Here is a 56,226-nt window from a genome sequence, read left to right as displayed (position 1 = left end):
GATGACCTGCGGGGCTGCTGCGGCGGCCGTCGGCACCCCGCCCGCGCCGGGTCCGACTCCGGGTCCGACTCCGGGTCCGACGCGTTTCGGCCACGAGCGTGCCCGTCCTTTCTCGGCCCGAACCGGAACGGACAGCGGCGGAACGGACGGCGGCGGAACGGACGGCGCCGGGTCGCGGGCCGTGCCGCGGGCTGTGCCGCAGCGCCCGGAGCCGTAGCGGAACCCGCCCCCGGCCCGGCCCTTTCGACCTGCCGGGCGAGCCGGTACTCCTCGGCCGCGCGGATGAGTTCCCGGGAGCGGATCCGGTGCCAAACGGCGTAGCCGCCGCTCACCCCGGCCGCCGGGACTCCACGACGTCGGCGACCACACAGCTGATGTTGTCGGGTCCGCCGGAGCCGTTGGCGAGATCCACCAGCTCACGGACGGTCGGCCCGGGCTCCCCGGCCCCGGACAGCACCCGGTGGATCTCCCCCTCCGGCACGACGGCGGACAGCCCGTCCGAGCAGAGCAGATACCGGTCCCCCAGCCGGACCTCGTGCAGCCGCAGCTCGGCGGTGCCGTCGGCGCCCCGGCCCAGCGCCCGGGCCAGCAGCGACCGCTGGGGATGCGAGTCGGCCTCCTCCGGGCTGAGCCGCCCCTCGTCGACCATCGCCTGCACCACGGTGTGGTCATGGGTGATCCGGAACAGCTCGCCGTCCCGCAGGAGATAGGCACGTGAGTCACCGATATGGACGAGGGCCAGCCGGGACCCGGTCCAGAACATCGCGGTGAGGGTGGTCCCCGCCTCCCCGGCGACGCCGTCGACGGCCCGCTTCGCCTCCGCCACGGTGTCTTCGAGGACATTGAGCAGACCGCCCACCGGTACGCCGTCGGCTTCGAGGCGCTTGAACACGCCGACGGCGGCGGCGCTCGCGGGAGCCCCGCCGCCGCCGTACCCGTCGGCGACCGCGAGCAGCCGCGCCCCGGCGTACGCGGTGTCCTGATTGCCCGCCCGTACCAGGCCCTTGTCGGACAGGGCGGCGTAACGGAGTTCACGTGGTTCGGGTGTCGTCACCATGGCGGAGTCCTTCCGGGACAGATGATCGACGAGGAAGTCGGCGAGATCCCGCCGGGCCGCGGTATCGGCCTCGACCCGGGCCCAGAACGCCCGGACCTCCAGCGCGGCCGCCCCCGCGTCCAACGTCCGGACGTGCCGGATCCGGGCCAGCGGCATCCCCAGCCGCCGCAACCAGGCGACCAGCCGGGCCTGTTCCAACTGCTCCGGCGCGTAGAACCGGTAACCGGTCACCGGATCGACCCGTACCGGCGTCAGCAGCCCCAACTCGTCATAGAGCCGCAACGCCTTCGGCGACAGCCGGGACGCCTTCGCGAACGCCCCGATGGTCCACAGCCCCATCCCGCCCTCCTCGCACCGGGCCCGTCGCCCGGCTCCACCGATGCTGCGGCTTCCCCGAGGGTGAAGGTCAACTGCCGGACTGCCGGACTGCCGGACTGCCGGACTGCCGGACTGCCGGGCCCGGACCCCGTGACTTCCGGGCACTGGCCTGTGGTCGGAAGCTGCCGGCGGGAGGGCTTCCGGTGTCCGTAACGCCGGGCAGGGGCCCGGATCCCGGCTGTGCGCCGACGAGCCGGGACCGCAGCCGTCAGCCGAGAGCGTCGAGCAACTCGCGCTCACGCCCGAGGCTGAGGCCCGCGCGCCTCGTACGGTCCAGACCTTGTTCGCGTTCCCAGCGCAGAGTGTCGGCGAGCATCTCCGCCCGGGGCCGATGACGCAGCCCCGCGGCACGCGCCGCGGAGCCGTTCCGGGCCGACCATCCTTCCCAGCCCGGCTCGACCAGCCACATCGGCAGTGACTCGGGCCCCATGTACTGGGCCACGCCGTTCGCGAGCAGCCATGCCGAGTCGGCGGTGATCACCGGACCGGTGTGCCCGCCGACACCGCGGCACAGCTCGACCCATTCCCCGAACGGAACGACCGGACCGACGGCGTCGTACGTGCCGACGCTCCCCGTCTCCGCGGCGTCGAGCAGCCAGCCGGCGAGGTCCCGCACATCGACCACCTGTGTCGGCATGGCCGGTGTGCCGGGAACCAGCAGCGGCCCTCGCGGATCGTGCGCGGCCCGCGCCACCCAGTAGCCCGAGCGCCCACTGCCGTCGCCCGGGCCGCCGATGAGACCGGCGCGTGCGATGAGGAGACGGTCGCCCACGACGGCCGTGGACGCCTGCTCGCAGGCGACCTTCGCCTCGCCGTACAGCCCGCGGTCGACCTCGCTCCGGTCGGTGGCGGCAAGGAGGGCTGTGGACTCGTCCGCGCCCGGCGTGGCATGGGAGGCGTAGGCGCTGACGGAGGAGACATAGGTCCAGTGCCCGGCCCTGCCGCCCAGCGCGTCGAGCGCCTTCCGAACGAAGCCCGGCTGCCATGACACCTCGACGACCGCGTCCCACTCGCGGTCGAGGAGTGGCGCGTACGCCGAGGGATCACGTCGGTCGGCGGCCACCAGCACTGCCCCGTCCGCGACTTCCCCGCTCTCGCCACGGGCGAGGCACGTCACCCGATGACCGCGCCCGATCGCCTGCCGCGACAATTCCCGGCCCACCCAGGCCGTCCCACCGAGAACCAAGATCTCCATATCGACAGCAGAACACCGCGAACGCCGAGAACCCAGAGGGGTTCGCCGACGGCGGATCCGATGCCGTCGACATCACTCGGATTCGTCGGTGGGGTGGAGAACGGCTTCGGCGATGGCGCGGACGCGCTCCATGGTGATGCCGGTCCGCTGTTCGACCGCGAGAGGATGGTCCGTCGGCTCCAGCTCGATGAAGGGACGCTGTCCGACCGGGCGGGTGTGGACGTGGGTCTTCAAGTTGATGGTGCTGGGCGAGTAGAGGAAGAGGTCGGTGGACAGCCACCCGAAGTACGGTTCCTCGGATTCCCGTCCCTCGGTCTCCCAAAGGTCTGCGGATCGGGAGAAGTTGTCGCGGCTGAGGGAGACCCACGCGGCCCAGGAGAAGACCTCGTCGCTGCCGATGATCGGGATCTCCACCAGGCCTTTGACGAAGTAGTGCTGTGCCTGGATCACGCACTGATCCGATGAGAGAAGGCAGTCCGCGGAGTCGGCGAAGCCCGGGTCCCAGACGTACGGGGCGTCGGCCGAGTAGTTCATCGGAAGCTCGGCATGGCTGCTGCCGCAGCACGAGCAGGAGAATCCGAGGTCGCTGGTCATGACCGGAGCCTAATGACCGACCCCGTACCGCCGCTGTCGACCCTGTGTCCGCGAGGGCGGAGGCGGCTCACCGTGCGGGTGCCGGGGAACGCTTCAAGATCCGTATCCGTCGGGATCGGGTACCGCGGCCCGCTGGAACGCGGCGAGGCACGTCGGCCCGATCGGGCCCGTGTTGCGTAGCGCACTATTGCAAGCATCTGCTTGCAATAGTTAGCAGGGCTGGGGCACGATCGAACCATGGCATCACTCAATGTCGGCAATCTCGGCGAGTACCTCCGCGAGCAGCGGCGCAGTGCGCAGCTGTCCCTGCGGCAGCTCGCCGATGCCGCCGGGGTGTCGAATCCGTATCTGAGCCAGATCGAGCGAGGGCTGCGCAAGCCGAGCGCGGAGGTGCTCCAGCAGGTCGCCAAGGCGCTGCGGATCTCCGCCGAGACGCTGTACGTGCGGGCCGGGATTCTCGACGAGCGGGACCGGGACGAGCTGGAGACCCGGTCGGTGATCATCGCCGACCCCTCCATAGACGAGCGGCAGAAGGCCGTTCTGCTCCAGATCTACGAGTCCTTCCGCAAGGAGAACGGGTTCGAGGTCACGGACGGTCCGGATGCCGCCGACCCCGCAGCGACGGACGCCTCGACGGGCGCGGACGTCGTGGAGGACCGGCCGGGGACCCGGGGCTCCCGGGACCCGCTGGAGAAGCCCGCCGAAGCCGAAGCGGACGGGAGCCGCCGGGGCGGACGGCAGCGCGGTGGCCGCGCCGCCGATACGCCCCCGGGCTCCGACGGAGCCGCCTGAAACCGCCAGCCCCGCGTTCCGGGAGGACCACCCATGGCCATCACCGACGACCTGCGTGAACTGCGTAAGAACCTCAGCGACCCCACCCCCCTCTACTTCGCCGCCGGTACGGCCGATCTCGCCGTCCAGCAGGCCCTGAAGGTGCCTGCCCTGCTGGAGCAGCTGGCCGCCGAGGCGCCGGAGCGGATCGAGGGGATCCGCAACGATCTGAACGAGCTGCGCAATACCGACCCCAAGGCCGTCCAGGACCGGGTCTCCGGCCAGGCCAAGGAGGCCCAGGCCACCGTTTCGGCCAAGGTCAACGAGGTCATCGGCGGCTTCGGGAGCCTCGGCGGCTTCGATGACGAGCTGCGGAAGTTCGGCGAGAACGCCCAGGACCTGGCCCTGCGCGGGGTCGGCGTCGCCGCCGAGTACGCCGTCAGGGCCCGGGAGACGTACGAGCGCGTCGCCGAGCACGGTGAGCAGACCGTACGGTCCTGGCGCGGCGAGGCCGCCGAGGAGATCACCGAGATCGCGGTCGCCGTCGAGCCGGAGCCCGCGCCCGCCGCCCCCGCGCCGAAACGGCGTCCGAGGGCCGCCGGAGCCGCCGGGACCCGGCCCGCCGCCGCCCGGCCGCGGACCCGCTCCCCGAAGGCCGAGCCGGGTACGGCCGCCGGTGCCGAGGGCGCCGGCGAGGCCGGGAAGGCCGAGCGGCCCAAGGGTGCCGCCGCGAAGAAGACCCCGGCCCCCCGCCGGGCCCCCGCCGCCCGCAAGACGGCCGGAAAGAAGACACCGCCGCCCGCGGAGTGACTCAAACGGGTGTACGAGAACGCGGACCGGGCACGTTTGAGGCGTCCGGTCCGCTCCCCGCCCCCGCCGGGTACGGTTGTCGGGAGGGCACTACATTCATCGACCCCCTAGGCGGTGCCACGCATGCTGCGCGCGAACTTCGATCTGACCCTGTGGTTCTTTCTCTACTGGGTCTTCCTGGGCACCGCCGTGGTCGCCCTGGTGATGGCAGCCATGACGCGTGAGGACGCCTTCCGCGCCGCCGACAAGAAGACCAAGCCGTTCTGGCTGATCATCCTGGGCGTCACGGTGCTGGTGAATCTCCTGCTGCCGTCCATGCTCTTCCTGAAGCTGATCGGGCTGGTCGCCACGATCGTCTTCTTCGTGGACGTCCGGCCCGCGGTCCAGCAGGTCACCGGCGGCGGACGGCGGCGCGGCGGCGGATCCAGCAGCGACGGACCGTACGGGCCGTACAACGGCGGCCGATAACCCTCGGGGCGGTTCCGTACCGAGAAGCATCAACGCACGCGCGTACAGGGCCCGGGTTCGCCCGGGCCCTCGCCGTTTCCCGGCCCCGGCCCCGTAGGGGCGTCCTCAGCCCCGGCTCAGCAGCAGGACGGCCAGGTCGTCCGTCAGCTCCCCGCCGTTCAGCGCCCGGGCCTCCTCGACCGCCGTCTCCAGCAGGTCCTCGCCCTCGTGGCCCGCCGCGAGCTGCCGCGTGATCATCGACTGAAGACCCTCCTGGCCCAGCCGGGTCCGCTCGCCCGGTCCGGTCCGGCCCTCGATCAGCCCGTCCGTGTACAGCAGCAGTGACCAGGCCCCGCCCAGGGTGATCTGGTGGCGCGGCCAGCGGGCCCGGGGCAGCAGCCCGAGCGCCGGTCCGCCGTCCTCGGGCGGCAGCAGCTGGGCCGCCCGGCCGCTCCGGATGACCAGCGGCGACGGATGGCCCGCGAGGCAGATCCCGGCCCGGCGGCCGTCGGGGGCGATATCGATCGCGCAGAGCGTCGCGAAGATCTCGTCGCTCTCCCGCTCGTGCTCCAGCACCCGCTGGAGCGTCGACAGCAGCTCGTCCCCGCACAGGCCCGCGAAGGTCAGGGCCCGCCAGGCTATCCGCAGCTCCACCCCGAGCGCCGCCTCGTCCGGGCCGTGGCCGCAGACGTCGCCGATCATGGCGTGGACCGTGCCGTCCGGGGTGCGGACCGTGTCGTAGAAGTCCCCGCCGAGCAGTGCGCGGGAGCGGCCGGGCCGATAGCGGGAGGCGAACCGCAGCTCCGAGCCCTCCAGCAGGGGCGTGGGCAGCAGCCCCCGCTCCAGCCGGGCGTTCTCCTGGGCCCGCAGCCGGGACTCGGCGAGCTTCATCTGGGCGGTGTCGGCGCGCTTGCGCTCGACCGCGTACCGCACCGTACGGCTCAGCAGCCGGCCGTCCAGCTCGTCCCGGAAGAGATGGTCCTGCGCCCCCAGCCGGACCGCCGCCGCCGCGCGCTCGCCGTCCCCGGAGGTGGTCAGGGCGAGTACGGCGTGCCGGGGCGCGATCCGCAGTACGTGCCGGAGCGGGCCGAGTCCGTCGGCGGTGGCCGCCCCGCTCCCGCCGGTCCCGCCGCTGGAGAGCGCCAGGTCGAGCAGTACGCAGTGCACGTCGTCCGTGAGCAGTCGCTCCGCCTCGGTGAGGTTCCGCGCGGTCCGGATCCGTACCCGGGTCGTCGTACCGCCGCCCGACTCCGTCAGCTCGGGGACGGAGAACGTGCCCGCGGGGTCGTCCTCGATGACCAGCAGGGTGAGCTGGGTCGGCTCGGCCCCGCTCACGGCACCGGGAACGGCCCCGCAGCCCGGGGCGTCCAAGGCATCCACGGCGGGCACGGCGCTCCCGGTTTCCGCCGGGCCGGGGTCACCGGTGCCGTGCGGATCACCGTCGGCGGGCGACCGCGCCGGCACGGGCGCACTGTTCTCCGTGACCGAGGCGCTCCTCTGTCGCGGTACTGGTACGGGCATGGGTCCGGTTTCCTTTCCCTCCCCCGAGGGCGCGACGGGCCGACGATCGACGGTCCGCCGACGGGGACCATAGCGGTAGCGCGCGGCACAGCGGAATGCCGTGACCGGGAGGACGGGGGCCATCTTCCCGCCGGGTACGGCAACTTGGCCCCGCCTCCATGAGATACATCACGCGATACGCCCCGCCGTGAGTGACACGCCCCACGCGCCCCACCAGCCCCGCCGGACAGGATTTTCGCGCCCCGCGCACCCCTTCCGTCCCCATCTGCCCCGATGCGCCCTCCACGCCATCGGCTCCCTTCGGCCCCTTCAGCCCCTTCGACCTCTTCAGGCCCTTCGGCGCCACGGCTCGTCTCGGCTCCGTACCGGCCGCGCCCGCGCGGGCGCCGGTCCGCTACGGCTCAGCCGCGCGCCCGCCGCGTCCCGCTACGCCCCCGGGCGGACCACGCCCAGGATTTTGTTGGCGCCGGCGCCCGTGACGGTGATCGCGCGCCCGGGGCGCGGGGCGTGGACGATCTTGCCGTCGCCTATGTACATCCCGACATGGCTGGCGTCGTCGTGGTAGACGATCAGGTCGCCGGGGCGCATTTCCCCGATGCCGATCCGCTTCAGCTGGCGCCACTGCTCCTGGGACGTCCGCGGTATCGGCACCCCGGCCGCCGCCCACGCCTTGGACGTCAGCCCCGAGCAGTCGTACGACCCCGGGCCCTCGGCGCCCCATTCGTACGGCAGCCCGACCTGGGCGAGGGCGAACTCCACGGCCCGGCCGCCCTCGGCCGTGATCGTCCCCTCGACCCGCTGGAGCGCCCCGGACCGCAGCCAGTCGCTCTGGGCCCGGTCGGCCGCCTGCTTCTCCAGCTCCAGCAGTCCGGCCTTCTCCTCCTTCGCCAGCCGGTCCTCGATCTTCTTCGCCTCGGCGATCTTCGCGGCGATCCGCTTCTTGGCGTCCGCCATCCGGAGCCGCTCGGTCTCCAGCCGCTTCCACTGCGTGCTCGCGTTCGTCGCGTACGCGTCCAGCTCGGTCTGGGCCTGCTCCAGATTGCCGAGCAGGTCCTTGGTCGCCTTCTGGCCCTGGAGCAGCCGGTTCCCCTCGTCGAGGAAGGTCCGGGGGTCGTTCGCCAGCAGGAACCGGGCCTGGGGCGGCATTCCGCCCGTCCGGTACTGGAACCGGGCCGCCGCCCCGGCCGCGGCCCGCAGATCGTCGATACGCTCCTGGGCCCGCGCGGCGTCCTTCCCGAGCCGGGCTATCTCCGCGGACTGCCGCTCGGCCCGCTCCTCCGCCAGGTTGTACGCGTCGGTCGCGGACACGGCCTGGTGATAGAGGTCCTCTATCTCGACCCGGATCTGCTCCAGGGTCTTGCCGCCGATGCCTGCGCCCGTCCCCGTACCGCTGCCCGCCCCGGCCCCCGTCCCCGCCGGGCCGCCGGTCGCCCCGCCGACCGAGCCGGGGACTCTCGGGGCCACCGGGGGAGTCGGCTCGCCCGGCGCCGCGAAGGCCGTCGCGGTCGAGGCCGCCGACAGCGTCAGCGCGCTGACCAGCACGGCCGCCGCCGCGGCCCAGAGTCGTCGCGTCACGATTCCCCCTCTTGATCCTGCTCCCGCATACGTCCGGACGTCCGCACGCCTCGTCGCGCGCACCACACCCGACCAAGCCTGATTCGCCGTCAGTGACACTCCGGCGCTGCCGTGATGGCGCCACGGCCCCACCGGAACGGACGGGGATCCCGACCTGGAGGACCGCAGCCGGGGAGCGCCCCCGGAGCCGACGACCCGTCAAGCCGCGCCCCCCTTCGGGCCCCCTTCTCCGCCGCCGTCCCACCGCGAAGCGATTCCCTGTCACCTTCCATACGCCTCGCACCCCACCAGGGTTCCCGCCCCACCCGCACGTCATTCGAACGGGTGAACGACCGCCCCTTTCACTCCCCGGTGTGCTCCCCGTGCTCCCCGCGCGGCGCCAGCGCCTCCCACGCCACCGTGACCTCCCCCTGCCGCCACCGCCGCCGGTCGTCCCCGACCGGCCAGTCCGCCGCCAGCGCCCCCACCGCCGCGATCCACCGCTGCCGCGCGCCGAGCGACGCGTACGGCGCCGCCGCCGCCCAAGCCCGGTCGAAATCCCGCAGGAAGGCATGCACCGGCTCACCCGGCACATTGCGGTGGATCAGCGCCTTCGGCAGCCGTTCCGCCAGGTCGGAGGGGCGGTCGAGGGAGCCGAGCCGGGTCGCGAAAGTGACCGTACGCGGCCCTTCGGGACCCAGCGCCACCCAGACGTGCCGCCGCCCGATCTCGTCGCACGTCCCCTCGACCAGCAGTCCGTCCGGCGCCAGCCGCCCGCACAGCCGGGCCCAGACGGCGGCCACCTCGTCCTCGTCGTACTGCCGCAGGACGTTCGCGGCCCGGATCAGCGTCGGCGGTACGTCCACGGGGACCTCGAAGCCCCCGTACCGGAACGTCAGCCCCGGCTCCTCGTACGGCCGCGCCGCCAGCACCCGCTCCGGATCGATCTCGATCCCGACCATCTCGCACCGGGGGTCGGCCTCGGCGCGCAGCCGCCGGGCCAGTTCGAGGGTGGTCCACGGGGCGGCGCCGTACCCGAGGTCCACGGCGAGCGGCCGCCCGCTCGCCCGCAGGGCGCGTCCGTGGACGGCCGCGATCCAGCGGTCCATCCGGCGCAGCCGGTTCGGGTTGGTCGTCCCGCGGGTGGCGGTACCGACGGGACGGGAGCTCATGAACCGAGGGTATGCCGCGCCGGGACCGGCGGTACGCACCCCCGTCGGGCGCCCCGGGCCCGCCCGGACCGTGCCCCTTCCTGTGCTTCCGCCCGTGCCCGGGGCCGTACCCCGAGTGCCCGCCCGGTCACGATTTGGCAAAGTGCTGGACGATAGGAAATGGAAGGATGCCCTCCGCTGTTGTGCGGTGGCGGAAGTCCGAGAGCTGCCGCCGATTTGCCGTGTCCGGAACGAGGAGGGCCCTCGCGTGAGCCAGTACGTCTCCCGCATCTCCACCGGTCTGGCCCCCCGGCTCAGATTCCCCGGGGCGCACCGCAAGCCGCGCCGGATCGCGATGCTCAGCGTCCACACCTCACCCCTCCACCAGCCCGGTACGGGCGACGCGGGCGGGATGAACGTCTACATAGTGGAGCTGGCGAAGCGGCTCGCCGCCATCAACATCGAGGTGGAGATCTTCACCCGGTCGACCGCGGGCGGCCTGCCCGGCACGGTCGAGCTGGCCCCCGGGGTCCTGGTCCGGCACGTGGACGCCGGACCGTACGAGGGCCTGGCAAAAGAGGAGCTGCCCGGCCAGCTCTGCGCCTTCACCCACGGGGTGATGCGCGCCTGGGCCCGCCACCGCCCCGGCCACTACGACCTGGTCCACTCCCACTACTGGCTCTCCGGCCATGTCGGCTGGCTGGCCGCCGAACGCTGGGGCGTCCCCCTCGTCCACGCCATGCACACCATGGCCAAGGTCAAGAACGCGGCACTGGCCGAGGGCGATACCCCCGAACCGGCCTCCCGGGTCATCGGCGAGACGCAGATCGTGACCGCCGCCGACCGGCTGATCGCGAACACGGCGGAGGAGGCGGACGAGCTGATCCGCTTCTACGACGCCGATCCGGCGAAGGTCGCCGTGGTCCACCCCGGGGTCAACCTCGACCGCTTCCGCCCGGACCCGGACCCCGACCCGGCCAGCTCCACCGGCACGTCCCGCGACCGGGCCCGGGACCGGCTCGGCATCCCCCGGGACGCCTTCGTCCCCCTCTTCGCCGGACGGATACAGCCCCTCAAGGCCCCCGACGTCCTCCTCCGCGCCGTTGCCGTCCTGCTGGACCGCGACCCGTCCCTCCGCTCCCGGCTGTACGTCCCGATCGTCGGCGGCCCCAGCGGCAGCGGCCTCGCCAAGCCCGAGGGCCTCCAGAAGCTGGCCGCCCGGCTCGGCACCGCCGATGTCGTCCACTTCCACCCACCGGTCGGCCAGGACCGGCTCGCCGACTGGTTCCGGGCCGCGAGCGTGCTGGTGATGCCCTCGTACAGCGAATCCTTCGGCCTGGTGGCGATCGAGGCGCAGGCCACCGGCACACCGGTGGTCGCGGCGGCGGTCGGCGGGCTGCCCGTCGCCGTCCGCGACGGCCGTACGGGCATCCTCGTCGAGGGCCACGACCCGGCCCACTACGCCGACGCGCTCCGCCGCCTGCTGGACGATCCGGCGCTGGCGGACCGGATGGGTACGGCGGCGGCCCGGCACGCGGAGTCCTTCGGCTGGGACGCGGCGGCGGCGGCCACGGCCGACGTCTACACCGCCGCCATGCAGGAACACCGCCGCCGGGTACGCTCGCACCATGTCTGACGACGGCGTATCCGCGGCGCGGCCGGGGTCCCGGGAGTCCCCGGCCGAGGCCCTCGAACGGTCCCTGCGCGAGACGGGCGCGGAGTGGGAGAGCCCGGAGCCGGGTTCGTACGTGGTCAGCCTCCCCGGCAGCCGCAAGCTGACGACGAACGTCGCCCTGCGGATCGGCGCGCACTCCCTCTCCGTCAACGCGTTCGTCATCCGCCACCCGGACGAGAACGACGCGGCGGTGCACCGCTGGCTGCTGGAGCGGAACCTCAAGCTCTACGGGGTGTCGTACGCGATCGACCACCTCGGCGACATCTATCTCACCGGCCGCCTCCCGCTCGCCGTCATCACCCCCGGCGAACTCGACCGGCTGCTGGGCGCGGTCCTGGAAGCCTCGGACGGCGCGTTCAACACCCTGCTGGAGCTGGGCTACGCGAGCGCCATCCGCAAGGAGTACGCCTGGCGGGTCTCGCGCGGCGAGTCGACCCGCAACCTGGCGGCCTTCACCCACCTCACGGGCGAGACCCCGGCGAAGGACTGACCTCGTCGGCCGCCGCCGCCGGCGCGTCGAGCGCCGCGTTGTGGAACTCCCGCTCGCCCCGGCGGCAGGGCGCCCGGAAGTACGCCCCGGCAGCCTCCCGGAGACCGCACCCCAGCAGGGCCATGGTCACCCGGGTGGCCTCCGCGCCGTGACAGCCGTCCTCTTTAAGGAACGCCTGGAGTACGTCGGTGTCCCCGGACGCCGCCCGTACGGGCCGCGCCCGCTCCACGGCGGCGGCGATCCGGGCGTCCCGCCCGGCGCTCACGCGGCGGCCCCCGAAGGCCCGGCGGCCCGGGCGTCCCGCTGGAACTCGTGCACGACCTCGATCCGCCCCACGATGTGCGCGTTGAACTCGTCCAGCTCCTCTGCCGGTACCCACAGTTCGAGAATCGTCCGCCCACCGGCCTGCTGTACGGGATAGCGGCGCAGAAACTCCGAGTCGACCTCGAACCGGGTGACGAACCCGGCGCCGGAGTGCTTCACGTTCCAGTCCCGTGCGATGGCGATCGCGTACTCCTCGTTCAGCACGGGATAGAAGATCGGCTGCTCGGGCAGCCTCGGCGGCCACGCCCGCCACTCCAGCCCCGCCACCAACGCCAACTCCTCGGGCCCGGTGGGCCGCCACAAGGTGGTGGTGGGTCGTACGGTCGTCATGGCTCGGCTCTCCGGTCGCGGTCTCGTCGCCCGGACGCTACCGGCCCCCACCATCCCCCGACCACCGCTTTCTCCCTCCGACTGGCGGAGTTTCCCCACCCACGACGGCATGGCGCCCCGGCCGCGAGAGGCGCCCGCGCATCCTGAGAGCCCTCACCCGTCCCACCCCAGGAGCGGACCATGACCCACCGCGTCCGACCGGCGTCCCCGGGGGAACCGGCCGTCGTCGGCCTCGCCCTTGCCGCGGTCCTGGCGGCGGCCTTCGCCCAGGGCTCGTGGGAATGGTTCTCCACCTATATCGGTCTGACCCTGATCGCCCTGATCGTCTGCTTCTACCCCCGCCCGGCCCCGACCTCCGGCGACACCCCCGCCTACGCCCGCGATCTGACGGCCTACGCCCTGATCCTCGGCCTGAGCGCGGCCCTGGCCCTGGCCCCCGCGATACAGCGCTGGCCCTGGCTCTTCCCCATGCCGGCCACCCGCGCGGACTGCCCGTCCCTGGGCACGTACGCCGCCCTCCGCACGTCAGCCGCCCTCCCCACGACCCCCGCCCCGCCCCCCGATGCCCTGTCCTTCGCCGCCCGAAAGGCATCCCACGAGGCGGTGGCGGACTGCCTCGCCTTCACCACGACCCGCTGGCTCCCGGTCTACGCGATCGCAGTCGCGCTGCTGGTCGCCGCGTCGGTCCACCTCCGCAACCGGCCCCGCCGGGGCGGGCCCGGGCAGGTCGGCTAGTTTTGCCGGTATGAATGATCAGGATCCACTGGTGTCGACGCTCACCAGCACGCTCATCGATGTCGTGTGGTGGCTGGAGACATGTGACGACGACGAAGTGGACCCGGACTCCGCGGTGAAGACGATGGAGAACGTGGCAGCGACCCTCGCGGACCTGCCTCCGGCCCACCACGAGCGCCTCCTGGAGACACTCGCGACCCTGGCGGACAGGGAACCGGACCCCGAGCGCCGGGAGTTCCTGGAGTCCTTCCCCTCGGACTTCGGCCTGGTCGACGACGGGGAGGACTGACCGCCTCGCCGGAGCGATCCTCCGGATCGGCCGCCGTACCATGCTTCGGAGAGGCATCGAAAACGTGGGCTTGGCCCGCGCGCTGCAACGACTGGATCTCTACAGCGGACGGTGAGGACGGCAGCACACTGGTGGCATGCACCGGCGTCCGACGGACCCGCCAGGACCGGTCAGGGTCAGATGCCTACTGATCATCCCGCCAACAACACGCTTTCCAAGTCTGCTGGTGGGGTTGGTGGGAGGTGTGCAGGGCCGTCCACCTGCGTTCATGGGCGTTTGGGCGTGGGAGCTGACGAGGAGAGAGACGCTCGCAGAATTGCGGAGGTAGATTCTGTTGACGCGCTTTCAGTGGGTCCTCACTATGTTGTGGGTATTGACAGAGAGGCCCGCGCTAAGAAAATATCGCTGGATAGTTACGTTCGGCGATTTGTCTCACGAATCTCGCAGGCTGGTCTTAGTGGACCGCTTGGAACTCGGATCCTTTCCCACGTAGATACGGTTGAATATAGGGAACTCTCTGTCATTCGTACCCTAATTCCTGGGCAGAGTGACCTCTCCTATTGTAATGACTCTGTTTTTGTTCGTCGCGGTTCCTCTACAAAAAGAGTCGAAGACTTGAAGCAGGTTGTAGCCCTCGGGAAGCAGTTCGCCTAGCGCGTCCGGAGGCGTGCTTCCAACCCCGCAAGGTCGGCGGGAGCTGCCATTGGGGCGAGAGATCGGGGGCCGTAAGCTTTCGCGGCTCGGGCGGTTTGTGAATCTGCCCGCTGTTGGTCCGAGTGGGCCCCCGGTCTTCGAGGTTCGTCCCATGGTGGCTGCCTAAAGCCGCGGAGCCGACCCCCGGCCACAGAGGGGTTCTCCCGCCCAGCGACCCGCAGCTTGTCGCGCGGGTCGGCCGGGCCGCGTGCGGCGCGCTTGCGCGGCGCCTCGAAGCAGTAGCGAGAGAATTGCAACTCACTCCAGCTGGCAGCGCTGTGGGCGTTGGCGGTCGCGTTCGATCTCGGTGGCGACTGTCTCGGCGCAGGTCAGGACGAGGCGGAGCCGTGAGAGGACGTCGCGGCGCGCTTGGGCGATCAGTTCGTCATGGGCCGGGCTGTCGCCTCGGGGGGACCAGTTGCCGTGGTGGCTGTGCTCGTTGACCACGTCGCGACAGAAGCGGACGACCGCGTTCATAGACGCGCGGAAGTCGTCCTGATAGTCCTGCTCAACCTCCGGGCGGAGGGGGCGCTCGTCGGGCCGGCCGTCGCCGTCGCAGGCGGTGGGGCTGGTCACGGAGCCTGCTGGCGGCGCGCGGTACGGCTGATGGGGAATACGGACAGAAGGTAGCGGATTTCGTCGTCTTGGACGGTGCGGCTGTACAGCTCGCCCTTTGCCAGGAGGCTTAAGGCATTCTCCTGTTCGGCACGGTTGGTGAGCCGGTGGCGGACCGCCGTGGCTGCCTGTAGGTCGAGTTGGTCGGCGATGTGATCGGCCCTCGTGTGGAGCCGACGGACCGCGAGGCGTGGGGTCGCGGCAGGGTGGGAGCCGAGTCGGAACGTTCGGTTCGTGCCGGGGGCGTAGACGATCGCCTGGCACCGGAAACCCGGGCGAAGCTCCAGCCGAGGCATCCTCGACATGGTCAGCACGCCTCCACCCCCGCGGCCTCGGCGCGGAGTTCGGCCGCGACTGTGTAGCCGCGGTGGTCGCCGCTGATACGGATCTCGGCCGCGTAGGCGCTGACCAGGGCCAGGCCCCGGCCGCCTAGGGATTCTTCGTCCGCGTGTGTGACGCGGGGGCGGCTACCGGTACCGCCGCAGTCGGTGACCGAGATGGTCGCGGTGGTCTCCGTGTAGGTGACGGCCAGGTGGAAACTTCCGTGACCGTCACGGCTGTGGGCGATGGCGTTGGTGCCGAGCTCGGTGACGACCAGCAGTGCTTCGTCCATGCACGGATGGGGGCCGAGGGCGACTCGGGTCCAGTGGCGAGCGCGGCTGACCTCTTGAGGCTGCCCGGTGAAGAGGCGTTGATAAGTCGGCACGGTGCGTGTCCTCCATCCCTGGTGACCTGCTGGCTCGTACGGCTCTGCGGCCATCGGCTGACGTGGACGCTTGCGAGCCGTAGAATTAGTACTAGCACCGTACTTGCTGTGCGGGCACTTGAAGTGCGGGGTCGAACTTTTCGTGCGGATGGATGCCGCATAGCGTTCGCCATAGGTCGGTGCCTGGCCGTTTCGCCGAGGAGAAGGGGACCCGGATGTTCGGGCTGATGGTGCGGTTCACGTGCAAGGACGAGGCTGCCGCTGCCGCGTTCGACGAGCTGGTGGCGCGGACCGGCGAGCACATTCGTGCGAACGAACCTGGAACGGTGATCTACACCGTGCATCGCGTTGACGGCCGGCCGCTGGAGCGGATCTTCTACGAGCTCTACCGCGACGCCGCCGCCTTCGAGGTGCACGAGTCGCAGGGCTACGTACAGGAGTTCCTCGAAGAGCGCGAGCAGCACCTCGCCTCGACTCAGGTGGACCGCCTGGACTTCGTATCGGGCAAGGGTGTGGACGTTGAGCGCTGAGTACGAGAAGTCCCTCGGGCGGAAGATCGCCTTCAACCGCAAGCGACGGGGGCTGTCGCAGAAGGAGTTCGCCGGACTGCTCGACCGGTCGGAAGCCTGGGTCTCCCAGGTGGAGCGCGGCGTTCGCCGTGTCGACCGGATGACGGTCCTGGAGAAGGTCGCCGAAGTCCTCGATATGCCCGTTGCCGAATTGGCCGCGGAGGCGCCGATCGTGGCATCCGTCGCCGAAGGCGAGCCCCCGGGGGCGAGCCGGCTGCGGCTCGTACTCAGCTCGGCCCACTCGCTCAAAGCGATTCTCGGGCAGTCCGAGCCGCCGGACATCCCCGCACTGCGGGCCGATGTCGATCGGGCCTGGTCCCTGACGCATGAAGGTAACTACGCCGATCTGGCCGACCTCCTGGAGGATCTGGTCCCGCGCCTGGAGTCGGCCACCCGCGGATGCGCCGAAGGAGAGCGCCCCGGGCTGTTCCGGCTGCTTGCCGCGATGTACCACACGTGCAGTGCGGCGCTGGCGAACTCGGGCGAGCCGGAGGCCGCGTGGATCGCGGTGGACCGTGCCGTGGTCGCGGCCGAGCGGGCGGGGGACCCCCTGCTGATGGCGGCCGGTGAGTTCCGGCTCTCGATCGTCTTCCTCGGGGCGCGTCATTACGAGCAGGCCGCCCGCGTATCGGGAAGTGCCGCGGACGCGCTCGCGCCGCTGGCCGAAGGCGGCGAACCCGAAGCCGTCGCGATGCGAGGGGCTCTCACCCTTCAGCGCGCCGTGGCCGCCGGCCGGTTGAACCACGCGGATGACGCCTACGCCCACCTCCGCCTGGCGAAGGAGCTGGCCGAGCGGGTCGGCGACGGACGCAACGACTACAACACGGAGTTCGGCCCCGCCAACGTCGCACTCCACGAAGTCGCCGTCGCCGTCGACCTGGGGGATGCCGGAATCGCCTTGCGGGCGGCGGAGGACGTGGATGCCTCCGGGCTGTCCTCGGAGCGTCAGGCCCGTTTCGGCATCGACCTCGCCAAGGCACACGCCCAGCGTCGTCAGATCGACCTGGCGGTCGACTCTCTGGTCAGGGCCCGCGAACTGCTGCCCGAGATGTTCCGCGCCAAGCCCGCGGTCAAGCAACTGGTGGCCGACCTGCTGGCGATGAGCCCCCTGCCATCCGATCAGCTTCGTGAGCTCGCGAGAGAGTTGGGCGTACAAGAAATGCGGACTGGTACCTGAAGTACTAGACAGTACTTCGTGTGCGAGTTATCGTGGAGGGCGTCGGCAGGCTCCCCTTGCGACTGACCAGCGGGTCGGTATCCCGGCCGGGAGCAGGGGATGCGATTGCCGTTTTCGCGCATGACGTGGATCCCGCCTCTGGGAGGAGTGATCGCTGTGACACTGAACCGCCACTTCCGCGACATCATCCGTATCGGGCCCATGTGGGTCGGGGACGCGTGCGGCCATTGCGGACGTCGGAAGCGTGCCGCCGCCGGGTCGGCGTTCCGTAATGACTGCTGTTCAGCCCGCTGAATGGGCTGGCCGACCGGTCTGCTGACAGCTCTCGCGCGTGTGGTGCCGTCCGGATTCGATCGAGACCCTCCGGACGGTCGCCCAGGGCGTGATCCCCTTGACGGCCCCGAGGCGGTCCCGTCCCAACACCAAGCCCCCTGCCTGCGGAGAACGCGCAGGCAGGGGGCTTGGGTCGATATGGCTTACTTCTTCTTGCCCTGGTTCTTCACGGCCTCGATCGCCGACGCCGCCGCGTCCGGGTCGAGGTAGCGGCCGCCGGGGGTGAGCGGCTTGAAGGCGGCGTCCAGCTCGTAGTAGAGGGGGATGCCGGTGGGGATGTTGAGGGACGCGATGTCCGCGTCCGAGATGCCGTCCAGGTGCTTGACCAGGGCGCGCAGGGAGTTGCCGTGGGCGGCGACCAGGACCGTGCGGCCCGCGAGGAGGTCGGGGACGATGCCGTCGTACCAGTACGGCAGCATCCGGCCGACGACGTCCTTCAGGCACTCGGTGCGGGGGCGCAGCTCCGGCGGGATGTCCGCGTAGCGGGCGTCGGCGCTCTGGGAGTACTCGGAGCCGTCCTCGATGGGGGGCGGCGGGGTGTCGTAGGAGCGGCGCCAGAGCATGAACTGCTCCTCGCCGAACTCGGCGAGCGTCTGGGCCTTGTCCTTGCCCTGGAGGGCGCCGTAGTGGCGCTCGTTGAGGCGCCAGGAGCGGTGGACCGGGATCCAGTGCCGGTCGGCGGATTCCAGGGAGAGCTGGGCGGTGCGGATCGCCCGCTTCTGGAGGGACGTGTGGAGTACGTCGGGCAGCAGCCCGGCGTCCTTCAGCAGCTCACCGCCGCGGACCGCCTCCTTCTCGCCCTTCTCGGTGAGGTTGACGTCCACCCAGCCGGTGAACAGGTTCTTCGCGTTCCATTCGCTCTCGCCGTGGCGGAGGAGGATCAGCTTGTACGGTGCGTCGGCCATGCGTACGAGCCTAATGGAACCCTTCCCCGGCCCACCTCCGGGACGGTTGACGACGGCCGTCAAACGTCTGGTGTCCTCACGACAGTGTGTGTAATGTGCGGAACCAGATAGAGACACTTACATCGAGCGGGAGCCGGGGGGACGACGCATGGTCTGGGCGGGGGTACGGCGCGCCGTACGGGAGAGCGTGGCGGGGATGCCCCCGCAGTTCTGGTGGCTCTGGACCAGCACCCTGGTCAACCGGCTCGGCGGGTTCGTCGCCACCTTCCTGGTGCTCTATCTCACCGTCGACCAGGGCCGCTCCGCCTCCTTCGCCGGGTTCGTCGTCTCCCTCTACGGGTTCGGCGGCGTCGTCGGCGCGATCGGCGGCGGGATCATGGCCGACCGGCTCGGCCGAAGGCCCACCCTGCTGGTCACCCAGCTGGCGTCCGCCGTCGCCGTCGGCGTGCTCGGCTTCGTCCAGCATCCGGCCGCCATCGCCGCCGTCGCCGCGCTCGTCGGCGCGGTGACGACCGCGTCCCGGCCCGCCGTCCAGGCGATGATGGCCGATATCGTGCCCGCCGAGGACCGGGTCCGCGCCTACTCCCTCAACTACTGGGCCATCAACCTCGGCTTCGCCGTCTCCGCGACCGCCGCCGGGTTCATCGCCGAGTACAGCTATCTGATCGGCTTCCTGGGCGAGGCCGTGATGACGCTGGCCTGCGCGATCATCGTCTTCGTCAAACTGCCCGAGTCCCGGCCCGAGCGGACCGGCGGCAAGGGCGCCGCCGACTCGGCCGAACCCTCCGTGAGCATGTGGACCGTCGCCCGCGACGGAAAGTTCATGAGCCTCACCGGCCTCTGGTTCCTGCTGGCGCTGATCTTCACCCAGGGCTATGTAGGACTGCCCCTCGCGATGGGCGAGGACGGACTCTCCTCGTCGCAGTTCGGCCTGGTCATGGCCTTCAACGGGGTACTGGTCGTGGCCCTCCAGATCCCGGTCACCCGCTTTATCGAGCACCGAGACCCCCGCCCGCTGCTGGTCGTCTCCGCCCTGCTCGCGGGGTACGGCTACGGGCTCACCGCCTTCGCGGGCTCCATGGCCTTCTACGCCCTCACCGTCGCCGTCTGGACCCTCGGCGAGATCATCAGCGCCCCCACCCAGGCGGGTCTCGTCGTCCGGCTCTCCCCGCTCCACGGGCGCGGGCGCTACCAGGGCGTCCACAACATGACCTGGTCCGTCGCCACCCTCGTCGCGCCTCTGATGGCCGGGCTGGTCATCGACCGCTACGGCGCCGACTGGCTCTGGGCCATGTGCGCCGTCCTCGGTACCGTCTCCGCCGCCGGGTACTGGCTGCTGATGCGGCACCTCGAAGCCGAGGGGAAGTCCGCCGGGCTCGGCAAATCCGCCGGGCCCGTCGCCGAGGGCACCGCGAAGATCCCCGGCGCGGTCGAGACCCCGGGCCTCGTCCCCGTCACCGAACCGGCCGGGGAGCCCGGACCCCCTACGGCCCCCGACCGGGCCCGCGAGACCGCCGACTGAGCCGCGGACGTACAGGGATCCGGGCGTACGGCAGAGGGCCCGCCGGTCATGACGACCGGCGGGCCCTCCTCGTCTCATGTCGGTGGCGGCCGGACCTCAGCCGCAGCAGCCGCCGCACTGGCACGGCGACCCCGACTGGCAGCCGCAGCCGCAGCCCGAGCCGCAGCCGCACGCGCCCAGCAGCGGAAGTCGGATCGCGTCGCGTGACTCGTCGGCGGGTGGTTCCCGCCGGGGGTCCGGAGTGGGGGACTCGGCCATGGACTCCTCCTCAAGGGATGCGGAGGCGCGCCCGCCCCCGGCGCGCACGCCTTTCCGCCTCTCGCCATTTGATGCCCGCTCCGACAGGCGCGTCAACCGCGCGCGGAGGCACGGAACCGGCCCCGGGAGGCCGGACCGCGGGGTCCGCGAGTCCCGGCTCCCACCCGCGTCCCTACGGCTCCACCGGCCCCTGCGGGTCGATCGTGTCCACCTGGTCCGCCTGGTCCACCCCGGCCATCGTGTCCGGCTGGAGCTCGTCCGCGTGCTCACCCGTCACCAGGTAGACGACGCGCTTCGCCACCGACACCGCGTGGTCCGCGAACCGCTCGTAGTACCGGCCCAGCAGCGTGACGTCCACCGCCGTCTCGATGCCGTGCTTCCACCGGTCGTCCATCAGATGCTGGAACAGCGTCCGGTGCAGCAGATCCATCTCGTCGTCGTCGGTCTCCAGCTGGAGCGCCAGATCGACGTCCTTGGTGATGATCACCTCGGCCGCCTTCGCCATCAGCCGCTGCGCCAGCTGGCCCATCTCCAGGATCGTCGCCTGGAGGTCGCGCGGCACCGGCGACTCCGGGAACCGCAGCCGGGCCAGCTTCGCCACATGCTGCGCCAAATCGCCCGAGCGCTCCAGATCGGCGCTCATCCGCAGCGACGTCACCACGATCCGCAGATCCGTGGCGACCGGCTGCTGCCGCGCCAGCAGGGCGATGGCCCGGCCCTCCAGATCGTGCTGGAGATCGTCGACCTTCTGATCGGCCGCGATCACACTCTCGGCCAGCTTCAGATCCGCGTCGAGCATCGCCGTCGTGGCGCGCCCTATGGCCGACCCGACCAGCCGGGCCATCTCCACCAGACTCTCGCTGATCGAGTCCAGTTCCTCGTGGTACGCGTCCCGCATGGAGTTCCCTCTCTCGGTGACCGTGTCCGGTCGCGGTGACCGGGATCCGGGCGGGGCCTCGGGTTCGGGCCCTACGGTCCCACGGTCGGCGCCCCAGTCGACGCCGCACGTCCGCACAGGTGAACCGACCCCGTCCCCCCGGTGAACTCTGGGCGACGAGTCCCGTGCGGAACGTCCACGACCGGGACCGACGCGATGACCATGCCTAACCTTGAGGCATGGACGTGAACGCGGCGGTCGCCGCAGCGGCGGCGCTCGCCGGTCTTCTGACCGGTGTCTTCGCCGTGCTGGCGTTCCGCTGGAGCGAGCGGGAACAGCGCCGGCCCACCCGGTCGTCGCTGCACACCGACGCGATACTGCCGCCCGGTGTCGACACCGTACTCTCCGTGCTGCGCTCCTCCGCCGTCGTACTGGACGAAAGCGACTCCGTCGTCAAGGCCAGCTCGGCGGCGTACGCCCTCGGGCTGGTCCGCGGCGGGAAGCTGACCGTCGAAGCGATGCTGAAGATGGCCCGCGACACCCGCCGCGACGGCGAGATCCGCCAGGTCGAACTGGATCTGCCGCGCCGGGGCCGGGGCGAGGCGCTGGCCGTCTCCGCCCGGGTCGCGCCCCTCGGCTCCCGGCTCGTCCTGCTGCTGGTCGAGGACCTCACCGAGGCCCGCCGGATCGAAGCCGTACGCCGGGACTTCGTCGCCAACGTCAGCCATGAGCTGAAGACCCCCGTCGGCGCGCTCTCCCTGCTCGCCGAGGCCGTCATGGACGCCTCGGACGACCCGGAGGCCGTCTTCCGGTTCGCCGGGCGGATGCAGATCGAGGCCGCCCGGCTGACCAGCCTCGTCCAGGAGCTGATCGACCTCTCCCGGGTCCAGAACGACGACCCGCTGGACGGCGCCGAGCCCGTCCGGGTCGACAAGGTGGTCGCCGAGGCGATCGACCGGTCCCGCCAGCCCGCCTCCGCCAAGAACATCACCATGGTCTCCGGCGGCACCGACGACCTCTACATCTGGGGGCACCGAGGCCAGCTCGCCGCCGCCCTCGGCAACCTGGTCGAGAACGCCGTCAACTACTCCCCGGCCAGGACCCGCGTCGGCATCTCGGCGCGCCGTGTCCCGGCACCGGGCGGCAACCTGATCGAGATCGCCGTGACCGACCAGGGCATCGGCATCTCGGAGAAGGACCGCGAGCGGGTCTTCGAACGGTTCTACCGGGTCGACCCCGCCCGCTCCCGCGCCACCGGAGGCACCGGCCTCGGACTGGCTATCGTCAAACACGTGGCCGCCTCGCACGGCGGGGAGGTCACGGTCTGGAGCTCCGAGGGCCAGGGTTCCACTTTCACCCTGCGACTCCCGGAAGCGGGATCCGTGTCCAGACGGGCCCGTACCGAATCCGAATCCCCACCGGAACCGGATCGCGCCCACAGAGCCGACCGGCCCCATCCCCCCACCGATCCACATACCGAGATCCCTGCCCCGGAGGTCCTTCCGTGACCCGAGTGCTTGTCGTCGAGGACGAGGAGTCGTTCAGTGACGCGCTCTCCTACATGCTCCGCAAAGAGGGGTTCGAGGTCGCCGTAGCGTCCACCGGACCCGAAGGACTCGACGAGTTCGAGCGCAACGGCGCCGATCTCGTCCTCCTCGATCTGATGCTGCCCGGACTCCCCGGTACCGAGGTCTGCCGCCAGCTGCGCGGCCGCTCCAACGTCCCGGTCATCATGGTGACCGCGAAGGACAGCGAGATCGACAAGGTCGTGGGCCTGGAGATAGGCGCCGACGACTACGTCACCAAGCCGTTCTCCTCGCGCGAACTGGTCGCCCGGATCCGCGCCGTGCTGCGCCGCCGCGGCGAACCGGAGGAGGTCGCCCCGGCCGCGCTGGAGGCCGGTCCCGTCCGGATGGACGTCGACCGGCATGTCGTCACCGTCTCCGGCGGCAAGATCGACCTTCCGCTGAAGGAGTTCGACCTGCTGGAGATGCTGCTGCGGAACGCGGGCCGGGTGCTCACCCGGATGCAGCTGATCGACCGGGTCTGGGGCGCGGACTACGTCGGCGACACCAAGACCCTCGACGTCCACGTCAAGCGGCTGCGCGCCAAGATCGAGCCCGACCCGGGCGCGCCCAGGTATCTGGTGACGGTCCGCGGCCTCGGCTACAAGTTCGAGCCGTAGGCCGTACGGGCCGAGCAGCCCGTACGGGCCGTACGGGCTGAACAGGCCGAACAGGCCGTACGGGCTCCGGGGCTCGCCGCGCCCCGCCCCGGGGCAGCGCCCCGGGGCCGACGCGAAGGGCGCCCCACCGCTGTCGTCGGTGGGGCGCCCTTCCGCTGTTCCGCGATACCGCCCGGCTCAGTGGCCGGTGGTCTCCTCGGTCCCGGTCCCGGTCCCGGGCTCGGTGCCCTCGGTGCCGGTCCCGGTGCCGGGAGCGCCGCTCTCCGTACCCTCCGGGGCACCGGACTCCTGGCCGTCGGCGGGCTTGTCACCCTCGGCCGGCTTGTCGCCCTCGGCGCCCGGCCGGCCCTCGGGGGTCGCCGCCGGGGCGGGCGGCGCGGCGGTCGGGCCGAAGTCCTTGTAGTCGGCGGTGTTCGGGAAGACGAACGCCTCCAGGCGGATGTCACCCGTCTTGCTCAGCCGGAAGACGACGTCCTGCACCCCGCCGAGCTTCTTGGTCAGGGCCACGCCGTCCTCGATCACCGCGGCCGCGTTGCCCTTGCCGCCGATGACCACCGAGCCCTGGGCGGGCACGGTGATCGCGCCGGAGCCCGACGCGGCCGTCAGCTTCACGGTGGCGCCCGCCACGGTGACGGAGTCCAGCGTCTGGTCGGCCCGGCCGCTGTTGAAGATCGTCGCCGAGACGGCCGCGGGTCCGGCCTGGCCCGCCTTCTCCTGGGCGATCACATTCGCGTTCTGGATCGCGATGGTGTCCACGGAGGCCATCGCGGTGTCCGGCTCGACGCCGAGGGACTCCGCGTTGTTACCGGCGCCGCAAGCGGTGAGCGCGGTGAACGACAGCGCGACTGCGGACACGGCGAGGACGCCGCGGCGAAGGCGAGTAGCGCCCCCGGACGGAGTAAGGGGGAGGCTCACGGCGGCGACATCTCCTTGCAGCTATGGATCGACCCGGACGGTCCTGCTCTTGCTGAACCGGCGCAATGGAGGCCGTGCCCGCGTCAGTTCGCCCACAGATTACAGAGCCCTCCCTTCGCACCCGCACCCGACCCGCCCCTAACTGGTCCTTCGCCCCGGGCCGTGTCCTGGGAGGAGTCCCGAAGGGGCCGCGGGGGAGGGCCGCGGGGAGTGTCCCGGGCCCGTTTCGGCCCGGCGTCCGGCTTCGCGTTCCGGAGCTTCTTCCGGGCCGCGCCCCCGGACCGGGATCGCGGCGGGATTCACCGGACGGCCACCCGTCGTTTCCGGTGAAACATCCGGATGACATCCGGCACCGGATGTCATCCGGATTTCGGCGGCCCCGATCAATTCACGGCGACCGGTCGGCGGGGAACCGGTGATGTGCCGGGATCTCCTTCGATGTGTGGTGCGGATGAGGCGGTATTGATTACCGGAGATCATTCGAAGATCAATTCAGGATTCCGCCGGCCGACCCTCCGTACGGGTGACCGAGGACCGAACGGAGTACGGGAAGTTCACCGGCGAGAACCAGGCAAATCGGGACGTTCGGCCGCCTCGACGCCCGTCCCGCCAGGCGTGACGCCCATGTTTCCGCCTGTCCGCGCAGCCGCTCCGACCTGCGAATACCGTGTTCCGCAAGCCGTCCACAGCACGTTCGCGTCGCTGTTGTCAAGCCCCGAGATATGCTCTGACCTGCGAAAACGCCATTCAGAAGAAGCTGTATCCGTGTTACCCTGGATAGCCACGGAAGGGGTACCTGTCACATGACGTTCAAGGTTGGCGACACCGTGGTCTATCCCCATCACGGGGCCGCGCTGATCGAGGCCATCGAAACTCGCCAGATCAAAGGCGTGGACAAGACCTACTTGGTGCTCAAGGTCGCTCAGGGCGACCTGACGGTTCGCGTACCGGCGGACAATGCCGAGTTCGTGGGCGTACGCGATGTGGTCGGCCAGGACGGGCTGGACCGGGTCTTCGAGGTGCTTCGCGCGCCGTACGCCGAGGAGCCGACGAACTGGTCCCGTCGTTACAAGGCAAACCTGGAGAAGCTCGCCTCCGGTGATGTCATCAAGGTCGCCGAGGTCGTTCGCGACCTGTGGCGTCGTGAGCGTGAGCGTGGGCTCTCCGCCGGTGAGAAGCGGATGCTCGCGAAGGCCCGCCAGATCCTGGTGAGCGAACTCGCCCTCGCGGAGAACACCAACGAGGACAAGGCCGAGGCCCTGCTCGACGAGGTTCTCGCGTCCTGACGCGCGCGGCTGACCGGACCGCCCCGCGCGGACGTACCGGATCAGCCCACCGCACACACAACTGCCGCGGTGCCCGCCGACACGATGTGATCCCCATTGATCACCGAACTGTTGCCGGGCACTGCGGCATGTTCGTCCGCTGCCGTCGTCATCCGTCCGCGATGACGCCGTCGGCGCATGTCACAGCTGTCCCAGGAGACCTGGCCCCCAGAGGAGGCCCGGCCCTGGTGTGCCGGGCCCGGGGGCTGGCGCGGACCGTCGTCACGGAAGGGTCCGTCAAGGCTTCGTACCCGGCACGCTGAGGCCATACCCATCCGGGCCGAGGAAACAAACCTGCCGGAGTGCAACCGATGTCAGACCGATCGCTCACACCCCGCACCGCGGCGGTCATCCCGGCCGCCGGACGGGGGGTACGGCTCGGCCCCGGCGCCCCCAAGGCGCTCCGGGTGCTCAGCGGCACCCCCATGCTGGTCCACGCCGTCCGCGCGATGGCCGCGTCCAACGCCGTCGGCCTGGTGGTGGTCGTCGCGCCGCCCGAGGACGCCCAGGGCGTACGGGCCCTGCTGGCCGATGTCGCCCTGCCGGAGCGCACCGAGGTGACCGTGGTCCCCGGCGGCGCGACCCGCCAGGAGTCCGTACGGCTCGGCCTCGCCGCCGTACCCGACGACGTCACGGTCGTCCTCGTGCACGACGCCGCCCGCCCGCTGGTGCCCGTCGACACCGTCGACGCCGTCATCGAGGCGGTACGCGACGGGGCGCCCGCGGTCGTCCCGGCGCTGCCGCTCGCGGACACCGTCAAGGAGGTGGAGCCGGGCGCCAAGGGGGCGCCCGAGCCCGTCGTGGCCACCCCCGAGCGGGCCCGGCTGCGGGCCGTACAGACCCCGCAGGGCTTCGATCGCGCCACCCTGCTGCGGGCCCATGACCAGGTCCCGCCGGAGGGCGAGGGCGCCACGGACTGCGCGGGCATGGTGGAACGGCTGGGGGAGCCGGTCGTCGTCGTGCCCGGGCACGAGGAGGCGTTCAAGGTGACCCGTCCGCTCGATCTCGTACTCGCCGAGGCGGTACTCGCCCGCAGGAGGGCCAACGATGGCTTCTGATTCCGCGCCGCTGGTGCCGCTGGTCGGTATCGGTACCGACGTCCACGCCTTCGAGGCCGGGCGCGAGCTGTGGTGCGCCGGGCTGCTCTGGGAGGGCGAGGCCGCCGGGCTCGCCGGACACTCCGACGGCGACGTCGCCGCCCACGCCGCCTGCGACGCGCTCTTCTCCGCGGCGGGTGCGGGCGACCTCGGCGCCCACTTCGGCACCGGCCGGCCCGAGTGGTCCGGCGCGTCCGGGGTCACCCTGCTGGCCGAGGCGGCGCGGATCGTCCGGGCCGAGGGCTTCGAGATCGGCAATGTCGCCGTCCAGGTGATCGGCATCCGCCCGAAGGTCGGCAAGCGCCGCGACGAGGCGCAGAAGGCGCTGGGCGCGGCGGTCGGCGCGCCGGTGTCGGTCTCCGGCACGACGACGGACGGGCTGGGCCTCACGGGTCGCGGCGAGGGCCTGGCGGCGATCGCCACGGCCATCGTCTTCCGCACGTCCTGACCCCCTCCGGGGCCTCGCCCCGGCCCCTTCCCCCTGCGGGCCCGCCCAGCCGGAGACCTCCAGGGGCGCGGCGACCCTCCCGCGCCTCTGCGGGGTCGGCCGACCGGGGCTCTTCAACGCTGCGTGGATCCCCGCCCCCGCAGGGGTGGCCAGGGGGCTCTTGGGGGCGCGGGGAACCGCGCGACCAGCCACTTGCGGTCCGCGGACCGGTGGCGGCCTCGCCCGGCAGACGGAACCGCGCCGTGACGCGCGATGCCGTATGCCGTCCAGACGCCGTCTGTGGCTGGTCGCGCGGTTCCCCGCGCCCCTGAAAAGCCTCCGCCTGGCCGCCTTCGCCGGGAGGCGGGATGCTCCTGAGAACTCCGTGCAGAGGGCCTTCGGGGCGTCGGCGCCGTTCCGGTGAACGGGTTCCGGCGGAACGCCGGAGATATCCATGGGTGTGGCATGGTTCACAGGGCGGGCGGTCGTGACGCGCGATCGTCCGTTACTCACGGGTCGTGATCACGGCCCAGGAAGGTGGAGTCATGTCCGCAGCGCTCTCCGACGAGCTGAAGTCCCTGCTCGACTCGCCCGTCTTCGTCATCGTCGCCACCATCCAGCCCGACGGGAGCCCTCAGGTGTCCCCGGTCTGGGTGAAACGCGACGGGGACGACGTACTGATCTCCACCACGATCGGGCGGCAGAAGGAGAAGAACCTCCGGCGCGACCCCCGGGTGACCGTGGTGGTCCAGCCGTTCGACGCGCCGTACACCTATGCCGAGATCCGGGGCACGGCGCAGCTGGCCACCGAGGGCGGGCCGGAGCTGATCGACGAGCTGTCGCGGAAGTACACCGGCCAGGCGTACGCGGACTTCAACCCGGCCGCGCAGGAGGACGCCCAGCGGGTGGTCGTACGGATCACGCCGCGCAAGGTCGTCGGCCGGATCTGACCCCCGCCGCGCCGGGCCGCCCGGTACGGCGGGCCGGCGTCGCCGGTCCCCGGGTCTTCCGCCGCCCGGTGGTGAAGGTGGGCCGGAAAGTGCGCCTGAGTTGCCCGGGGCCGGGTGAATGGCCGGGATGGTACGGGCCGTGGCCGGGAAGGAGCGTGGCACTGCCGCACGCCCACTACCCTGGGGGGGTGACTATTCGCCTGTACGACACCAGCGCCCGGCAGATCCGTGACTTCGCCCCGCTCACACCGGGCTGTGTCTCGATCTACCTCTGTGGCGCCACCGTGCAGGCCGCTCCGCACATCGGCCACATCCGGTCGGGGCTGAACTTCGACATCATGCGCCGCTGGTTCGTCTACCGCGGCTACGACGTCACCTTCATCCGCAATGTCACCGACATCGACGACAAGATCATCCAGAAGTCGGCGGACCAGAACCGCCCCTGGTGGTCCATCGGTTACCAGAACGAGCGCGCCTTCAACGCGGGCTACGACGCCCTCGGCTGCCTGCCGCCCACCTACGAGCCGCGCGCCACCGGCCACGTACCCGAGATGATCGAGATGATGCGCGGTCTGATCGAGCGGGGCCACGCCTACGCCGTCGACGGCAATGTCTACTTCGACGTGAAGTCCTTCCCGGGCTATCTGGAGCTCTCCAACCAGGACCTCGACGGACTCCGCCAGCCCGCCGCCGAGGGCGAGACCGGCAAGCGCGACCACCGCGACTTCGCGATGTGGAAGGCGAGCAAGCCCGGCGAGCCCGACTGGGAGACCCCGTGGGGCCGCGGCCGTCCCGGCTGGCACCTGGAGTGCTCCGCGATGGCCCACAAGTACCTGGGCACCGCCTTCGACGTGCACGGCGGCGGGATCGACCTGATCTTCCCGCACCACGAGAACGAGATCGCCCAGGCCAAGGCGTACGGCGACGACTTCGCGAACTACTGGGTGCACAACGCCTGGGTCACCCTGGCGGGCGAGAAGATGTCCAAGTCCCTCGGGAACTCGGTCCTCGTCTCCGAGATGGTCCAGCGCTGGCAGCCGATCGTGCTCCGCTACTACCTGGGCACGCCGCACTACCGCTCCATGATCGAGTACAGCGAGTCGGCCCTGGACGACGCCGCCGCGGCGTTCGCCCGGATCACCGGTTTCCTGACCCGGGTCCGGGAGAAGGCGGGTACGGACATCGAGCCCACGCCCGAGGTGCCGCTCGCCTTCGCCGAGGCCATGGACGACGACCTGGGCGTACCGCAGGCCCTGAGCGTCGTCCACACCACGGTCCGGCAGGGGAACTCGGCGCTCGCCGCCGACGACAAGGAGACCGCGATCGCCCGCGCCGCCGAGGTCCGGGCGATGCTCGGGGTGCTCGGTCTCGACCCCTTCGACGCCCACTGGGCGGGCGAGTCCGAGGACAGCGACGATCTCCACGGCGCCGTCGACAGCCTGGTGCGGCTGGTGCTCCAGCAGCGCGAGGCGGCCCGGGTCCGTAAGGACTGGGGTACGGCGGACGCGATCCGCGACCAGCTCCAGCAGTCCGGTCTGGTCATCGAGGACGGTCCGGACGGCCCGCGGTGGTCGCTCGGGAAGCGGTGACGGCGGACGGCGGGGAGCCGGTGAACCGGGTGCCCGGGGGCCGGTGAACCGGGGATCCGGCCGGTGAGTGTGCCGCCCGCGCCCGTGGGCGGCACACTGTGACATGGACCCCGCCGGTCGGGAGACCGGCACAGCCGCCCAGGCGGCGTGTTTCGATGTATTCGACAGCAGTAGCAGCAGGAAGCAGACAGTCATGGCCGGGAACAGCCAGCGCAGGAACCGCCGTACGTCCAACAAGAAGGGCGCCACGGTCGGCAGCGGTGGCAAGGGACGCCGCTCCCTTGAGGGCAAGGGCCCGACCCCGCCCGCGTCCGCCCGCAAGGGCCATGTGAAGAACCGCGTCGCCAACGCCAAGGCCAAGCAGGCCCAGCGCCGCCCCGCGCCCGCCCGGCGCGGCGGCAAGGGCACGTCGGAGATGGTCGTCGGCCGCAATCCGGTCTTCGAGGCGCTGCGCGACGGCGTGCCCGCCACCATGCTCTACGTCCAGCAGTTCATCGACAACGACGAGCGGGTCCGCGACGCCCTCCGGCTCGCCACCGACCGGGGCGACCTCCACATCATGGAGGCGCCGCGCCCCGAGCTGGACCGGATGACCGGCGGGCTCAACCACCAGGGCCTGGTCCTCCAGGTGCCGCCGTACGAGTACGCCCACCCGGAGGACCTGGCCGCCGCCGCGTTCGACGAGGGCTCCGACCCGCTGATCGTCGCCCTCGACGGGATCACCGACCCGCGCAACCTGGGCGCCGTCGTCCGCTCCGTCTCCGCCTTCGGCGGCCACGGCGTGGTGGTGCCCGAGCGGCGTGCCGCCGGAATGACGGCGGGCGCGTGGAAGACCTCCGCCGGTACCGCCGCGCGCACCCCGGTCGCCCGCGCCACCAATCTCACCCGCGCCCTGGAGGCGTACCGGAAGGCCGGTCTCACCGTGGTCGGCCTGGCCGCCGACGGTGAGCACGAGGTCGGCGAGCTGGAGGCGCTCGGCGGCCCGGTCGTCATCGTCGTCGGCAGTGAGGGCAAGGGCCTCTCCCGGCTGGTCGGCGAGACCTGTGACTTCCTGGTCAAGATCCCGATGCCGGGCGGTGCCGAGTCGCTGAACGCGGGCGTCGCGGCCGGAGTGGTGCTCTACGAGGCGGCCCGCCGCCGGGCCTGACGGCGGACCCGTCCCCGTGGCCGTCCCACGGTCCCCGTTCCTGTTCGGGTGATCGTGGGACCCGCCCGGCGCGCCGGGCTTGCGCCCCCTGCCCGGGGAGTTTCGGGGCTCTCACCTGCGCTTGACGGGCCTCGGACAGGAAAGGCGCGCCGGGGCAGTGTCCTATCGCGATGTCACTCGGTTAGATGAGTGTGGACACCAGAACGCCCCGGTCCGGGTTCGATGATCAGCCTGCGCTGAGCATGGTGAAGGTTCATTCCGACCCCGCGCAGGTCATCGTCAACCACGCCAGCTTCCGGGTGCAGCTCGCCCCGAGCGCGCGGCCCCGCCCCGTACGATCGGCGGCCGTCACCCCGGCGCCCGCGCGGCGGCGCGCGCCGGTCGTCTGGAGCGGCCGGTCGGCCCCCGGCGACACGGCCGCGACGGGGCTCCTCCAGGCCGTACGGAACTCCTCCGACACGGCCACCGTCGAACGCGGCGGCTACGGCCCCGGCGGCGACGGCTACGACACGGCGGGGAACACCCAGGTCATCCCTCGGGTCGCGGTCGGTACCGACCCGGACCGGGACGCCCAGGCGACCATCGACACCGCGCCGACGCCGGTCGCGCCCCTGCTGCCGCCGATGCGGCAGGCCGTGGGCGCGTACGACACCCCGGCGCCGGGCGGTCCCGGCTACGGCGGGGGCTACGACTCCGGTTACCGCGCCCCCGGCCCCGACGACGACCATCACGACGGGGGAGCCGGGTACGGCCCGGACGACGACGAGTTCGACGAGACCGTCACCGCCGGCCGCCCCGACCGGCAGGGCAACGACGCGGTCCGGCACGCGTACTACCCGGGCCGCCGGATGAACCTCGGCGTCGTCCTGCTGCCGCTCCGGGTCTTCCTCGGCTTCATCTCCATCTACGCCGGAATGGGCAAGCTCTGCGACCCCGTCTACTTCGACGGCGGCGAGCGCGGCTCGATGGTGAAGTGGCTGAACTCCCTGCACCCGTGGGCGCTGGCGGAGCCGCTGCGGGACTTCGCCCTCTCGCACCCCGTCGGCGCCGGGCTGACCGTCGCCTTCCTCCAGGTCGTCGTCGGTGTCCTCACCGTGCTCGGCCTCTGGCAGCGGGTCGCGGCGGTCTTCGGCGCGCTGCTGTCGGCGGCGCTGATCCTGACCGTGAGCTGGAAGACGGTGCCCGCGTACGACGCGCCGGACATCATCTACCTCGCCGCCTGGTCGCCGCTGATCATCGCGGGCGCCCCGGTCTACTCGGTCGACGGGCATCTCTCGGGCGAGGCGTGGCGGACCCTCGGCCCCCGGGCCGAACTGTGGGACCTGCGCCGCCGGGTGCTCCGGCGCGGCGGGCTGATCACGGCGGTGGTCATCGGTCTGACGCTGCTGATCGGCGCCGTACTGGGCGGGGCGGTCCGCTCCCAGACCGTGGTCAACGTGCCCCGGCCCGGCCAGGACCCGACCAACCATCTGCCCGGCTCGTCCCTTCCCGAGGACCGGCCGACCGGTGGCGCGACCTCGGCCGGGCCCGGTGAGGACCGGGACCGCGAGCCGTCCCCGGCGGCGAGCCGGGGCACGGAGGAGGAGAAGCCGAAGCAGGAGAAGTCGGCGTCCCCGAGCGAGACCGCCCGTGAGGCGGGCCGGACCGGGGGGCAGCCGAGCGAGACGCAGGGCGCGACGGGCCGCCAGTCAGCCCCGGACACCTCGGGCCCGGCCCAGGCCCCGTCCGGCTCGGCGGGGCCGACGTCGACGGGTGGTTCGGGCTCCACCTCGGGCGGCTCGTCCGGCTCGCCGTCGGGGACCGGCGCCGAGGCCCCGGCCGACGGCTCCGGCGGCGGCAGCGGCTCGGGCGGCGGCGGCGGCGACCGAGGGGTGATCGGCGGCCTGCTGGGCTGACGACGCGCGTAACGAAAAGGGGAAGGCCCCCGGAGCCGGCGCTCCGGGGGCCTTCGCCGCTGTTCCTACGCGGTATCGCGCGGGTCCTGCGGGCTTCGTGGGTCTCGCGGGTCAGTCGCCTTCGCCACCGCCGCCTTCGCCGTCGCCGCCGTTGCCGAGACCGGGCCCACGGCCGTTCCCGTCGCCGCCGTTCCCGTTCCCGTTCCCGTTGCCGGGTCGGTCACCGCCGGGGCCCCGGCCTTCGCCGTCGCCCTCGCCCTCGCCTTCACCGTCTCCTTCGCCGCGCCCCTGGCCGGGCTGCTGCCCGTCCGGGATGGCGACGTCGTTGAAGTCCGGCCGGTCCTTGCCCTTGAGGGCGTCGTTCATGGCGTCGCGCCAGATGGAGCCGGGCACGTCACCGCCGAAGACCTTGGGCTTGTAGCGGCCGCCGATGGTGATGTTGAACATCTTGACCTGCTGGGTGGGGCTGCCGACCCAGACGGCTCCGGCGAGGTTGGGGGTGTAGCCGACGAACCAGGCGTTGCGGCGGCCGTCGGTCGTACCGGTCTTGCCCGCGTTGTCCCGGCCGTCGAGCCCGGCCTTGGCGCCGGTGCCGCCGCCCTGGTCGGAGACGACGCCCTCCAGCAGCCCGTTGATGGTGTCGGCGGTCTGCTCCGACACCGCCCGGCGGCAGTTCGACTTCGGCGTCTTCAACTGCTTGCCGTTGGCGTCCTTGATCGACGCGATGGCGACCGGGGTGCAGTAGGTGCCGCGGGCGGCGAAGGCGGCGTACGCGGACGACATGGTCAGCGGGGACATGCCCTCGGAGCCCAGGGTCAGCCCGGACGGCGACATCTGGAGCTTCTTGCCGTTGCCGACGACGAGACCCAGCTTGTCGGTGGTCTCCTTGACCGAGCAGAGCCCGATGTCGCCGATCATCTGGACGAAGTACGTGTTCACCGAGAGGGCCATGGCCTTCTTCAGGTTGTACGGGCCCTTCTCGGACTCCATCTCGTTGGTCAGGTCCTCGTTGCCGTAGTTGATCCACGGCTTGCCGCTGTCACACGTCTCGATCCGGCTCGGATACTGCATCCGGTACGGCGAGGAGTACGTCTGCCCCGCCGGGCGGCCCGCCTCCAGGGCGGCGGCGGCGACGAACGGCTTGAACGTCGACCCGACCGGGAAGCCGAAGTTGGAGCCGTCCATCTTCTTGTCGACGGAGTAGTTGATCTGGGTCTCGTTCTTGCCGAAGCCGTACGGCTTGGACTGGCCCATCGCCAGGATCTTGCCGGTCCCGGGCTCGACCATGGTCACCGCGGTGGCGACCTTGTCGGACTTGTTGACGTACTCCTTGATGGAGTCCTGGGCCGCCTTCTGGGACTTGGGGTCGAGCGTCGTGCGGACCGTGAGCCCGCCGCGGTTCCACAGCTTGGCCCGGTCCTCGCGGGTCTTGCCGAAGACCGGGTCGGTGAGGAAGACGTTCCGTACGTAGTCGCAGAAGAACGCGGCACCGTTGTCCGCGGTGATACAGCCGTTCTGCGGACGGCTGACGTCGAGCTTGACGGGGGTCCGCTTGGCGCGGTCCGCGTCGGCCTTCGGCACGGCCCCGACCTGCGCCATCCGCGTGAGCACCACATTGCGGCGCTGGGTCGCGGTCTCCAGGCTGCGGACCGGGTCGTACCGGCTGGGGGACTGGACGAGCCCGGCGAGCAGCGCGGCCTCCTCCAGCTTCAGATCCTTCGCGGACTTGGAGAAGTAGCGCTTGGACGCGGCCTCGACGCCGTACGCCTGCTGCCCGAAGAACGTGATGTTGAGGTAGTTCTCCAGGATCTTGTCCTTGCCCAGCTCCTCCTCGACCTGGATCGCGTACTTCAGTTCGCGGATCTTGCGGCCGGGGGTCTGCTGGATGGCGGCGGCGACCTTGTCCATGTCGTCGCCCGCCTCCTCCACGAAGACGTTCTTGACGTACTGCTGGGTGAGGGTCGAGCCGCCCTCGGCGACCCCGCCGGACTGGGCGTTCTTGTTGAGCGCCCGCAGGACGCCCTTGAGGTCGATCGCGCCGTGCTGATAGAAGCGCGAGTCCTCGATGGCGATGATCGCCTTCCGCATGAACGGGGATATGTCCTTCAGCGGTACGACCGTACGGTCCCGGGAGTAGACCGTGGCGATGGTCTCGCCCTCGGCGTCGAGGATCGTGGTCCGCTGGCTCAGCGGAGGGGTCTTCAGATTCGCCGGTATCTCGTCGAACTTCTTGACCGTCCCCTTGGCGGCCAGTCCCAGCGCCCCGGCGGCGGGCAGGGCGATCCCCGCCAGTACCGCGCCGGAGAGCATGCTGATTCCGAGGAAGATCCCGGCCTGTCGGGTCGCTGACCGGCGCTCGCCGGAGCGCGTTTTTGGCATGGGTTTGATCCAATGTGTTTCTGTTCGGACAGTTATTGTCCTCGATCAGCCACTGATGTGCGGTGACGGAATATCGACGATCTTGTAACCAAAATCCCCGGCGATCACGGGACGGTCAGGAGACCTCGCCGGGCCGCGGGACCGCCCCGGAGCCGGAGGCGGGGAAAGTGGCGGCCTTCATCACCTCCGACACCTCCGCCAGACGTTCGGCCGGGGCCTCGGTGGCCGCGCAGACCGTGACGTACACCCGGAGATACATTCCGGGCGCCCCGCCGATCTCCCCCGCGTACTCCTTCGCGCCACCGGCGGTCCGGCACGCGGAACTGACCCCGGCCCGGACCGTGAGCGGGACGCCTTCGGCCTTGTCGGCCTCGCGCACGGGCTGCTGGAGTTCCCCGTAGACCTCGACGATCAGCCCGTCCGCGGGCATCCACCGAATGGGCAGACACGGGCCCGGTTCGCAGGGCTGGTCGACCGTCGACAGCGGCCGGTTGGTGGCGTACGTGCCCCGGCTGTCGAGGCTTTCGGGCGCGTCCGGCAGGGTCATCGTGTACCAGCCGTCGGGGAACTCCAGGGCCAGACCGCCGAGATCGGGATTGGTCACCCGCCGCGCGGTCGAGACCGGGGGCGCCTGGGTCGAGAGCGGCGCCGGGGTCGCGGCCACGTCGCCCGTGCCGTCACCGGCCCCGTTCCACAGCCCGGGGCCGGGCAGCCCCGTTCCGTCGAGGACCAGTACGGCGGCGGCCAGGGCGGCCGTCGTGGCCGCCGCCACGACGGCGCGGCGCCGTCGCCGGTGCCGTCGGACCCGGTCGCGTACCTGGGCCATCCGGTTCAGCGGGGTCGGCAGATTGGGCACCGTACGCGCCAGCAGGACGCGGAGTTCGGCCTCCGCGTCCGAACCGTCGTGGCCCGGTTCGTGGCCGGACTCGACCCGGCCGGTCGGCTCGCCGACGGGTCCGTCGGCCGGGGGGAACCACCGGTCACGCGACCCGGTCATGGAGACCACCACCCTCCAGCAAGGGGTCCGGCAGTACGGACCGCAGGGTTCGGAGCGCCTTCGCGGACTGGCTCTTGACCGTGCCCTCGGTACAGCCCAGGGTCGCCGCGGTCTCGGCCACGCTCAGATCCTCGAAGAACCGCAGTACGACAACGGCCCGCTGCCGTACGGGCAGGGCCCGCACGGCGGCGGCCATCGACTGCTCCAGATCGACCCGGGCGAAGACGTCGTCCGGCTCCGGAGCCGCCCGCCGCCGCCCCGGCTCCGGTAATTCGGCATGCGGCACCTCGCCCCGCCAGCGCCGCCGCCACCACTCCGTATAAGTGTTGACCAGTGTTTTGCGGAGATACGCCTCCGGATGCTTTCCGGAGATCCGGGACCACTTGGGCCACACCTTGGCGAGTGCCGTCTGCAACAGGTCCTCGGCGAGATGTACGTCGCCGGTGAGCAGCCAGGCGGTCCGGAGCAGCCGCGGTCCCCGGGCGGCCACGAAAGCCTCGAAGCCTCTGTCGTCGACCGGTAGCCCCATACCGCCGTCCTTCTCGTACCCCTCGCGGAAACGCCTCCACGAAGGAGGAAGGGGTCGGAGGCGGGTTCGGGTTGCCTCGATGACACGGTGATTTCGGGAAAGCGGGCCCGGCTCCAGGCCGCCGTGGTCTGTTACGCCCGGGCCGTACGCGTCCGGGAGTGGCCCGCGATGTCCGACGGGAACGGCTCGTCCGCCCCGGACGTGTGGTCCACCGACTTCCGGCGCACCTTCCGCGAACTCCGGGACGAACGGACCTTCGGGATGCTCGTCGCCGCCGACCACCGGCGCTCCCAGGAGCGCGAGGAGCGGCTGACCCAGTCGACGGCGAGCGTCCCCGCCGCCATCCTCTGGTTTCTGCCGGCCACCGCGGCGATCATGGTCGTGGTCCTGGGGATCTGTCTGCCCCGGCGGGACCACCGGGCCCATGTGGCGGTGCTCGTCGTGAGCACCGCGATCCTGGCGACGACGCTCTGGATCATCCGCGACGCCGAGGGCGCCCGGCGCGAACTCCGAACGGCGATGCCCGGGTCGGAAGCGGTTCCGGCCCGGGCATGGGAAGAGCCCCCTGTCGGATTCGAACCGACGACCTACGCATTACAAGTGCGTTGCTCTGGCCAGCTGAGCTAAGGAGGCATCGGCAGCGGGGCTGACCCCGTGCGGAGGTTCCACTGTACACAGCGGGGGAGGGGCTGCGGCGGGGTCCGGGGATCACGGGGGCGGGGGCGCGAAGGGGGGTGGGAGAGGGGTGACGGGATGCCTTGGATCTCAGTTCGATACCAGTACTGACAGAAGAGACGTCCCCGGGGTAGCGTCACCAGCAGTCCGCGCGAGTGGACTACACCAATCCTTTTACTCGGATCGTCCGGCACGTTCCTGCCGGTGAGGGGAGACGCGTCATGGCGTCCGTAACGTTCGACAAGGCGACCCGGATCTACCCGGGGGGCACCACGCCCGCCGTCGACGAGCTGGAGATCGAGATCGCGGACGGGGAGTTCCTCGTCCTCGTCGGTCCCTCCGGCTGCGGTAAGTCGACATCGCTGCGGATGCTCGCCGGTCTCGAAGAGGTCAACGGCGGTGCCATCCGGATCGGTGACCGGGACGTCACGCATCTGCCGCCGAAGGACCGGGACATCGCGATGGTGTTCCAGAACTACGCGCTCTACCCGCATATGTCGGTCGCCGACAACATGGGCTTCGCGCTCAAGATCGCCGGGGTCAGCAAGGCCGAGATCCGGGCGAAGGTCGAGGAGGCCGCGAAGATCCTCGACCTCACCGCGTACCTGGACCGCAAGCCCAAGGCGCTCTCCGGCGGTCAGCGCCAGCGAGTGGCGATGGGCCGGGCCATCGTGCGGGAGCCGCAGGTCTTCCTGATGGACGAGCCGCTGTCGAACCTCGACGCCAAGCTCCGGGTCTCCACCCGTACCCAGATCGCGTCCCTCCAGCGCCGGCTGGGGATCACCACGGTCTACGTCACCCACGACCAGACCGAGGCCCTGACCATGGGCGACCGGGTCGCCGTGCTCAAGGACGGTCTGCTCCAGCAGGTCGACACCCCGCGCAACATGTACGACCGGCCGGCCAACCTGTTCGTCGCCGGGTTCATCGGCTCGCCCGCGATGAACCTGGTCGAGGTGCCGATCATCGACGGCGGCGTCAAGTTCGGCAACAGCGTCGTCCCGGTCTCCCGTACCGCGCTGACCGCCGCCGCCGACCGCGGTGACACCACCGTGACCGTCGGTATCCGCCCCGAGCACTTCTCCGTCGTCGAGCTCAACGGCGGTGTCGCCAAGTCCCTCTCGAAGGACTCCGACGACGCGCCCGCCGGGCTCGCGGTCTCGGTCAACGTCGTCGAGGAGCTGGGTTCCGACAGCTTCATCTACGGCACCGCCCGGGTCGGCGGCGAGGACAAGGACCTGGTGGTCCGGGTCGACGGCCGTTCCACCCCGGACAAGGGCGCCGAGCTGCACATCGTGCCGCGCCCCGGTGAGCTGCACGTCTTCGCCACCTCCACGGGCGAGCGCCTCACCGACTGACGCGCGCCGCGCCGACCGGCGCGAACGGTCCTCGCGTTGACGGAACGGCCCCGGGTCTCCCGGGGCCGTTCCGCCGTGTCAGGGCCCGGGTCGGAGGCGGCCCGGTGGCCGGTCCGATTCGAAAGCTTTCCTAGAACCTTCTGCCGGGCTTCCCCCGGGGGGGTGACGAAATGTCGCCAAATCATCACTGCCCGCTACGCTCGCTCGCGTGACTCACTCCGCACGGCGCATCGGCCGTTCCTTCGCCTTCGTCCTCCCCGTCGTCATGGTGCTCTCCGGAACCCTCGCCGTCACGAGCGTCCCGTGGGCGGGCCCGTCCGACTCCCGGATGCTCACCGCCTCGTCGCAGAACGTGTCGGTGCCCGCCCCGGTCCGCGCCCCGCAGGACGTCCTGCGGGACCGGCTCGTCGCGGAGCTCCAGGAGAAGGACCCGGGCACTGTCCTCACCCGGCTCCAGCGCGAGGTCGAGGCGCGGCCTTCCCTCGCCCGGCACTGCACGGGTATCGCCCGCGCCATCGGCCGGGCCGCCGTCGACCGCCTCGGTCCCACCAAGGCGCAGCAGTTCTCCAAGCCCGTCTGCGACACCTCCTTCGCGGCCGGTGTGGCCCAGCGGGCCCAGGGGAGCTGAACCGGGCCCGCCCGGGGAAGGCGTGGCTCCCCCCGGGGTCCGTCGCACACCGGTCCGCATAAGGTTCGGGGCATGCATATGCCCACGTATCCGACGCAGGCCGTCGTCCTGGCCGGTGGCCAGGGGTCGCGGCTCCGCCCGTACACCGACGACCGTCCCAAGCCGATGGTCGAGATCCCGGGAACCGGGACCCCGATCATCGGCCATCAGCTGGCCTGGCTGGCCGCCGAGGGCGTGACCGATGTCGTCGTCTCCTGCGGCCATCTCGCCGAGGTCCTCCAGAAGTGGCTGGAGGGCACCGAACTGCCCCTCTCCGTCACCACCGTCGTGGAGACCGAGCCCCTGGGACGCGGTGGCGGGCTGAAGTACGCCGCCGCGCATCTGCCCCACCCCGACCAGCCCTGGTACGCCACCAACGGCGACATCTGGACCCGGTTCTCGCTCCGCGACATGGCCGCGTTCCACACCGAGCGCGACGCCACCGCGACCCTCGCCCTGGCCCGGCCCCGGATTCCCTGGGGCGCCGTCGAGACCGACGCGTTCGGCCACATCACGGACTTCATCGAGTCCCCCCCGTCGCCGTTCCTGATCAACGCGGGTGTCTACGTCTTCTCCGCCGCCTTCCGCGATCTGCTGCCGGACGTCGGCGACCACGAGCGCACCACCTTCCCCGGCCTCGCGCGCGAGCGGCGGCTCGCGGGCTTCCCGCTGCCCCAGGGCGCCTACTGGCGGGCCATCGACACCGCGAAGGACCTCACCGAGGCCGCGAAGGAACTCGCCGGACAGGGCGGATAGTTCCGGTCCGGACGGATTCCCGCGGCGGGCCCGTTCCCGTCGTACGGCTCCGGTCCGCGCGCCGGAGGGGGAGGCCGGCGCGCGGCTCCGGAGCCGTAACGCCACCGGAGTTCGTCAGGCGCGGCCCGATATCCGGTCCGCCAGTCGCGCCATCCGGTCCGTCTCGGCCGAGCGCGCCGCCGACTCCCGGCGGTCCGCGCCCCGGTACGCCGCGTACAGCGCCCGGACCCCGAGCCAGCGCAGCGGCTCCGGCTCCCACTTGCGCACCTTGTGCCCCACCCAGGGCAGGGCCGTCAGCTCCGTCGCCCCGGCCTGGCCCGAGTCCCGCTGGATCAGGTCCCGCAGGGTGCGGGCGGCCAGATTGGCGGCGGCCACCCCGGAGCCGACATAGCCGCCCGCCCAGCCGAGGCCCGTCGAGCGGTCGAGCGTGACCGTGGCGCACCAGTCGCGCGGCACGCCCAGCACCCCCGACCAGGCGTGGTCGATCCCGGCCCGGGCCGCCTGCGGGAAGAACCCCAGCAGGATCTCGTGGAGCGCGGCGACCGTGGCCGGCTGCGTACGGCCGTCGGAATCGGTACGGGAGCCGTAGCGGTACGGCACGCCGCGCCCGCCGATCGCGATCCGGTCGTCCGCCGTCCGCTGCGCGTAGACATAGGCGTGCGCCATGTCGCCGAGGGTCTCCCGGCCGGTCCAGCCCACGGCGTCCCAGAACTCCGCCGGGAGCGGTTCGGTGACGATCATCGAGGAGTTCATCGGGAGCCAGTCCCGGCGCCGCCCCTTGATCGTCGCGGTGAACCCCTCGGTGCAGCGCAGTACATAGGGCGCGCGGACCGTGCCGTACGGCGTACTCGCGCGCTTGGGCCCGATCTCGGTGACCGGGGTCGACTCGTGGATCGTGACGCCGAGCGCCTCGACCGTCGCGGCCAGGCCCTTCACCAGTCTCACCGGGTCGATCCGGGCGCCGTGCGGGGTCCACGAGGAGGCGACGGCCCCGGCGACCCGGAGCTGTTCGGCGGTCTCCCGGGCGCCTCTCAGCACCCGGTCGGTCTCGCCGAACGCGACCTCGACGGAGTGGAAGTCCCGCAGCCGGGCCGCCTGGGCGGGGGAGCGGGCCACCTCGATCACCCCGCCCCGGTGGACATCGGCTTCGATGCCCTCGGCGGCGCAGACGTCGATCACCTCGGTGACCGCGTCGTTCATCGCCCGCTGGAGGCGGACGGCGGGCTCGTGGCCGTGGCGGCGGGCGAACCGGTCGCGGCCCGCTATGCCGTTGTAGAGCCAGCCGCCGTTGCGGCCGGAGGCGCCGTAGCCGCAGAACGCGGCCTCCAGGACGGTGATGTTGAGGAAGGGCACCGCCTTCTTCAGGTAGTACGCCGTCCACAGTCCGGTATAGCCGCCGCCGACGACGCAGACGTCGGCGGTGCTGTCACCGGGCAGCGGTTCCCGGGGCGCGGCCAGGCCGTCCCGGGCGTGCCAGAACGAGATAGCTCCGTTGATCGTGCCGCCCGTGCCGCCCGTGCCCGTCGTCGTCCTCATGTCGTCTGTCGTCCCTGGTCCTGGTCGTGCCGTTGGGTCGGGTACGACTGTATGCAGCCGGGCCGCTCCGCGGGAGATCCGCCGGGGGCCTGTGGAAAACCCCGGGCCGCCGGGTGACCGGGTGGCGGGGGCCTGTGGAAAACCCGCGGCGGTGGCGGGGTCCGTGCGTACGATCGACCGCATGATCGTGGTTCCCGAGGCGCTGATCGCCTCGCACCGGGCGCACAGCGGCGCCGCCGCCGGCGCGTTCATCGACGCGCTGCCCGCCCGCGCGGCCGAGTTCACCGAGCGGTGGGGGCTGAGACTCGACGGCCCCCCGGCGCACGGGGTGGTCGCCCTCGTCCTGCCCGTGGTCCGGGCCGACGGCACGCCCGCCGTGCTCAAACTCCAGCCGGTGGACGACGAGACCGCGGGTGAACCGCTCGCCCTCCGCGCCTGGGGCGGCGACGGCGCCGTACGGCTGCTGGACCACGACCCGGTGACCGGCACCCTCCTGCTGGAACGGCTGGACGCGGCCCGTCCGCTCTCCTCCGTCGCCGATCCGGACGAGGCGGTACGCGTCCTGGGCGCCCTGCTCGCCCGGCTGACCGACCGGCCCGCGCCCGCCGGGCTCCGACGGCTCGGGGATCTCACCGCCGCCATGCTGGACCGGGTGCCGGACGCCCTGGCCGGGCTCGCCGACCCGGCCGGGCGGCGGCTGCTGGCCGACTGCGCGGCGGCCGTACGGGAGGTCGCGGACGAGCCGGGCGACCGGCTGCTCCACTGGGATCTGCACTACGACAACGTCCTCGCGGCCGGGCGGGAACCCTGGCTCGCGATCGACCCCAAACCGCTCGCCGGTGATCCCGGCTTCGAGCTGCTGCCCGCCCTCTTGAACCGGTTCGACCCGGAACCGGCGGTGATCCGGCGGCGGTTCGATCTGCTGACCGAGGCCCTGGGGACGGACCGGGAGCGGGCCAGGGCGTGGACGCTGGGGCGGCTGCTCCAGCTCTGGCTCTGGGATCTGGAGGACGACGGCTCTCCGGTGGACGAGCCGGGGGAGGAGGGGGAGTCGGACGAACGGGCCGTGGCCGTCGCACACGCCCTGCTCGGGCGGTGACCGGCGGGTGAAACGCGGTGGCACGGGCCGGGCCGTCGCCGCATGCTGAGCTCGTGATCCGTACCGCGACCCCCGCCGACGTACCCGATATCCACCGGATGATCCTGGCCCTCGCCGAGTACCAGGGCTACCGCGACGAGGTCGTGGCCACCGAGGAGCAACTGCGTGCCGCGCTGTTCGGCCCCGCGCCCGCCGCGCACGCGCTGGTCGCCGTCGAGGATTCGGGCGGTTCCGGCGGAGCCTCCGGCGGTTCGCGGCCCGTTCCGGTCGGCTTCGCGCTCTGGTTCCCGACGTACTCGACCTGGCGCGGTGTGCCCGGCGTCTATCTGGAGGATCTGTATGTGGACCCGGCCCGGCGCGGCGGCGGACACGGCAAGGCCCTGCTCGCGGCGCTGGCCCGGATCTGCCGGGACCGGGGCGGGCAGCGGCTGGAGTGGTCGGCGCTGAACAGGCTGACGGAGACGGTGGCGTTCTACCGGTCCCTGGGTGCCCGTCCGCTGGAGGACAGCCGGGTGTTCCGGCTCACCGGCGGGGAGTTGGAGAAGCTGGCGGCGTACGAGCGGACGTGACGGGGTGGCCGCCCCCTCCGTGACGGGACGGCCACCCCGGTCCCGTACGCGGAGTGTCTCGTAGGCGGACCGTGCCGTACACCGGGACCGTCCCGTACGAGATCAGGGCACCAGGACGACCTTGCCGATCGTTCCCCTGGTCTCCAGCGCCCGGTGCGCGCGGGCCGCGTCCGCGAGCGGGAAGCGGTGCACCGCCGGGAGGAGGCGGCCGGTCGCGACCTCGTCCAGCGCGCGGTCCTCCAGCCGCCGGATGTCGCCGCCGACGGGCTCCAGCATCTTCGGGCCGACGACGTAGACGGTCTCCACACCCCGTTCGGCCCGCTCCTCCTCGGAGAGGAGCAGGGGTTCGCCGTCATGGGCGCCGTTCTCGCCCGCCCAGCCGTAGACCAGATGACGGCCGCCCTTGCCGAGCAGGTCGACCGCCGCCCGGCCGATGGAGCCGCCGACCGCGTCGAGATAGACCGTGGCCCGCCGGTCGCCGAGATAGGCCCGGACCTCGTCCGGCCAGGTCGGGTCGGTGTAGTCGACGGCGATATCGGCACCGTTGGCGAGGGTACGGGTGACCTTGGCGGGGCCGCCCGCGAGGCCGACGACGGTGGCCCCGGCGTTCTTGGCGTACTGGACGGCGAGCGTGCCGATACCGCCCGCGGCGGCCGAGACGATCACGACCGAGTCGGGACTCAGCTCCGCGAACTGGAGGATCCCCATCGCGGTCCGGCCCGTACCGATCATGGCGACGGCCTCCGCGTCGCTTACGGTCTCCGGCACCACCTGGAGCCGTTCGGCGTCGGTGACGACCTGCTCCGCATAGCCGCCCGGGTTCATCCCGATATGGACGACGACCCGCCGCCCGAGCCACTTGGCGTCGGTGCCCTCACCGAGGGCCCTGACCGTGCCCGCGACCTCGCGGCCCGGGATCGTCGGCAGTGGGACCGGCTCGGGATAGGGCCCCTGCTCGCCCTCGCGGAGCGCCGTATCGAGGAGATGGACCCCGGCCGCGCTGACCGCGATCAGAACCTGCCCGGGGCCCGGGACCGGGTCCGGGACCTCCTCGTACGTCAGGTTCTCGGCGGGTCCGAAGGCATGGAGACGGATGGCGCGCATGGGTGGCCCCCTGGGGCTGCTCGAACGGGGCGGCGGTACGGCTCCGCCGCGGGGTGCGGCCGGGTCCGTACGGATGTGTCGGTACGGCTCCGGCCACCCACTACCCTGCGACCTCAACCAAGCTTGAGGTCAAGGGCCGCCTCGGCGCTCGCGCCCCGGTTCATCCGCCGGGCGCCCATCCTGCCGACCGCCAGCGACGCGGCGGCCAGCCCGCTGGCGAAGGCGACCTCCCCCAGCAGCCCGTCCGCCGCCACCTGGTCGCCCGCCAGGTCGTCCCGGGCGGGTCCACCGCGCCCGACCGGTCCTGGGCCAGCGCCGTCCGCCGCCAGGTCTCCCGCGCCCGCCGGCCGGGCATCGCGATGTCCAGCACCCGCTCCGCGCGGGCCGCCCCCTCGGCCTTGCCCTCGTCCGGCCCGACCGGGAACTGGGCCTGGTACAGCGACTCACCGCGCGGCGCGATCAGCGGCGAGACGGCCGAGAACCGCTCCACCCAGCCGGGCCGGTCGAGATCCGAGACGACGAACGGATCCCGGCGGTCCCGGCGCACCGCCAGATCCAGCAGGACCGTACGGCCGCCGGACCAGCGCAGGGAGTCGTCACCGAGCAGCCCGCGCGCCGCCGCCAGGGACGTCGCGACGATCACCGGGCCCCGGTCGGCGGGCAGTTCGTCCACCCGGGCCGAGGTCTCGATCCCGACCCCGAGCTCCCGCGCCCGTGCCGCCACCAGCTCCAGGACCTGGCCGAAGCCGCCCAGCGGATAGCGGACACCCGGCGGCATCCCGGTCACCCGGCGGAACCGCCGGTGCACAAAGGCGGCCGAGAGCGAGCCGGGGTCGTGATGGAAGAGGGCGACACCCATGAAGTTCGCCGTCGCCGCGGCTGCCGCCGGGCCCGCCGTCCGGGTCGCCCACTCCGCGTACGTCTCGTCCACCGGCGCCCCGCCGGCGGGAATCCGGGCCAGCCGCAGCAGTCCGCGCGGCGGCGTCCGGCGCAGCTCGCCCCCCTGGAGAAAACGGAGCCGGGTCGCGTCGGCGAACGGAACCCGCCCGGTCGGCCCGATCAGCCCGCGGCGCTTCAGCCAGCTCCACATCGGACCGGTGTAGAAGACATGCGGCCCCTCGTGGACCCGGTACGGCCCGTCGGTGATCCGGGCCCGGCCGCCGAGCGCGTGATGCGCCTCGTAGAGGGTGACCGGCGCCCCGGCCTCGGCCGCGGCGACTGCGGCGGTCAGCCCGGCGAGACCACCGCCGATGACGGTGACGCGGTCGCGGGCGGGTGTCGTGTGGGTACGGTGCGATGCGCTGGCGGTCATGATGGCCGTCCGTCCTTCCCCTTCGCGGCGGCGGCGCCCCTCGTCAGGGCGTCACCGGTCTGTCGAAGAGGGGACGGATTGCGGCCGTACTTTTGTGACATCCGGCGGGAGAATTGGGAAAGTCCCAGGTCAGGCGGGTGGTGTCCGGGGGAAGCGGGCCTGAAGGTCCCAGACCACCGGATTGTCGGCCAGCGCCTCGTGCAGATCGCAGAGATCCGCGATCACATCGTGCAGAAAGTCCCGGGCCTCGCGCCGCAGATCGGCGTGGGGGAAGGAGAGGGGCGCGTCCTCTAGCGGCTGCCAGTCCGCCGCGATGTCCACCCAGCCGAACCGCCGCTCGAACAGCAGCCGGTCCGTGGACTCCGTGAAGTCCAGCTCGGCCCGCTGCGGCTTCGCGGCCCGGCTGCCCATCGGATCCCGGTCGAGCCGCTCCGCCGTATCGCAGAGCGCCCACGCGAAATCGAGGACCGGCACCCATCCCCAGGCCGTGGACAGCTCCAGGTCGGCGTCCGTGTCGGCGAGATACACATCGCCGCAGAACAGGTCGTGCCGCAGGGCCGACACGTCCGCGCGGCGGTAGTCGGTCTGCGGGGGGTCGGGAAAGCGGCGGGAGAGCGAGTAGCCGATGTCGAGCACCTGCCGATGGTGTCACGTCCGGGGGTGGCCGCGGCTCCGGAGTGCGCCTTGGCCCTCCGGGTGGGCTTCACGATCCGGGCCGCGCCCGGCGGCCTGCGGGCCGTGCGTGGCTTGTCGCGCAGTTCCGCCCGCTATGCCTTCGGCAATGGGGGGACCCCCAGCGCCACCTGGGTCGCCCTCCTGACCGCCCTCGCGGAGGGGAGCGCTCTCCGGGCGGGAGGTGGTGCTTCCTCCGGAGGAGTTCCGACCGCGCGCCGTCGTGGGCCGTTCGCGCAGTTCCCCGCGCCCCTAAATGCTCTCCCCCTCGCCGACCTCGTAAAGGAGGACGGGCCCCGTCAGGGGCACGGGAAACTGCGCGACCAGCGGGTGGACCACCGACACCAGGTGGCAGCATCCCCTCCCCCGGGACGGGCTCCAGCCCCGAGCGGCATGTGCGGTCGGCGTGGTCGGGGGGTGCGGGGTCGCCCCCTGGGGGTCCCCCCAAAGGCAGCTTTGGGGGAGGGCGGCGGATAAGAGACGGGTCTCCTGAAGAAGACCCTCACTTCCGCCGTCCGTGAGGAGGTGAGCCCGGAGGCCACCGACCCTCCCGCCACAGAACAAGACCGCCCGCATACCGCTGGAGCAACGGTCACAACGTCAACAGCCCCGCCGACGCCTGAGGCGCGAACGACCCCGCACGAGGCGGGCAACCCCGGCACCAGGCGCCCGGGGCGCGAGGCCAAGCGACCCGCCTGGCCACAGGCAACCCACACCCGGGGGGCCGGGGACCAAGCACCCCGCAGCGGGAGGCGCCCCCGCGGGAGGCGGCTACGCCAGCTCTCCCCCCATGTCCACCCACCCCTCGTGCCACGCGTGGCCGGTCGACGGGCCGGTCTGCCAGGTGTGGGTCGCCCGGCCCTCCGGGGTTCGGGCGAAGACCGAGAGGTCGCCGCCCGGGTTGAGGACGACCGAGGGGTCGGCGGCGAGGCGGCCGCCGAGCGGGGTCCAGGCCGACCAGGGGCCGCCGGTGCCGGTCTGCCAGCGGTGGTGCAGTGCCCCGTCCGTGCCCCGGGCGAACAGCACCATCCCGCCGTCCCGGCCCACCAGCACCGTCGGGCGGTCGACGATCGCGCCTTCCATGTCGACCCACTCCGGGTGCCACGCGTGGCCGGTCGACGGGCCGGTCTGCCAGGTGTGGGTGACCCGGCCGCCGGGGTCGCGGGCGAAGACGGAGAGGTCGCCGCCCGGGCTCAGGACGACCGCCGGGTCACTGGTGAGCCGACCGCCGAGCGGGGTCCAGGCCGACCAGGGGCCGCCGGTGCCGGTCTGCCAGCGGTGGTGCAGTGCCCCGTCCGTGCCCCGGGCGAACAGCACCATCCCGCCGTCCCGGCCCACGACGACGACCGCACGGCCCACCACCGAACCCTCCATGTCGGCCCATGACGCGTGCCAGGCGTGGCCCGTGGACGGGCCGGTCTGCCAGGTGTGGGTGATCCGGCCGTCCGGGTCGGGGGCGAAGACGGAGAGGTCGCCGCCGGGGCTGAGGACGACGGCCGGGTCACCGGCGAGGCGGCCGCCGAGGGAGACCCAGTCGGGGGCCCACGCACCGGCTTCGGACTGCCAGGTGTGCCAGAGCGCGCCGTCGCCGCCGCGGACGAACGCCGCGAGTTTCCCGTACCGTCCGACGAGGACGTACGGCCGCCCGACGGCGCCGGGCGCGGGGCGGCCCAGGCCGGTCCAGTCGGACCAGGCGCCGCCGGGCGCGTTCTGCCAGCGGTGGACGATCCCGCCGGAGGGGTCGGTGGCGGCGACGACCATGCCCGAGCCGTGGTCGACGAGGGTCGGTACGCCGACGCTGACACGCGCCGGGCCCCGCGAGGGCCCGGGGCGCCGGGTCCACCAGGTGGTTTCCTTGCGGGCGCCCGGCCAGCCGAAGCTGAGGTGGACGTGGTCGGTGTGGGGGTTGGGGCCCGAGTACGCCGTCCAGCCCCGGTCGGCGCGGTACGCCTCCCAGATCCGGCGGTTCCAGATGATGTACATGATCCCGAGGCGGCGGGCCAGCGCGTGCCGGTTGCCGTGCCGGTCGGTGGCGAGGAGCCAGTCGAGCACCTCGTTCGCGATCCCGGCCTGGGTGGCGGCGCTGACGCCCCAGTCCCAGGCGCGGCCTTCCTTGTGCTCGCTCTGGCCGCCGCTGCCGCACGCGCGGCTGATGCCCATATTGGTGGTGGAGGGGTACGTGGCGAGGACGAGGTCCTTGAACTCGGCGACGCCCGGCTTGGCGGCCGGGTCGCAGGTCCGCTGTCCCTGGTAGGCGGCGTAGTCGTCGATCTCGGGACCGAAGTCCGGGGTGGTGGGTGGCACGGTACGGCTCCTGACTGGCTGTCGTACGACACGCGTACGGCGTGCGTACGAAGTGGGGGGACTGTCACTCCTTGGGGTTGAGCACGTCCGTGCCCAACCCGCCCGACGCCGTCGTTCCGTAGCGTCACGGCCGGACGGAGCGGCGTCGCATCCAGGGTTTCGGCCTTGGGGGCGGCAGATGAAGGAGGTGACTGTCGCCTTGCCGGACGGGAACCGGGAAACAGCGGCTGACCTGCGGATCGTCCCTGGGCCCTCGCCCCAGGGCGACGAGGGTTTCGGGTCCTTGCTGCGGCGGCTGCGGACCGAACGCGGTCTCTCACTTGCCGATCTCGCCGCCCGCGCGCACTACAGCCGGGGTTACATCAGCAAGGTCGAGACCGGTCAGAAGCCCGTCACGCACGGGTTCGCGCTCTGCTGCGATCAGGCGCTGGACGCGGGCGGGCGGCTGTTGGCGCTGGCTCCGGGACCGGGCGCGACGGGCCGGGGCGCGGGCCCGTGCCCGTATCCGGGGCTCGCGGCCTTCCGCGCGGAGGAGGCGGGGTGGTTCTTCGGCCGGGAGCGGGTCACCGCCGAACTCGTCGCCCGGCTCGCGGAGAAGCTGCGGCCTTACGCGGCAGGCGCGGACCCGGAACGGCCGGGCCCCGCCATCCCCACCCCCCGCGCCGACCGCACCGACCGCGCCGACAGCACCGTTCCCGCCGACCGCGCCGGAGAGTTCTCCGGCCCCGTGGTCGTCGTCGGCCCTTCCGGTGCCGGGAAGTCGTCCCTGCTCCACGCCGGGCTGCTGCCCGCCGTGGCCCGGGGCGCCCTGCCCGCCGCCGGTTCCCGCGAGTGGCCGGTGGTCACCCTCACCCCCACCGCGCACCCTCTGCACGCCCTCGCGCGGGCGGTCGCGGAAGCGTACGACCCCGCCACCGCCGGCAGTTCGGGCGGCAGGCGAGCCCCCGGGCTCGGTCTCACCCCCGACGCCGCCCTCCGCGCGCTCCACGACGGCACGTTCGCGGCGGCCTTACGGAACGCCTCGCACACCCGCCCGGAACACAGTCCCGGACTGCTGATCGTCGCGGACCAGTTCGAGGAGGTCTTCACCCTCTGCCCCGACCCGGCCGAACGCCGCCGGTTCATCGCCGCCCTCTGCGACCCGGCCCTCCCCGCTCACCGCGTCCTCGTCGTCCTCGGCGTCCGCGCCGACTTCTACGGCCGCTGTCTCGAACACCCCGAACTCGTCGCCGCCCTGCGCCACGGCCAGTTGCCGCTCGGCCCGATGAGCCCCGCCGAACTGCGTACGGCGATCACCGGCCCCGCCGAGCGGACCGGGCTGACCCTCGAACCCGGTCTGGTGGAGGTGCTGCTGCGGGATGCCGGGGTGGACGACGGCCATCCCGGCGGCGGCCCGGGCGGTCATCCCGGCGGCGGCGCCCACGCCCTGCCGCTGACGGCGCACGCCCTGCTGACGACCTGGCAGCAGCGGGACGACGAGGACCGGATGACGGTGGCCGCGTACCACCGCACCGGCGGGATCCGGGGCGCGGTCGCCGCCAGCGCCGAGCGGGTGTACGAGCGCCTCGGCGCGGCGGACCGCGCGACCGCGCGCCAACTTCTGCTGAGCCTGGTCCGGGTGGGAGACGTGGGAGAGGCGGGTGAGACGGGTGACGGTACGCGGGGCGGCGGCGGGCACCACGACACCCGCCGCCGGGTGGGCCACGACCGGCTGCGGTCCCCGCTGCCCGACCCGGACGGCGCCGAGAGCGTACTGGCCGCCTTCGCCGGTGCCCGGCTGCTGTCGCTCGGCACGGAGGGTGTGGAGCTGACCCATGAGGCGCTGCTGTACGCCTGGCCCCGGCTGAGGGCCTGGATCGACGCGGACCGGGACCGCCTCCGGGGCCGTCAGCGGCTGGTGGAGTCGGCCGAGGCGTGGGAGAGGGCGGGCCGGGACCCGGCGCTGCTCTACCGGGGCGCCCAGCTCGAACTCGCCGTCGAGTGGGCCGGACCCACCGCCGCCGCCGCCGCCGCAGCAGCCACGAAAACCACCACCACCGCCACGGAAACCACGACCACGGAAACCACCTCCACGAAGACCGCCGCCACCCCCGAGGCCCGCTTCCTCGCCGCGTCCCTCGCCCACCGAGACGCCGAGGCCGCCACGCGCCGCCGCCGGACCCGGAGGCTCCGCCAACTCGTCTCGGCGCTCTCCGCCCTCTCCGTCCTCACCTGCGCCGCCACGACCTTCGCGTTCCTCCAGCGGTCCGCCGCCATCGCCGAACGCGACGCGTCCGCCGCCCAAGTGGCCGTCGACCAGGCCGAACGGATGCGCCAGGTCGACCCGTCGCAGGCGATGCGGCTGAGCCTGGCCGCGTACCGCCTGGTCCGTACCCCCGCGACCCGGGGCGCGCTCCTCGCCTCATCCGGCAGCCTCTACTCCACCCGGGCCGGACGGCACCACTGGACCGTCAACCGGCTCGCCTTCACCGGAAACACCCTGGTCAGCGCGGGCGACGAAGGGACTGTCCGGCTGACCGACACCCGGGATCCCAGCCGTCCCCGGACGACCGCCGTGGTCCAGGAGCCCCGGCCGGGGACGCGTACCGCGACCAGCTCCGACGGCAGGCTGCTGGCCTCCGGCGGCGACGACGGCGTGGTCCGGGTCCGGGTCCTGGACGCCGGCCGGCGGCTCGACTACGCCGTCCCGACCGGCGCGCCCGTCCGCGCCCTGGCGTTCCATCCGCACGGGCACACCCTCGCGGTCGGCGGCGAGGACGGCTCGGTAAGGGTCTGGGGGCTCGACGCGACCGGGGTCCACTCGCCCCGGAGCGCGCGGACCCGCGACACCCATCGCGGGCCGGTCAACGCGATCGCGTTCCGTCCCGACGGCGACACCCTCGCCTCCGCCGGTGACGACCGCACCGTCCGGCTGTGGCGGCTGCCGTTCATGTCCGGCCCGCTGCGTCCGGCCGGAGTGCTCGACGGGCATCGCGCCCAGGTCCGTACGGTCGCCTTCGCACCCGATGGAAAGCTGCTGGCCAGCGGTAGTTTCGACCGTACGGTACGGCTTACTCCGCTCACCGACCCGGCACCGCCGCCGGACCACGACGCACGGAACCCGTTCCATCTCACCCCCGACCCGGTACCCGGCCGGGCCCGGCAGCTCACCGGCCACCAGGGGCTCGTCAACAGTGTCGCGTTCCGGGCCGACGGGCGGCAGCTCGCCAGCGCCGCCGACGACCAGACGACCCGGCTGTGGGACGTGGCGTCGGGCCGTCAGACCCTGGCGCTGCCGCAGCCGAACCCGGTGCGTTCGGTGGCGTACGGGCCCGGCGGCGGGACGCTCGCCACCGGCGACGACGAAGGGCTGCTGCTGCTGTGGCATCTGCCGCCGCCGGTACTGCTCGGACCGCCGGGCGGCATCCCGGTCGTCCACGCCCCGCCCGGGCCGCACGCCGGAAAGCTGCTGGTCACCGGCGGCGGGGACGGCACTGTACGGCTCTGGCGCACGGCGGGCGGCAGGCCCGCCCGGGGGCCGGACGCGGAACGCCCCGTGGCCGTACTGCGCGGCCACACCCGGACGGTCACGGCCCTGCACACCGACGGATCGGGCCGGCTCCTGGTCTCCGGCGGCGACGACGGGACGGCCCGGCTCTGGGACATCCGCGACCCGGCCCGCCCGGTCGCCCTCGGCCGGATCGACCAGCACCGGGACATGGTGTACGCGACCGTACTCAGCCGGGACGGCGAACTCCTCGTCACCGGGGGCGAGGACCACCGGGCCCGGGTCTGGGACGTCTCCGACCCGCGCCGCCCGGTCGCCCTGGCCACCCTCAACCGGCACACCGACCGGATCAACGGCCTCGCCCTCGGCGGCCCCGGCGACCGCACCCTCGCCACCGTCGGTGGCGACTACCAGGCCCGGATCTGGGACCTGCGCGATCCCCGGCGCCCCGTGCCGCTCGCGGTCCTGCCGCACCCGAACCAGGTCAACCGGGCCGCGTTCTCGCCCGACGGGCGCTATCTGGCGACGACCAACGACGACCGCCGGGTCCGGATCTGGGACCTCACCGACGTCGAAGGACCCGACCCGGCGCCCGCCGCCGTACTCGTCGGCCACCGGGAGGCGTCCCGGGAAGTCGCGTACTCACCGGACGGCGGCACGCTGGTGACCACGAGCGACGACCGTACGGCCCAGCTCTGGCAGGTCACGGACCCGGCCCGCCCGGTCCCGCTCACCCCGCTGTCGGGCCATACGGCTCCGGTGACGGGCGCCGCGTTCGCCCCGGACGGCCGGTCCCTGGTGACATCCGGCCCGGACTCGGCGATCCGCTTCTGGAGCCATGACGTCGCGTCGGTCATCCACCGCATCTGCGCGCTGGACGGCCCGGGCCTGAGCCGCGACGAATGGCCGGACCACTTCCCGTCCCAGCCGTTCCGCGAGTCCTGCGCGCCCTGACAGGTTCCTCGCGGAACCCTCAGCGCCTCGGCCCTCCTGGGCGTCGCCCCGAACTACCCGGGTCGCGCCCGGCGGGCTGCTGTTGCCGGCGGTCCGCGGACCGCCGGTGGCCGGGCGCGGTCGCCCGACAACACTCGCCTCGCTGAGCGGGTGGCGTGGGCCTCACTCGAAGAGCCGAGGCGCTGGGGGTCCCCCCATTGCCGAAGGTATAGGGGGCGGAACCGCGCGACCAGCCACAGACGGCACGCGGTCGAAAACTCCTCCGGAGGAGGCACCACCCCCCGGGGGCGGGCGGAGTTCGAGGGAGGCGGGCCCCGCCACGGGGGCCGTTAGGGTGAAGGGGCGTAGAAGGCGCAGATCACCAGGGGGACGAACCGTCGATGACACACGCCGCCGAGACGTTTCAGCCCTTGCAGCCGGACGACCCCCGGCTCGTCGCCGGGTACCGGATCGCCGCCCGGCTCGGTGCCGGTGGCATGGGGCGGGTGTATCTGTCGCATACCGACGGCGGCCGCCCGGTCGCGATCAAGGTGGTGCGGCCGGAGCTGGCCGACGCCCCGGCGTTCCGGCAGCGGTTCCGGCGGGAGATCACCGCGGCGCGCCGCGTCCGGGGCGCGTACACCGCCGAGTTGATCGACGCCGACGCGGACGGTACGCCGCCGTGGCTGGCCACCCTCTACGTGCCCGGCCCGTCGCTCACGCAGGCCGTCGCGCGGCGCGGCCCGCTGCCGCCGCGCGCCGTGCTGTGGCTGATGGCGGGGGTGGCCGAGGCGCTGGAGGCCATTCACGCTGCGGGGATCGTGCACCGCGATCTGAAGCCGTCGAATGTGCTGCTGGCGTCGGACGGGCCGAGGGTGATCGACTTCGGTATCTCGTTGGCGTCGGACGTGACGTCGTACACGGTGACGGGTTCGGCGGTGGGTACCCCGTCGTTCATGGCGCCCGAACAGGCGTCCGCGGGGGATGTCACGGCGGCGACCGATGTCTTCGCGCTCGGGCAGACGGCGGCGTTCGCGGCGCTCGGCGAGCCGTTGTACGGGGACGGCCCTTCGGTCAGTGTGCTGTACCGGATCGTGCACTCGGAGCCCGAGCTCTCCCGGCTGCCTGAGGAACTGCGGCCGTTGATCGCCCGCTGTCTCGCGGCCGAACCGGCGGACCGGATCACTCCGGCGGAGATCGTCGCCTGGTGCCGCCGTCATCTGGCGGACGGCGCGGGGGCGGACGGGGCCGAAGGGACCGCCGGTGGCGCGGGCGGCCCGGCGATTTGGCGGGAGGTGGCCGGTCCGGAGGCGGCGGTTCCGGCGCCGGTACCGCAGGAGACGGCGATCGGCACGCTGCCGTTCGGGGTCCACCCGCCGGCCGCGAATCCGGCATCGGTGGACGAAGAGGGTGCGCGCAAGGCCCGTCGCCGCCGGAGGGCGCTGTTCACGGCGGCTTCGGTGGCCGCGGGCGCGCTCACGCTGGCAGGCGTGATCTGGGGCGGCTATCAGACGCTGGACCGGCTCCGGGACCAGGAGCGGAAGGAGTCCGCTTCCCAGCGGTCGGCCGGACCTCTGGAGACCGGTGAGAAGAGCGGCGTATCAGCGTCGCCGGATACCTCGAAGCCCGGCTCCGGGAAGGCCGCCGCCGACACGGGCGGAGGCACCGGAACCGGAACCGGAACCGGAACCGGAGGCACCGGCACCGGCACCCGGGACGACGGCTGGGCGTGGGAGACCGACGCCGTACCGGGGAAGCCGCGACCGATCGCGCACCCCATGGTCTGGTTCGACCGCAAGAACTCCGTGAGTTTCACCGAGCCGGTCACCCGTGAGGACCGCCGAGGAGATATGCGGCTCACGTGCCGGGCGGCCAGTTGCGCCCTGGAGAGCGACCGCAGTGTCTTCGTCATGGTGTACGGGGACCCGGGCACGGGCCCCGGCAAGTGCCGGGCCATGCTCGCCCAGGGCGGCGAGAAGCGCCTTCCGCTGGCCGCCGCGGCGGCCGGGAGCGAGATCTGTGTCAAGCACCCCTCGGGGGACATCGGGTTGCTCGTCCTCCAGGTGAAGTCGACCGCGATGCCGGAGCACGCCTTCGTCACCGCGGATCTGACGGTGTGGCGGGCCGAGGGGGCGTAAGCCGCCCGCCCGGCCCGAGTTGCCCGCCCGGCCCGAGTTGCCCGGCCGACCCGAGCCGCCCGCCCGATCTGCCCCGCCCGGTCACCCGCCCAGGGTGATCGACTTCAGTGCGCCCAGCGCCGTCACCGGGAGCAGGTACCCGCCCCGCCCCTCTTTCCAGCGCGCCATCACGATGCCCGCGAGCGCGCCCGTGCTGGTGAACGCCGGCGCCCCGCCGAGTCCGTTGACGATGTCCCCGGCGACCCGCAGCCGGTCGCCGGTCCGGCCGGTGATGTCCAGCAGACAGGAGAACCGGCCGTCGGCGGCAAAGGCGCTGACCAGCAGTTGGCGGCCGGGGGTGAACCGGCCGTCGAGCGTCAGAGGATGCTCCGAGAGGGGCACGGGCGAGTCGAGCCGGAGTACCGCGAGCGGCGGGCCGCCCTCGTACAGGGACTCCTGGTTCGTCTCGGCCGTGATCTCGACCGGGGTCGCCGATACCCATTCGCCGGTGGCCGACTGCACCCTCGGGCCGCCGAAGCGGTCCTTGAGCTGCTGGAGCACATAGCTGACCGTCACCACCGTGGTGGGGTCGAGCAGCAGTCCGTTGCCGAGGTGCCGTTGGTCGTCGGAGATCCGGACGCTCCGGGCGAAGACGAACTCCTCGTCCACCTGCCAGCCGTCGGTGACCGTCGTGTTGACGACGTTGTACGTGTTGTACTGCTGGCCGCCGACGTCACCCGTCCACCAGGCGGAGGCCGTACGGTCCTCCCCGACGTAGCCGTCCTCCCCGGAAGCAGGGCTCCGTACCACCTCCGGCAGCCGCCGGGCCGGATCGGGGGCCTGCTCATCGGGCTGGTCCTCGTCCGCGGCTTCGGCCTCGGCGAGCTGACGTTCCAGCTGTTCGCACCGTTCCTCCGCCTGCTGGTGCAGAGCCCGGACCCGGGTCAGCTCGTCCTCCAGCGCCTGGATCTCCTGCCGCAGCCGGTCGTATTCGCCCGCCGGGCCCGCCGGGGTGTCGTCCAGCGGGTCCGGCGACGGCTCGAAGGGCATCGCCTGGAGTTCCCGGAACCGCATCTGGAGGTCCCGGAGCCGCTGTTCGCGGTCGTGCAGGGTGTCCTCCAGCCAGCGCTCCCGGGTGGCGGCGCGCTGGGCCTCCCGGTCCGCGTCGGCCAGCCTCCGCTCCAGCAGCCGGGCCCGGTGGACCGGGCTGCGGCCGCTCTCCAGCG

General features: G+C 72.3%; 50 protein-coding genes, 1 tRNA gene and 1 pseudogene (1 of these 52 cut by a window edge). 26 read left to right on the top strand and 26 right to left on the bottom strand.

Going from position 1 to position 56,226, the window contains the following annotated elements:
• Positions 1 to 328 precede the first annotated feature (328 nt).
• The 3 genes from ABZ714_RS01935 to ABZ714_RS01925 all read right to left on the bottom strand — a co-directional run bounded on the left by ABZ714_RS01935 (position 329) and on the right by ABZ714_RS01925 (position 3,164).
• The gene (locus ABZ714_RS01935) at positions 329 to 1,396 is read right to left on the bottom strand and encodes a MerR family transcriptional regulator (RefSeq protein WP_358823151.1); all 1,068 of its coding nucleotides are present in this window, start codon (positions 1,394 to 1,396) and stop codon (positions 329 to 331) included.
• A 247-nt stretch (positions 1,397 to 1,643) separates the two neighbouring features.
• Positions 1,644 to 2,630, bottom strand: a complete 987-nt coding sequence (locus tag ABZ714_RS01930; protein WP_358823150.1) for an NAD-dependent epimerase/dehydratase family protein — start codon at positions 2,628 to 2,630, stop codon at positions 1,644 to 1,646.
• Positions 2,631 to 2,702: 72 nt separating this feature from the next.
• The gene (locus tag ABZ714_RS01925) at positions 2,703 to 3,164 is read right to left on the bottom strand and encodes a DUF2199 domain-containing protein (protein WP_358823241.1); all 462 of its coding nucleotides are present in this window, start codon (positions 3,162 to 3,164) and stop codon (positions 2,703 to 2,705) included.
• Positions 3,165 to 3,461: 297 nt separating this feature from the next.
• Between ABZ714_RS01925 and ABZ714_RS01920 the strand changes: the two genes are divergently transcribed.
• The 3 genes from ABZ714_RS01920 (at position 3,462) to ABZ714_RS01910 (ending at position 5,273) form a co-directional block, all read left to right on the top strand.
• Positions 3,462 to 4,016, top strand: coding sequence for a helix-turn-helix transcriptional regulator (locus ABZ714_RS01920; protein WP_358823149.1), 555 nt, complete (start codon positions 3,462 to 3,464; stop codon positions 4,014 to 4,016).
• A gap of 33 nt (positions 4,017 to 4,049) precedes the next feature.
• A complete protein-coding gene (locus ABZ714_RS01915) occupies positions 4,050 to 4,805 on the top strand; it encodes a hypothetical protein (RefSeq protein WP_358823148.1) in 756 nt (251 codons plus the stop codon).
• Positions 4,806 to 4,928: 123 nt separating this feature from the next.
• The gene (locus ABZ714_RS01910; RefSeq protein ID WP_358823147.1) at positions 4,929 to 5,273 is read left to right on the top strand and encodes a DUF2516 family protein; all 345 of its coding nucleotides are present in this window, start codon (positions 4,929 to 4,931) and stop codon (positions 5,271 to 5,273) included.
• Between the two features lie 105 nt (positions 5,274 to 5,378).
• Here ABZ714_RS01910 and ABZ714_RS01905 read toward each other — a convergent pair whose 3' ends face one another.
• From ABZ714_RS01905 to ABZ714_RS01895, 3 genes are all read right to left on the bottom strand, one after another.
• Positions 5,379 to 6,773, bottom strand: a complete 1,395-nt coding sequence (locus ABZ714_RS01905; protein ID WP_358823146.1) for a fused response regulator/phosphatase — start codon at positions 6,771 to 6,773, stop codon at positions 5,379 to 5,381.
• Between the two features lie 426 nt (positions 6,774 to 7,199).
• Positions 7,200 to 8,348: an NlpC/P60 family protein gene (locus ABZ714_RS01900; RefSeq protein ID WP_358823145.1), complete on the bottom strand. Its 1,149-nt coding sequence runs from the start codon at positions 8,346 to 8,348 to the stop codon at positions 7,200 to 7,202.
• A 341-nt stretch (positions 8,349 to 8,689) separates the two neighbouring features.
• On the bottom strand, positions 8,690 to 9,499 hold the full coding sequence (locus ABZ714_RS01895; protein ID WP_358823144.1) for a class I SAM-dependent methyltransferase: 810 nt from the start codon (positions 9,497 to 9,499) through the stop codon (positions 8,690 to 8,692).
• A gap of 247 nt (positions 9,500 to 9,746) precedes the next feature.
• On the opposite strand from ABZ714_RS01895, the gene mshA reads away from it, so the two are divergent.
• A complete protein-coding gene (mshA, locus tag ABZ714_RS01890) occupies positions 9,747 to 11,114 on the top strand; it encodes a D-inositol-3-phosphate glycosyltransferase (protein WP_358823143.1) in 1,368 nt (455 codons plus the stop codon).
• Positions 11,107 to 11,643 (top strand): YbjN domain-containing protein, encoded by a 537-nt coding sequence (locus tag ABZ714_RS01885; RefSeq protein ID WP_358823142.1) that lies wholly within the window; start codon positions 11,107 to 11,109, stop codon positions 11,641 to 11,643. Before mshA ends, ABZ714_RS01885 begins: the two co-directional genes overlap by 8 nt.
• Here the strand turns inward: ABZ714_RS01885 and ABZ714_RS01880 are convergent.
• Together ABZ714_RS01880 and ABZ714_RS01875 are read right to left on the bottom strand one after the other, a co-directional pair.
• Positions 11,615 to 11,908 carry a hypothetical protein gene (locus ABZ714_RS01880; protein WP_358823141.1) on the bottom strand — a complete coding sequence of 98 codons (294 nt, stop codon included), beginning with the start codon at positions 11,906 to 11,908 and terminating at the stop codon, positions 11,615 to 11,617. The genes ABZ714_RS01885 and ABZ714_RS01880 overlap by 29 nt on opposite strands.
• Positions 11,905 to 12,297, bottom strand: coding sequence for a hypothetical protein (locus ABZ714_RS01875; RefSeq protein ID WP_358823140.1), 393 nt, complete (start codon positions 12,295 to 12,297; stop codon positions 11,905 to 11,907). Before ABZ714_RS01875 ends, ABZ714_RS01880 begins: the two co-directional genes overlap by 4 nt.
• 180 nt (positions 12,298 to 12,477) lie before the next feature.
• On the opposite strand from ABZ714_RS01875, the gene ABZ714_RS01870 reads away from it, so the two are divergent.
• Together ABZ714_RS01870 and ABZ714_RS01865 are read left to right on the top strand one after the other, a co-directional pair.
• On the top strand, positions 12,478 to 13,032 hold the full coding sequence (locus ABZ714_RS01870) for a hypothetical protein (protein WP_358823139.1): 555 nt from the start codon (positions 12,478 to 12,480) through the stop codon (positions 13,030 to 13,032).
• Between the two features lie 10 nt (positions 13,033 to 13,042).
• Entirely contained in the window at positions 13,043 to 13,321 is a 279-nt protein-coding gene (locus ABZ714_RS01865; protein WP_358823138.1) for a hypothetical protein, read from the top strand.
• A gap of 951 nt (positions 13,322 to 14,272) precedes the next feature.
• On the opposite strand, the gene ABZ714_RS01860 is transcribed toward ABZ714_RS01865, so the two are convergent.
• Genes ABZ714_RS01860 through ABZ714_RS01850 form a run of 3 tightly spaced genes read right to left on the bottom strand, consistent with a single transcriptional unit; the run spans position 14,273 to position 15,389 of the window.
• Positions 14,273 to 14,590: a hypothetical protein gene (locus tag ABZ714_RS01860; protein WP_358823137.1), complete on the bottom strand. Its 318-nt coding sequence runs from the start codon at positions 14,588 to 14,590 to the stop codon at positions 14,273 to 14,275.
• A complete protein-coding gene (locus tag ABZ714_RS01855) occupies positions 14,587 to 14,943 on the bottom strand; it encodes a hypothetical protein (protein WP_358823136.1) in 357 nt (118 codons plus the stop codon). The genes ABZ714_RS01860 and ABZ714_RS01855 overlap by 4 nt, the downstream gene beginning before the upstream one ends.
• The gene (locus tag ABZ714_RS01850; RefSeq protein WP_358823135.1) at positions 14,937 to 15,389 is read right to left on the bottom strand and encodes an ATP-binding protein; all 453 of its coding nucleotides are present in this window, start codon (positions 15,387 to 15,389) and stop codon (positions 14,937 to 14,939) included. Before ABZ714_RS01850 ends, ABZ714_RS01855 begins: the two co-directional genes overlap by 7 nt.
• Before the next feature lie 161 nt (positions 15,390 to 15,550).
• Here ABZ714_RS01850 and ABZ714_RS01845 point away from each other — a divergent pair, with 161 nt between their 5' ends.
• Positions 15,551 to 15,865, top strand: a complete 315-nt coding sequence (locus tag ABZ714_RS01845; protein ID WP_358823134.1) for an antibiotic biosynthesis monooxygenase — start codon at positions 15,551 to 15,553, stop codon at positions 15,863 to 15,865.
• Positions 15,855 to 17,081 (top strand): helix-turn-helix transcriptional regulator, encoded by a 1,227-nt coding sequence (locus ABZ714_RS01840; RefSeq protein WP_358823133.1) that lies wholly within the window; start codon positions 15,855 to 15,857, stop codon positions 17,079 to 17,081. Before ABZ714_RS01845 ends, ABZ714_RS01840 begins: the two co-directional genes overlap by 11 nt.
• A gap of 476 nt (positions 17,082 to 17,557) precedes the next feature.
• Here the strand turns inward: ABZ714_RS01840 and ABZ714_RS01835 are convergent, their stop codons facing one another.
• The gene (locus tag ABZ714_RS01835) at positions 17,558 to 18,319 is read right to left on the bottom strand and encodes a phosphoglyceromutase (RefSeq protein WP_358823132.1); all 762 of its coding nucleotides are present in this window, start codon (positions 18,317 to 18,319) and stop codon (positions 17,558 to 17,560) included.
• A gap of 148 nt (positions 18,320 to 18,467) precedes the next feature.
• Here ABZ714_RS01835 and ABZ714_RS01830 point away from each other — a divergent pair, with 148 nt between their 5' ends.
• Positions 18,468 to 19,841 carry an MFS transporter gene (locus ABZ714_RS01830; protein WP_358823131.1) on the top strand — a complete coding sequence of 458 codons (1,374 nt, stop codon included), beginning with the start codon at positions 18,468 to 18,470 and terminating at the stop codon, positions 19,839 to 19,841.
• 96 nt (positions 19,842 to 19,937) lie between these two features.
• Here the strand turns inward: ABZ714_RS01830 and ABZ714_RS01825 are convergent, their stop codons facing one another.
• The gene (locus ABZ714_RS01825) at positions 19,938 to 20,099 is read right to left on the bottom strand and encodes a hypothetical protein (protein ID WP_358823130.1); all 162 of its coding nucleotides are present in this window, start codon (positions 20,097 to 20,099) and stop codon (positions 19,938 to 19,940) included.
• 172 nt (positions 20,100 to 20,271) lie between these two features.
• Positions 20,272 to 20,997 (bottom strand): phosphate signaling complex protein PhoU, encoded by a 726-nt coding sequence (phoU, locus tag ABZ714_RS01820; protein WP_358823129.1) that lies wholly within the window; start codon positions 20,995 to 20,997, stop codon positions 20,272 to 20,274.
• A 218-nt stretch (positions 20,998 to 21,215) separates the two neighbouring features.
• Here phoU and ABZ714_RS01815 point away from each other — a divergent pair, with 218 nt between their 5' ends.
• Positions 21,216 to 22,484: an ATP-binding protein gene (locus ABZ714_RS01815; protein WP_358823128.1), complete on the top strand. Its 1,269-nt coding sequence runs from the start codon at positions 21,216 to 21,218 to the stop codon at positions 22,482 to 22,484.
• The gene (locus ABZ714_RS01810) at positions 22,481 to 23,161 is read left to right on the top strand and encodes a response regulator transcription factor (RefSeq protein WP_358823127.1); all 681 of its coding nucleotides are present in this window, start codon (positions 22,481 to 22,483) and stop codon (positions 23,159 to 23,161) included. Before ABZ714_RS01815 ends, ABZ714_RS01810 begins: the two co-directional genes overlap by 4 nt.
• A 177-nt stretch (positions 23,162 to 23,338) precedes the next feature.
• On the opposite strand, the gene ABZ714_RS01805 is transcribed toward ABZ714_RS01810, so the two are convergent.
• Positions 23,339 to 24,016 carry a hypothetical protein gene (locus ABZ714_RS01805; protein ID WP_358823126.1) on the bottom strand — a complete coding sequence of 226 codons (678 nt, stop codon included), beginning with the start codon at positions 24,014 to 24,016 and terminating at the stop codon, positions 23,339 to 23,341.
• An 863-nt stretch (positions 24,017 to 24,879) separates the two neighbouring features.
• On the opposite strand from ABZ714_RS01805, the gene ABZ714_RS01800 reads away from it, so the two are divergent.
• The 7 genes from ABZ714_RS01800 to ABZ714_RS01770 all read left to right on the top strand — a co-directional run bounded on the left by ABZ714_RS01800 (position 24,880) and on the right by ABZ714_RS01770 (position 32,506).
• Positions 24,880 to 25,362: a CarD family transcriptional regulator gene (locus ABZ714_RS01800; RefSeq protein ID WP_003953493.1), complete on the top strand. Its 483-nt coding sequence runs from the start codon at positions 24,880 to 24,882 to the stop codon at positions 25,360 to 25,362.
• Between the two features lie 350 nt (positions 25,363 to 25,712).
• Positions 25,713 to 26,459 carry a 2-C-methyl-D-erythritol 4-phosphate cytidylyltransferase gene (gene ispD, locus ABZ714_RS01795; protein WP_358823125.1) on the top strand — a complete coding sequence of 249 codons (747 nt, stop codon included), beginning with the start codon at positions 25,713 to 25,715 and terminating at the stop codon, positions 26,457 to 26,459.
• Positions 26,449 to 26,946 (top strand): 2-C-methyl-D-erythritol 2,4-cyclodiphosphate synthase, encoded by a 498-nt coding sequence (ispF, locus tag ABZ714_RS01790; RefSeq protein ID WP_358823124.1) that lies wholly within the window; start codon positions 26,449 to 26,451, stop codon positions 26,944 to 26,946. The genes ispD and ispF overlap by 11 nt, the downstream gene beginning before the upstream one ends.
• Positions 26,947 to 27,470: 524 nt before the next feature.
• A complete protein-coding gene (locus ABZ714_RS01785) occupies positions 27,471 to 27,875 on the top strand; it encodes a PPOX class F420-dependent oxidoreductase (RefSeq protein ID WP_358823123.1) in 405 nt (134 codons plus the stop codon).
• Positions 27,876 to 28,063: 188 nt separating this feature from the next.
• Positions 28,064 to 29,464 (top strand): cysteine--tRNA ligase, encoded by a 1,401-nt coding sequence (gene cysS, locus ABZ714_RS01780; RefSeq protein WP_358823122.1) that lies wholly within the window; start codon positions 28,064 to 28,066, stop codon positions 29,462 to 29,464.
• A 193-nt stretch (positions 29,465 to 29,657) separates the two neighbouring features.
• The gene (gene rlmB, locus ABZ714_RS01775) at positions 29,658 to 30,611 is read left to right on the top strand and encodes a 23S rRNA (guanosine(2251)-2'-O)-methyltransferase RlmB (RefSeq protein WP_358823121.1); all 954 of its coding nucleotides are present in this window, start codon (positions 29,658 to 29,660) and stop codon (positions 30,609 to 30,611) included.
• A 185-nt stretch (positions 30,612 to 30,796) separates the two neighbouring features.
• Entirely contained in the window at positions 30,797 to 32,506 is a 1,710-nt protein-coding gene (locus tag ABZ714_RS01770; protein WP_358823120.1) for a DoxX family membrane protein, read from the top strand.
• Positions 32,507 to 32,617: 111 nt separating this feature from the next.
• Here ABZ714_RS01770 and ABZ714_RS01765 read toward each other — a convergent pair whose 3' ends face one another.
• The 5 genes from ABZ714_RS01765 to ABZ714_RS01745 form a co-directional block, all read right to left on the bottom strand.
• Positions 32,618 to 34,885, bottom strand: a complete 2,268-nt coding sequence (locus ABZ714_RS01765) for a transglycosylase domain-containing protein (RefSeq protein WP_358823119.1) — start codon at positions 34,883 to 34,885, stop codon at positions 32,618 to 32,620.
• Between the two features lie 115 nt (positions 34,886 to 35,000).
• The gene (locus tag ABZ714_RS01760; RefSeq protein WP_358823118.1) at positions 35,001 to 35,882 is read right to left on the bottom strand and encodes a hypothetical protein; all 882 of its coding nucleotides are present in this window, start codon (positions 35,880 to 35,882) and stop codon (positions 35,001 to 35,003) included.
• Positions 35,866 to 36,411 (bottom strand): SigE family RNA polymerase sigma factor, encoded by a 546-nt coding sequence (locus tag ABZ714_RS01755; protein WP_358823117.1) that lies wholly within the window; start codon positions 36,409 to 36,411, stop codon positions 35,866 to 35,868. The genes ABZ714_RS01760 and ABZ714_RS01755 overlap by 17 nt, the downstream gene beginning before the upstream one ends.
• A gap of 131 nt (positions 36,412 to 36,542) precedes the next feature.
• The gene (locus ABZ714_RS01750) at positions 36,543 to 36,890 is read right to left on the bottom strand and encodes a hypothetical protein (protein ID WP_358823116.1); all 348 of its coding nucleotides are present in this window, start codon (positions 36,888 to 36,890) and stop codon (positions 36,543 to 36,545) included.
• An 80-nt stretch (positions 36,891 to 36,970) separates the two neighbouring features.
• Positions 36,971 to 37,044, bottom strand: a tRNA-Thr gene (locus tag ABZ714_RS01745).
• Between the two features lie 263 nt (positions 37,045 to 37,307).
• On the opposite strand from ABZ714_RS01745, the gene ugpC reads away from it, so the two are divergent.
• The 3 genes from ugpC to ABZ714_RS01730 all read left to right on the top strand — a co-directional run bounded on the left by ugpC (position 37,308) and on the right by ABZ714_RS01730 (position 39,867).
• Entirely contained in the window at positions 37,308 to 38,444 is a 1,137-nt protein-coding gene (gene ugpC, locus ABZ714_RS01740) for a sn-glycerol-3-phosphate ABC transporter ATP-binding protein UgpC (protein ID WP_358823115.1), read from the top strand.
• A 208-nt stretch (positions 38,445 to 38,652) separates the two neighbouring features.
• Entirely contained in the window at positions 38,653 to 39,072 is a 420-nt protein-coding gene (locus ABZ714_RS01735) for a hypothetical protein (RefSeq protein ID WP_358823114.1), read from the top strand.
• Positions 39,073 to 39,150: 78 nt separating this feature from the next.
• Positions 39,151 to 39,867, top strand: coding sequence for a nucleotidyltransferase family protein (locus ABZ714_RS01730; protein ID WP_358823240.1), 717 nt, complete (start codon positions 39,151 to 39,153; stop codon positions 39,865 to 39,867).
• A 114-nt stretch (positions 39,868 to 39,981) separates the two neighbouring features.
• On the opposite strand, the gene ABZ714_RS01725 is transcribed toward ABZ714_RS01730, so the two are convergent.
• Positions 39,982 to 41,403, bottom strand: coding sequence for an FAD-dependent oxidoreductase (locus ABZ714_RS01725; RefSeq protein ID WP_358823113.1), 1,422 nt, complete (start codon positions 41,401 to 41,403; stop codon positions 39,982 to 39,984).
• 181 nt (positions 41,404 to 41,584) lie between these two features.
• On the opposite strand from ABZ714_RS01725, the gene ABZ714_RS01720 reads away from it, so the two are divergent.
• Together ABZ714_RS01720 and ABZ714_RS01715 are read left to right on the top strand one after the other, a co-directional pair.
• Positions 41,585 to 42,502, top strand: coding sequence for an aminoglycoside phosphotransferase family protein (locus ABZ714_RS01720; RefSeq protein WP_358823112.1), 918 nt, complete (start codon positions 41,585 to 41,587; stop codon positions 42,500 to 42,502).
• Positions 42,503 to 42,555: 53 nt separating this feature from the next.
• Complete coding sequence (locus tag ABZ714_RS01715; protein ID WP_358823111.1) at positions 42,556 to 43,071, top strand: GNAT family N-acetyltransferase; 516 nt, start codon at positions 42,556 to 42,558, stop codon at positions 43,069 to 43,071.
• Positions 43,072 to 43,173: 102 nt separating this feature from the next.
• Here ABZ714_RS01715 and ABZ714_RS01710 read toward each other — a convergent pair whose 3' ends face one another.
• The 4 genes and pseudogenes from ABZ714_RS01710 to ABZ714_RS01695 form a co-directional block, all read right to left on the bottom strand.
• Entirely contained in the window at positions 43,174 to 44,175 is a 1,002-nt protein-coding gene (locus tag ABZ714_RS01710) for a zinc-binding dehydrogenase (RefSeq protein ID WP_358823110.1), read from the bottom strand.
• Positions 44,176 to 44,288: 113 nt separating this feature from the next.
• Positions 44,289 to 45,487: pseudogene (locus ABZ714_RS01705) on the bottom strand (NAD(P)-binding protein).
• 129 nt (positions 45,488 to 45,616) lie between these two features.
• Positions 45,617 to 46,123, bottom strand: a complete 507-nt coding sequence (locus ABZ714_RS01700; protein ID WP_358823109.1) for a hypothetical protein — start codon at positions 46,121 to 46,123, stop codon at positions 45,617 to 45,619.
• An 807-nt stretch (positions 46,124 to 46,930) separates the two neighbouring features.
• Complete coding sequence (locus ABZ714_RS01695; protein WP_358823108.1) at positions 46,931 to 48,463, bottom strand: hypothetical protein; 1,533 nt, start codon at positions 48,461 to 48,463, stop codon at positions 46,931 to 46,933.
• Positions 48,464 to 48,650: 187 nt separating this feature from the next.
• On the opposite strand from ABZ714_RS01695, the gene ABZ714_RS01690 reads away from it, so the two are divergent.
• A complete protein-coding gene (locus ABZ714_RS01690; RefSeq protein ID WP_358823107.1) occupies positions 48,651 to 52,904 on the top strand; it encodes a helix-turn-helix domain-containing protein in 4,254 nt (1,417 codons plus the stop codon).
• A gap of 380 nt (positions 52,905 to 53,284) precedes the next feature.
• Positions 53,285 to 55,021 (top strand): serine/threonine-protein kinase, encoded by a 1,737-nt coding sequence (locus ABZ714_RS01685; RefSeq protein WP_358823106.1) that lies wholly within the window; start codon positions 53,285 to 53,287, stop codon positions 55,019 to 55,021.
• 81 nt (positions 55,022 to 55,102) lie between these two features.
• On the opposite strand, the gene ABZ714_RS01680 is transcribed toward ABZ714_RS01685, so the two are convergent.
• Positions 55,103 to 56,226: the 3' portion of a hypothetical protein gene (locus ABZ714_RS01680; RefSeq protein ID WP_358823105.1), read on the bottom strand. It continues 274 nt past the right edge of the window; 1,124 of the gene's 1,398 nt are visible here — the last part of the coding sequence; its start codon lies beyond the right edge, outside the window; it ends in the stop codon at positions 55,103 to 55,105.

Origin of the sequence: Streptomyces sp. NPDC006798 (assembly GCF_040635975.1) — a bacterium.
In the GTDB taxonomy this organism is placed as follows: domain Bacteria; phylum Actinomycetota; class Actinomycetes; order Streptomycetales; family Streptomycetaceae; genus Streptomyces.
Note: the sequence above shows the minus strand (reverse complement) of the source record. Positions and strands in the feature narration are given on the sequence as shown.

Coding starts and splice junctions, on each gene's coding strand:
- ABZ714_RS01935 (WP_358823151.1), bottom strand. CDS start 1,396: ATGGGGCTGTGGACCATCGGGGCGTTCGCGAAGGCGTCCCGGCTGTCG.
- ABZ714_RS01930 (WP_358823150.1), bottom strand. CDS start 2,630: ATGGAGATCTTGGTTCTCGGTGGGACGGCCTGGGTGGGCCGGGAATTG.
- ABZ714_RS01925 (WP_358823241.1), bottom strand. CDS start 3,164: ATGAACTACTCGGCCGACGCCCCGTACGTCTGGGACCCGGGCTTCGCC.
- ABZ714_RS01920 (WP_358823149.1), top strand. CDS start 3,462: ATGGCATCACTCAATGTCGGCAATCTCGGCGAGTACCTCCGCGAGCAG.
- ABZ714_RS01915 (WP_358823148.1), top strand. CDS start 4,050: ATGGCCATCACCGACGACCTGCGTGAACTGCGTAAGAACCTCAGCGAC.
- ABZ714_RS01910 (WP_358823147.1), top strand. CDS start 4,929: ATGCTGCGCGCGAACTTCGATCTGACCCTGTGGTTCTTTCTCTACTGG.
- ABZ714_RS01905 (WP_358823146.1), bottom strand. CDS start 6,773: ATGCCCGTACCAGTACCGCGACAGAGGAGCGCCTCGGTCACGGAGAAC.
- ABZ714_RS01895 (WP_358823144.1), bottom strand. CDS start 9,499: ATGAGCTCCCGTCCCGTCGGTACCGCCACCCGCGGGACGACCAACCCG.
- ABZ714_RS01885 (WP_358823142.1), top strand. CDS start 11,107: ATGTCTGACGACGGCGTATCCGCGGCGCGGCCGGGGTCCCGGGAGTCC.
- ABZ714_RS01875 (WP_358823140.1), bottom strand. CDS start 12,297: ATGACGACCGTACGACCCACCACCACCTTGTGGCGGCCCACCGGGCCC.
- ABZ714_RS01870 (WP_358823139.1), top strand. CDS start 12,478: ATGACCCACCGCGTCCGACCGGCGTCCCCGGGGGAACCGGCCGTCGTC.
- ABZ714_RS01865 (WP_358823138.1), top strand. CDS start 13,043: ATGAATGATCAGGATCCACTGGTGTCGACGCTCACCAGCACGCTCATC.
- ABZ714_RS01850 (WP_358823135.1), bottom strand. CDS start 15,389: ATGGCCGCAGAGCCGTACGAGCCAGCAGGTCACCAGGGATGGAGGACA.
- ABZ714_RS01845 (WP_358823134.1), top strand. CDS start 15,551: ATGTTCGGGCTGATGGTGCGGTTCACGTGCAAGGACGAGGCTGCCGCT.
- ABZ714_RS01835 (WP_358823132.1), bottom strand. CDS start 18,319: ATGGCCGACGCACCGTACAAGCTGATCCTCCTCCGCCACGGCGAGAGC.
- ABZ714_RS01830 (WP_358823131.1), top strand. CDS start 18,468: ATGGTCTGGGCGGGGGTACGGCGCGCCGTACGGGAGAGCGTGGCGGGG.
- ABZ714_RS01825 (WP_358823130.1), bottom strand. CDS start 20,099: ATGGCCGAGTCCCCCACTCCGGACCCCCGGCGGGAACCACCCGCCGAC.
- phoU (WP_358823129.1), bottom strand. CDS start 20,997: ATGCGGGACGCGTACCACGAGGAACTGGACTCGATCAGCGAGAGTCTG.
- ABZ714_RS01815 (WP_358823128.1), top strand. CDS start 21,216: ATGGACGTGAACGCGGCGGTCGCCGCAGCGGCGGCGCTCGCCGGTCTT.
- ABZ714_RS01800 (WP_003953493.1), top strand. CDS start 24,880: ATGACGTTCAAGGTTGGCGACACCGTGGTCTATCCCCATCACGGGGCC.
- ispD (WP_358823125.1), top strand. CDS start 25,713: ATGTCAGACCGATCGCTCACACCCCGCACCGCGGCGGTCATCCCGGCC.
- ispF (WP_358823124.1), top strand. CDS start 26,449: ATGGCTTCTGATTCCGCGCCGCTGGTGCCGCTGGTCGGTATCGGTACC.
- ABZ714_RS01785 (WP_358823123.1), top strand. CDS start 27,471: ATGTCCGCAGCGCTCTCCGACGAGCTGAAGTCCCTGCTCGACTCGCCC.
- rlmB (WP_358823121.1), top strand. CDS start 29,658: ATGGCCGGGAACAGCCAGCGCAGGAACCGCCGTACGTCCAACAAGAAG.
- ABZ714_RS01770 (WP_358823120.1), top strand. CDS start 30,797: ATGAGTGTGGACACCAGAACGCCCCGGTCCGGGTTCGATGATCAGCCT.
- ABZ714_RS01765 (WP_358823119.1), bottom strand. CDS start 34,885: ATGCCAAAAACGCGCTCCGGCGAGCGCCGGTCAGCGACCCGACAGGCC.
- ABZ714_RS01760 (WP_358823118.1), bottom strand. CDS start 35,882: ATGACCGGGTCGCGTGACCGGTGGTTCCCCCCGGCCGACGGACCCGTC.
- ABZ714_RS01755 (WP_358823117.1), bottom strand. CDS start 36,411: ATGGGGCTACCGGTCGACGACAGAGGCTTCGAGGCTTTCGTGGCCGCC.
- ABZ714_RS01750 (WP_358823116.1), bottom strand. CDS start 36,890: ATGATCCAGAGCGTCGTCGCCAGGATCGCGGTGCTCACGACGAGCACC.
- ugpC (WP_358823115.1), top strand. CDS start 37,308: ATGGCGTCCGTAACGTTCGACAAGGCGACCCGGATCTACCCGGGGGGC.
- ABZ714_RS01730 (WP_358823240.1), top strand. CDS start 39,151: ATGCCCACGTATCCGACGCAGGCCGTCGTCCTGGCCGGTGGCCAGGGG.
- ABZ714_RS01725 (WP_358823113.1), bottom strand. CDS start 41,403: ATGAGGACGACGACGGGCACGGGCGGCACGGGCGGCACGATCAACGGA.
- ABZ714_RS01720 (WP_358823112.1), top strand. CDS start 41,585: ATGATCGTGGTTCCCGAGGCGCTGATCGCCTCGCACCGGGCGCACAGC.
- ABZ714_RS01710 (WP_358823110.1), bottom strand. CDS start 44,175: ATGCGCGCCATCCGTCTCCATGCCTTCGGACCCGCCGAGAACCTGACG.
- ABZ714_RS01685 (WP_358823106.1), top strand. CDS start 53,285: ATGACACACGCCGCCGAGACGTTTCAGCCCTTGCAGCCGGACGACCCC.